Raw genomic sequence first — 56955 nt, forward strand, 5'->3', positions numbered from 1 at the left:
ACCATCACCATTCAGGAACTGTCGCAGCGTATGGCTGAACGGGCCGTCGACGTGATCAAGTACCTGATGAAGGAAGGCCAGATGATGAAGCCGGGCGACGTCATCGACGCCGACCTTGCAGAACTCATCGCCGGCGAATTTGGCCATACTGTCAAGCGCGTTTCGGAATCCGACGTCGAAGAAGGCCTGTTCAGCGCCAAGGACGATGGCGATATGCAGCCGCGCCCGCCGATCGTGACCATCATGGGTCACGTCGACCACGGCAAGACCTCGCTGCTCGATGCCATCCGCAAGACCCATGTCGTATCGGGCGAAGCCGGTGGCATCACCCAGCATATCGGCGCCTATCAGGTCGAGCAGAACGGCAACAAGATCACCTTCATCGACACCCCCGGCCACGCCGCCTTTACCGCGATGCGTGCCCGTGGCGCCCAGGCGACCGACATCGCGATCCTCGTGGTGGCGGCCGACGACAGCGTTATGCCGCAGACGATCGAATCCATCAGCCACGCAAAGGCTGCCGGCGTTCCGATCATCGTGGCGATCAACAAGGTCGACAAGCACGAAGCCGATCCGCAGAAGGTGCGCAACCAGCTGCTGCAGCACGAAGTGTTCGTGGAAACCATGGGCGGCGAAGTGCTCGACGTCGAAGTCTCGGCCAAGACCGGCCTCGGCATCGATAAGCTGCTCGAAGCCATCCTGCTGCAGGCCGAAATCCTCGACCTGCGCGCCGATGCAGACCGCACGGCAGAAGGTACCGTCGTTGAAGCCCAGCTCGATCGCGGCCGTGGTGCAGTTGCCACCGTTCTCGTTCAGAAGGGTACCTTGAAGCCTGGCCAGATTATCGTTGCCGGCGATCAGTGGGGCCGTGTGCGCGCGCTGGTCAACGACAAGGGCGAACACGTCAAGGAGGCGCCTCCGTCGATGCCGGTCGAGATCCTCGGTCTTTCCGGTACGCCGCTGGCGGGTGACAAGTTCGCTGTCGTTGAGAACGAAAGCCGTGCTCGCGAAATCTCCGAATATCGCCAGCGCCTGACCCGCGACAAGGCCGTTGCCCGCGCAACCGGTCAGCGCGGCTCGCTCGAGCAGATGATGATGACGCTGCAGAATACCGGCCTCAAGGAATTCCCGCTGGTCATCAAGGGCGACGTGCAGGGCTCGATCGAAGCCATTGCCGGCGCACTCGACAAGCTGGGAACCGACGAGGTTCGTGCCCGCATCGTGCATTCGGGTGCCGGTGGTATCACCGAATCCGACATCTCGCTGGCGGAAGCATCGAACGCGGCCATCATCGGCTTCAACGTTCGTGCCAACGCCCAGGCCCGCACGGCCGCAGAACGCGCCGGTATCGAGATCCGCTACTACAACATCATCTACGATCTGGTGGATGACGTGAAGGCAGCGATGTCGGGCCTGCTGTCGCCAGAACGCCGCGAAACCTTCCTCGGCAATGCCGAAATCCTGGAAGTGTTCAACATCACCAAGACCGGCAAGGTCGCGGGTTGCCGGGTCATCGAAGGCAAGGTCGAACGCGGTGCAGGTGTGCGTCTGGTTCGCGACAACGTCGTTATCCACGAAGGCAAGCTCAAGACCCTCAAGCGCTTCAAGGACGAAGTTTCCGAAGTGCCGATGGGCCAGGAATGCGGTATGGCCTTCGAGAACTACGAAGATATCCGCGCCGGAGACACGATCGAGTGCTTCCGCGTCGAGCATATTACCCGCACGCTGTAAGCGCTTCCGGGTTAAACATATCGTTTCAAAATGGCGGCTTCGGCCGCCATTTTTCTGTCTGGCTTGCCGCCAATCAGAAGAATTCAGGCAAAAAAGCGCCACGAATGTTTCCACCCGCGGCGCGCCAATCGTTCAAGTCTTAGATCTGCTTACCGATCTTCGCATCAACCGACTGGGTGTTGGAACCACGGATTGCGAAGAAGAAGAAAATCGCGGCCCAGAGGATGGATTTCTCGGCGCCACCCAGGCCCTCAGCCTTCACGACGCCGTGGAAATATACGGTCACCAGCAGCACAATCATCGCGGCAAAGGATGCCGGGCGGGTGAAAAGCCCAATCGCGATCAGGATGCCACCGAAAAATTCCGTCGCGGCCAGCAGCGGTGACCAGAAGACGCCGGGGTAGAAGCCCAGGCTTTCGACCATGCCGACGGCACCCATTGGATTGATGATCTTGCCATAGCCGTGGGTGACGAGCAGAACGCCGGCAACCACGCGCAGCAATGTTTCGGCCGTCGTATCGAGCGGCAGATAGAACCGCTGCAGGGCGGGCAGCATGGCTGGCGGCCGGGTCGATGTAAGGTCAGTCATGTTGGCTCCTCTTGATTTTTGCAACGCCGCATTCTGTTGCCGCGAAAATTGCACCAATCAAGGGAGGCTCCCGCCAAAACATGATAAATTTAGTTAACAATGTTGTGAGGCATTCTTGATCACGTGCTGTTGCGGCCTCCTCCGCCGATGGATAACGTCCGCCAGCCTGATATCGCTACGGAAACCGCCATGACAGAAAAGCCACGTATCGCCATTCTCTACTGCACCCAGTGCAACTGGCTGCTGCGTGCTGCCTGGATGGCGCAGGAGCTGCTCTCCACCTTTGGTGACAGCCTGGGCGAAGTCGCCCTCATTCCCGGCACCGGCGGCAATTTTGAAATCCATGTCGGCGAGACGCTGATCTGGGAACGCAAGCGCGACGGCGGCTTTCCGGGGCCGAAGGAATTGAAGCAGCGCGTTCGCGACGTGATCGAACCAGGACGCGATCTCGGCCACACCGACCGGACCTGACACCTTGACCGCAAGTCTGCTTTTCGGCGTTTTCAGCGCCGCCTTTCTCTCCGCCACGTTGTTGGTCGGCGTCTCCGAAGCCGCATTGATCCTTGCCGCCCGGCAACCGGATGCGCAGATCATCGCTCTCTTTCTGGCCGCGACGGCGGGTAATGTGCTGGGCGCGGTTGTCAATTTCGTTCTCGGCCGCTTTCTGCTGCGTTTCGAGCATCGCCGCTGGTTTCCGGTCAGCCCGCTCAACCGGAAGCGGGCAGAGGCGCTGTTTGGCCGTTATGGCCGGCCTATCCTGCTATTCTCGTGGCTGCCCGTGGTCGGCGACCCGCTGACGCTGGTGGCGGGGCTTCTGCGTACCCCTTTCCCTGTCTTCATTGTCTATGTGACGATTGGCAAGGCGGCGCGCTATGCGGTGTTGTTATGGGCGTGGGACACGTTGACCACCTGACCGCCGCTCAAGTCAAAAGCGAAGAATGTTCCGCCGCGTTGTCCAACATGCGCCGTTTAGAAAGATTAGTCCTTCTGCAGACGCCGCTATGAGAAAGCATCCGCTCAGCACTTAGCCAAGAACGAAATTTCGAAATCCCGCTATCTGGTTCCGCATTTCACCGGAAGGGGTTTACTTGGTCGGTACTCCTGCTTCACATAACGGCCAGTATTTTTGTTTATTGGTGCTTTCGTGGCCATCCGGCTGCAAATTTGATGTCATTCGGCGTCCCAGCTGTTCAAGTGGCAGGATGCTCCCTTATTTCCTTTGATCACTCATGTGATTACTAAATCCTGGCAACGAAGCGGAGAATGGATTGAGTTTGAAATTCGGCACCAGCGGTCTGCGCGGCCTATCCATCGACCTCAACGGCCCTCCCGCCGCCCTCTACGCGACCGCGTTTGCCCGCTATCTCCTCTCGTCCGGCCAAGCGAAAATCGGCGATCCGATCCTGCTGGGCCGGGATTTTCGCGCCTCCAGCCCGGAAATTTCAGCGATCTGCGCTGGCGCATTGACCCGCTGCGGGTTGACCGTTCTCGATTGCGGGACCGTACCGACGCCGGCTCTCGCCCTTTATGGATTGGAGAGCGGTGCAGCAGCATTGATGATCACCGGCTCGCATATCCCCGCCGACCGCAACGGCATCAAGTTCTACCGCCCGAACGGGGAAATCTCCAAGATCGACGAGGACGCAATCGGCGCGGAAGCAGCAGCGCTCATGGCCCGCTCGGTCCCGATCGATGCGACGCCCGGCCCGGCCGCCGACCATGCCCGGCAGGCCGAGGCACTTTTCCTGGCCCGCAACGCCGCAGTCCTTCCCGCAGGCGCTCTGACCGGCCTGAAAGTCGGCGTGTATCAGCACAGCACCGTGGCACGCGACCTGTTCGTCGAGGTTCTGAGGGATTACGGCGCCGATGTCGTTGCACTTGGCCGCTCCGCCGATTTCATTCCAGTCGATACCGAAGCCGTTTCGCCCGCAACCATCGACTTGCTCAAGACATGGGCGGCCGAGCATCAACTCGACGCGATCGTCTCGGCCGATGGCGACGGCGACCGCCCGCTTGTCAGCGATGAAACCGGCCTACCGTTGCGCGGTGATCTTTTGGGCCTGATCGCAGCACAATTTACTGGCGCGACTGTTGCCGTGACGCCTGTCACCTCCAATTCGGGCCTTGAGGGCCAGCCAGGCCTCTCCATCCTGCGCACGCGCGTCGGTTCGCCATTTGTCATCGAGGGCATGCTGGAGGCGGTCCGCAACGGGAAAACCGGCGTCGTCGGCTTCGAGGCCAATGGCGGCACCCTGACCGCCACGGATTTCACCCTCAACGGCACCAAGCTTAGAGCCTTGCCAACGCGCGACAGCTTCCTGCCGGCGCTTGCCGTGCTTTCACTTGCCGCACGCAGCCAGCAGCCTCTCTCATCGCTTGCAGCAGGCTTTGCCCTGCGGGTGGCGCTGAGCGACCGGATCGAAAATTTTCCATTGGAGACGAGTGCTGCGCTGATGAGCCATCTCCGCTCAGGCCCGGACAATCTGGCAAGTTTTCTCGCCCCCATCGGAAAGCCGGAAACGCTCAGCGACGTCGACGGGTTGCGCGTGACACTGACCGATCGCAGCGTCGTTCACTTCCGCCCCTCGGGAAATGCACCGGAAATGCGCTGCTATGCGGAGGCGGAAACAGCCGATCAGGCAAAGCAGGTCCTCGAACAGGGGCTCGCTTGCATTCGCGCCTTTGGCGAGCGGCAGCCGGCAGCGTGATTGCAGCAAAGCTCGGCGAAATTGTTTGGGGAAAAATCATTCCCCTTCAACGGTTTGCTCAACTTTCCTACTCATTTTCAATGAAAAACTCAAAAACCCTGTTGACACAAAAGCGCGAGCCCCGTACACCCCCGCTCGTCGCCCAGATGGCGGAATTGGTAGACGCGCCAGCTTCAGGTGCTGGTACTCGAAAGGGTGTGGAGGTTCGAGTCCTCTTCTGGGCACCAATTTCATATTCGCAACTGCCCAGGCAGTTTCGAAGATCAAAAAAAGCCCGGTTCGCCGGGCTTTTTTTATATCTGAAATCGGACATTACCGGGAAGTTCCAAGCAACCTATCAGCCTTTGCGCGTCAGCATGACGTGGCGCGGGATTGTGCCGAACTGGCGGCGGAATGCGGTGGAAAAATTGGAAGCGGCCGAATAGCCGGCAATGGCACTTGCCTCCTGTACTGTCACTTCGCCGCCGTTCAAGGCCGCAAAAGCCCGCTCCAGCCGAAGCGTGCGGAGATATTCGAAGACGCTCTGGTTTTCAGAAATCCGAAACAGCCGCTGCAGGCCGCTGGCGCTGACACCGGCCGCGCGGGCGATCATTCCGACATTCAGTGGAGCGTCCCAGTGCACTGCGATGTAATCCTTGGCCCGATCCAGGCAGACCGCATCCTGGCGCGTGAGCAGCGCACCTCCCGGCGCACGCCGGCCGGCATGGAGCACCGCCGCCATGGTTTCGGCAACAAGCTCCACAGCGCGGCTTTCAAGGTAGAGATCGCGCATCGCCGGCAGGAGCGGCAATGGCGCAAATATCTGCCGGACGAGTTCAATCATCCGCGGTGTCAGCGTCCAGCGATGCTCGGCCAGATGCTCACGCATCAACCGTTCACCGCCCTTGGTGTCCGCGATCTCCTCCATGGCATCAAGATGCAGCCATTCCGGCGTTGCAGAAACGACGACATGCCGCAAATGCTGGCGCCCATGGGAGGCCCGCTTGAAGCTCTCCGGGTTGGCATTCATGATCGCGACGCCGCTTGCCACCCCCTTCTGCGCCTGAAACGTAAAATGCCTGTCGCCAATGGCAAGGTCGACATTGCCGTCGAGAAAGAAGATGCAGGACAACTCTTCGCCAAGCCGTGATGTCGCGGTGAAGGGCCGTTCCTCGATCGCATCGCTGACATGCAGCACCAACCCGCGGCGAAGTTCCCGATGCAGGAACTCGCCCTCCATCAACGTATCGTCGGGCGAGAGCTGGTCATCCGGGCTCTCCAGCACAACGCCGTCCTGACGCAGGAAATCGCGCACGCGCAACCGCTTGCCCGTACTGCGCAGTTCATAGCCAGCTTCCATGTCCGGTTGGATCGTGGAGGAGGTCATCGCCAACCCTTCGAAACGCATCATGCTCCCGGTTTGCACCGGGAATCTTACCAGCCGCCTTGCGCCCGTCGCCACGATGAAAACTTTGGCTACGAACAAAGATATCTGCGCGTTGCGCAAAGGTCTCTTCGTTGCCGATCATGGGACAAGTGCCCTAAAGCAATATCTTAACTTGATTTACTTGGTCAAGTTTACCAGAGATGCGAATGTGTGGGGACAAAGACATGAGCGGCGGCCAGAAAGCGGAATTTACCGTGGAATACCAGATGGGGCGGTTCAATCGAACCATCAGGCTCAACCGGAAGGACATTCTGCTGGCCTCGACGATAGCATTCGGCCTTACCATCCCTTGCCCCCATGCGTTCGCCCAGGAATCCGGCTCTGCCACGCCGCTCGAAAAGATCACGGTCGACCCGGGCAAGGACAATCCGAAAGGACCAGACCAGGGCATTGTCGCCAAGCGAACCTTGAGCGGCTCCAAGACCGACACGCCGCTTCTCGAAACACCGCAAGCCATCAGCGTCGTCACGCGCGACCAGATGGATGCACAGGGCGTCAATACCGTGGCGGAGGCCTTGCGTTACACGCCGGGCGTCTTATCGGATCCGAACGGCTATGACATTCGCTATGACTGGCTCTACATCCGCGGTTTCAACACCTATGGCACGGTATGGCTCGACGGACTGGTCCTGCCCGGTGATCCCAGCAACTATGCGACGCCCAGCATCAACCCTTATGCGCTGGAACGCATCGACGTGATCAAAGGACCGGCATCGGTACTTTATGGCCGCTCGATCCCCGGCGGCCTCGTCAACGAAGTCAGCAAGCGGCCACACACCGAAAGCCGCAACGAACTCGGTATCGAGACCTCCTCCCATGGCGGTATCCAGGGCACGTTCGACTTCACCGGCCCGGTCAGCGAGGGTAGCGACTGGTCCTACCGGCTGACCGGCCTTGGCAAAAACATGGGCACGCAGATTGACCGGGAGCGGGAACGCCAGTTGATGCTGGCGCCGAGCCTGACCTGGGCACCGACCGACCAGACGGAACTGACGCTTCATGGCTATTACCAGAAGGATCGGCCGAAGGATTTCAACCCTCGCTTTTATCCGGCCATCGGTACCCTGATCGAAAACCCGTTGGGGCAAATCCCGCTCGACCTGTTTCTCGGAGATCCCGATGCCAGCGTCTTCGAGCGCGATTTCTACACGCTGGGCTATGAATTCTCCCACGAGTTCAACGAGACCTGGACCGTGCGCCAGAACCTGCGTTACGGCCGCTCCAGCCAGAACATGTTCCTGGTGCTCGTCAATCCAGCCTTCGCCTATCAGCCCGACGGCCATACGCTGAACCGTGCCTCGGCCATTTCCGACGACTGGGTTTCGAGCTTCAACGTCGATACCCAGCTTGAAGCCCGCTTCGATACCGGCGCCTTCGATCACACCGCGCTCTTCGGGATCGACTATCTGAGAGCCGATTCCTCGACGACGTTCGGCAATGGGTTTGCTGGCGTGCCGCCGCTCGACTATCTCGACCCGGTTTATGGCGCCGGCTCCATCCCTAAACCCGCAATCCAGCGCTCGGGGCTTCAGGAACAGCGCCAGATCGGTTTCTATCTCCAAGATCAAATCCGCTATGACAACTGGATCGGCACCTTCGGCCTGCGCTACGATCTTTCCGACATCGATACGCAAAACCGGATGCTGGCCGGATCGCCGGCCGTCTCCAATGATGATCGTGAATTGACCTGGCGTGCGGGCCTCACCTATCTGTTCGACAGCGGCATCGCCCCGTATGTCAGCTACTCCACCACCTTCCTGCCTGCGCTTGGCTCCAGCCAGGCAGGTACGCCGTTCGAGGCGCAGAAGGCCGAGCAGTACGAAATCGGCGTGAAATACGAGCCGCCCGGCGGCAATGGCATGATCACCGCTTCGCTGTTCGATCTCACCCTGGAAAACGGCCTGACGCCGGATCCCACCAGCACCCTCTACAACGTCCAAACCGGAAAGCAGCGTGTTCGCGGCCTTGAGCTTGAAGCCAAATACGAGGTGACGCCTGAACTCGACTTGCTCGCGGCCTACGCCTATTCTCACTCCGAGGTGCTCGAAAGCACGAGCGCCATCGCCAAGGGCCGCGAGATGTTGCGCCTGCCGGAGCATCAGGCCAGCGCCTGGGTAAACTATCGCCCTTCCGTTATCGAAGGCCTATCGCTCAGCGCTGGCGTGCGCATGACATCCTCCTACCAGACCGACGCCAAATATCTCGAAGAACTGCGCATTCCTGGCCGGGCGCTTGTCGATATCGGGGCCCAGTATGATTTCGGCGCCATGGATACGGCATTTTCGGGAACAACGCTTCGCGTCAACGTGAGCAACCTTTTCGACAAGGAATATGTTTCCCATTGCCTCAACATTACCGGCGGAAGCTGCAACTACGGCGCAGGCCGGGCGGTCACCGCGAGCCTGAAATACGTATGGTAATCGTGCAATCATCGTCAGCCGCGAAAAGGGCTGCCAATTGGTTGGCGGCCCTCTCCCTGCTTGCCGCGTGTGGCCTCGTCTCGCTCCTCCTTGCAGCGCCTGCCCATGCCGAAATCCGGTTCACGGATGCGGCCGGACGGGAAGTACGCCTTGCCAAACCGGCTGAGCGCATCGCCACCAATGAGAGCTTGCTCATCCTGTCGCTCGCCTTGATCGAGCCCGACCCGATTTCCCGGTTGGCCGGCTGGGCGGCACCGCAGCGGATCGATCGAGGTTTCTACAACGACCTGAGGCAGCGATTTCCGGCGATCGACGGCATTCCCGTGGCCGGCGGAGTGGTGGCGTCGAAGACGTCGCCGGAAGCGATCCTTGCCGTCAGGCCGGATGTCTATCTCGTTTCCATCTGGGACAATGGCTGGATGGATATCGCCGCAACGCTAGAATCCGCCGGTGTGCCCGTCGTCTTTCTCGATGGACCGCACAACAACGGCAGTGGACCGGCCGACACGGCCATCTTTTCGCTCGAGCTTCTCGGCAAGGTCATTGGCCGTGAAGTCGAGGCTAGAAACTTCGGCGAGTTCCTCCGGCCGCACTATCAGCGCATCACCGATCGTACCAAGGGGGTTGCCCGCAAGTCGGTTCTTGTCGATGCCCATGCCGGGGCCATCTGTTGCTCGACGCCTGGGCGCGAAAACCGGATGACGGACTATCTACGGCTGGCCGGTGGCGAAAGCATTGCCGCCGATATGCCCGGCTATGATGGAAAACTCAGCGCCGAGTTCGTGCTGGAGAGGGACCCGGACATCTATATCGCCACCGGCGGCCCGCATCTTGCCGCTCAAGGAGGCCTCGTGCTCGGCGGTGACGTCAGTGCCGAGGCGGCAGCCCAATCCTTCACCCGTGTCATCTCCAACGACGTGCGCACCCACTTCACGGCGGTACGTGAGGGCCGGGCTCATGCCGCGTCTCATCAGCTTTCGATTTCCGTTCTCAATATTCTGGTCTTCCAATGCTACGCGAAATGGATTCATCCGGACCTCTTCGAAGATATCGCCCCTTCTGAAACCCTCGCCGAGATCAACAGGCGCTTTTTGAGCGTACCGCTCAACGGCACCTTCTGGCTCGACTTCGACGCTTCGCGGTTGCCGCAATAAAAGGACAATTTAATGGACGGCAAAATCTACACGGCGCAGGCAGTCATCGACCTCGTCGATCCGCAGACAGTGATCCAAGAACTGTGCAAGCACATGCGCGAACACAATGCCGAAATCAGCGAGGAATCCGGCGATGTCTTACTGCGTCTTTCCGGCTGCAGTGCCCGCTTCTCGGCCGATGGCGCAATGACGCGCATCAACATCGAAGCGCCGGACTTCGAGCACCTCTATTTCGCGCGCATGACTGTTGCTTCCCACATTCTCGAATTCGCAGGGGAGACCGTCCCAGAAATCTGTTGGAATGGCGATCATGGCGATGCCGAGCGGCCGCCGAATTTTCAGACCCTGACGGTTACCGATACCCGGGACGTGACACCGCATATGCGCCGCATAACTTTCCGCTGCGAAAACGCGGCACGCTTTGCCAACCTCGACGCGCTGCACCTGAACCTGCTGATCCAGCAGCCCGGCCTTGCCGAACCGCAATGGCCCTTTGTCGGGGCAAGTGGCCTCATCGAATGGGAGCGGCCGGACCTGAAACCGTCCATGCGAAAATACACCGTGCGCTCGATAGACCTTGCGACCAGCCAACTCGATATCGACTTCGTGCTGCACGCCGATGCCGGACCGGGATCGAGCTTTGCCGAGGCCGTCACCATCGGGATGGAAGTCGGCGTACTCGGTCCTGGCGGTGGCGGGCTTATGGATGCAGATTGGTATTTGTTTGCGGGCGACGAGACCGCCATTCCAGCCATTGCCCGCATGCTGGAAAACCTGCCCGCCGATTCATCCGGCGCCGCCTATCTTGAAGTTTCGGATGCCGCCGAAATCCAGAACCTGCAGACGCCTGTTGCCATCGGCATTCACTGGCTGATCCGCAACGCAGAAAAGCCCGGCAGCCTCCTTGTCGAAGCCCTCCGGCAAACGCACCGCCCCCAGGGCGACGAAAGCATATATCTTTGGGCCGCCTGCGAATTTTCAGCCTTCAAAACCATCCGGCAACTCGCGCGCCAGGACTGGAAACTGAAAAACGACCAACATCTCGTCGTCGCCTATTGGCGGGAAGGCACAAAATCTTAAAAGATGATTTATTTTATCATATTTTCCTTGCCAATAACTTGACAATTATAATCATCTTAAATAGCCGAGGTATCGTAGGTATATTCAACTGTTGGGGGCAATGAATGACGATCAATATTTCCGTCACGGACGTCAACAAGGACGGCACCGGCGTCAACGTACTCGCTTATCTCGCAAAATTTGATAGCAGCTTCTCGCCGGCCGGCCGGGGCTCGTTCAGTGGATCCAGCGGCCTGTCGGGCAAGCAATATGCAGCACTCGATGCAAAGGGCACCGGCGTGGTCTTTGATGCCGGTAAAACCGACTGGGCCTATGACATGGCGACCCATCAGGTTGGTGGCTCGCTGGATGGGTTGCGCTTCGGCACCTCGACCAAGCTCGACACGGGAAAGCAGGTCTTCACCCAGTCCACCGACCTGAAGATTTCCGGTCTTAGCCTGGAAACGAGTGCGGATGCCAATGCTCTGCGCTCCAGCCTGACGTCCTCCGATACCAAGGGCCTGTTGGCCCTGCTCAAGAAGGACAGCATCTCATTCTCCGGCAGCACCGGTAACGACGTGTTCAAAGGCTTCGGCAAGGGCGACACTCTGAGTGGCGGCAAAGGCAACGACACGCTGTATGGCGAAGGCGGCAACGACACGATCAAGGGCGACGCTGGCAACGACATACTTAACGGTGGCGCCGGCAATGACATTCTGACTGGCGGCAGCGGCAACGACAGGCTGACCGGCGGAACAGGCAATGATACCCTGGCGGGCGGCGCCGGCAAGGATACCTTTATCTTCAAGGCTGGTTCGGGCAAGGACACCATCTACGATTTCCAGGCTGGCAAAAGCACGGCAGGTGACGTCTTGAGCCTGGACAAGAGCGTCCTGGCATCGTTCACCGCCGTCAAGGCAGCGGCAGTCGACACGGCCGATGGCGTTCTGATCAAATTCGGTACGGGCTCGATCCTCCTGGAAGGAGTCGACAAGGCAGACCTTCACGCCAATGACTTTTTCTTCGTCTGATTGATCACCGGACCTTGATTCGATCGGCCTGAAACCTGAGCATTCGTTCACGGTTTCAGGCCGATTTTTTTGTCCGGCCGCGATACCTGAAGGCTGGCTGGCGTTTTGCGAAAAGCCATGAGAGGCACGGGTTCCCCTGCACCCAAATACAAAATTTCGCTGAGGCGGCCTCAATATGAGGAGCCCTATTGAAATCGCATTTTCCAAATCCTATCTGGGCAGCATGTCCGGTCCGTTAAGAAATCGGGACCGCGTTCTCTCGAGCGATTGGCGAGCCAATCCAGCGGGTGCAGTTGTAGTCAAGATGAAGCCTCTGGCGGTAAACCGCTGGAGAGTTTTACTATGCGTGCACTAACCATCTGGTTTTTTCAAAAGCCTGCATTAGTATGTGCTCCCATGATGGACACGCGCTTCTCTTCGGCTCTGCAAATCATTATTACAGTTGCCGTCAACGAAAGAAATAATATCCGCTCAACGAGCGATACGCTGGCAGCGAAGCTCGATGCCAAGCCCAGTCTCGTGCGCAAGCTGGCCGCACCGTTGATGCAGAAGAATATTCTTGTGTCGTCTGAAGGATATCAGGGAGGTTACCGGCTTGGCCGGTCCGCCAGCGCGATTTATCTGAGTGAAATCTATCTTGCAGTCACGCCAGACAAGAAAATATGGGGTACGCGTGAGGATATTCCAGCCGAATGCTTTGTCTCAAGCAATATGAACGAATGGTCGGCAAAGCTGAGCAAGAAAGCCGAGCAGGCCCTGCTGGGTCTTCTTGAGGAAAAATCTGTGGAGGATGCCATCTCGGAACTGGCGACCATCGATGGCGGCAAGTGTCCAGTCGGAAGGGCGATCGCGCCCTGAGGCAGAATCACATGCGGCCGTGCGGGACGGCCGGAGGGAACCGGACCGTCCCCGTCACTGATCGGAGGTCAGTCAAATCCGTGACGAACCGGTGGCTAGCCGCGCCTTCACGCGACCAGCCGGATCTTGAAGCGTAACTTAGAAGTCGCGCTGCAGACGCACGAAGCCGAACACTTCGTCATCGCCATCGTCTTCGTCGTGGTACTGGAGGCTCACCTTGGTCTTCAGGCCGTCGGTGATCTTGTAGTCGACGGTCACGCCGCCGGTCCAGGCATCACCACCACCGAAGTCGTTGCCGTTCAGGTCGATGTTGCTGAAGTACTGAACACCAGGCGTGATCGAGAACTTTTCGTTGACCTTCAGTTCGTACTGAGCGCCAACAGTCCATTCGGACTCTTCGTAGTAGTAGTTGGCGCCGGTAGCATACGCACCGTAGATGCCGAGCTGGCCTGGGCCGAGATCAGCATAGATGATCGCGCGGATAGCACCTTCTTCGCTATCGGTGTCATAACCGCCAAGCAGGTAGGCGGTGACAACGCCAACCGTACCGGAAACCTGGCCGGTGATACCGACATTGTTCGGACGCGCGGTGTCTTCCAGCTCTTCCACAGCGATACCGGCCTTGAAGGCGTCGGTTTCGTACTGGTAGCGGATGGCGTTGTGACGGGTTTCGTTGCTGGCGATCAGGTCGGTTTCGCCGCTCAAGTCGTCATCCCACCAGCTGTACTGCATACCAACGCGCAGGCCGGCGATTTCGATGTAACCCTGGTCGAGGAAGGTATTGTTGTTCGAAGAACCGGAAGAGTTGCGAGCGTTTGTACGAAGCGCAACGAGGCTGGACAGCGTGCCGAATTCGGTGTCGTTCTTTGCTTCGAACTCAAGCTGTGCGCGCGTAAAGGTATTCCAGTCAGACGAACCGGACTGATCACGGCCGAAGTCGGTCTGGAAGCGGATATAACCGCCGATCTTCAGGCAGGTTTCCGTTCCCGGAATGTAGAAGTAGCCGGTGCCGAACGCGTCGCAGACGCGGACGTATTCCGCCGGCTCAGGTTCAGCAGCAACGATAGCGTCGGCTGCAAATGCACCGTTTGCTGTGGTCAACGCCGCAGCAGAGGCAAAAAGAATAGCCTTCATAGTCATTTCGGATCCAATCAAGTTTCGATCGGGCACAGGCTTTCGTGGCTGAAAAATCAGCGTCCCCCACCCCAAATATCGATTCAAGCCCCAATGGCAGCGGCCGAAACCGCACGCCGAGATTACATAGGCCAAGAACTGTAACAATAAAAATTACAGTCATATTCTCGTCACATTGATGGTTGGGATTTTGAGTGTTGCCGAAACGCAACGCCCTGATGCACAGGATCGTGAGTACCCTCACTACCTTAGATGCACGCACGACCACTCCACAAACCCTGGTGGGTGTGACCGGTAACATTTAGAGCTTTCAGGTAGTGACCATTCGGCGAAACCGCAAGTAGGACGCCCTGACGTTTTCGTGAAGGCCGTCAAAACACCGCAATGCGCACGAATCTTGCGGGCCAACGGAGTGGCACGCAGCATTATGATACTGCAGGCTCAACACCGTCCCATAAGGCCGCCTCAGAACGAATCACTTCGCCATTTCCATTCGAGGCCCCCGGCTCCAACGAATCGCGCTTGACACAGATACGGTGCCCGTATTTTAATCTTGCCAACGGATTAAGCACTTCCTTGACATGACCTCATGGTCGACGGGCAGTTTGGCCCCACGATGCTCCCATCACAGATGGGTTCTGCGTCGTGGGGTTTTTGGTTTTTGGCGGATCAATGAACAACGCGGTAAAAATAGGCATCCTTTATTCCACGACCGGCCCCTATGCCGAGATCGGACGCGACGCACGTGACGGTGCCGACTTTGCCATCGAAGAGGTCCGCGCGCTCCATGGCAACGCCATCAAGCCGGTTGTCATCGATCCCCATGCCGATATCACCGCTTACCTCGAAGGTGCGCGCGCAATGCTGCGCGATCACGGTTGCCGCCACATCATCGGAACCATCACCTCGCTCGCCCGCAAGGAGGTCATTCCTCTTGTCGAAAAACATGACGGTCTGCTCTGGTACATGTGCCCTTACGAGGGCTTCGAAGCCAATGACAATGTCATCTATACCGGCGGCTGTCCCAACCAGCACCTCTTGCCGCTGTTCGATTACCTGATCCCGCGCTTCGGCCGCCGTCCCTATCTCGTTGGCGCCAATTACGTCTGGGGCTGGGAAATGAACCGGCTGGCCCGCGAGCTGATCGAGGATGCTGGCGGCGAGGTGCTTGGCGAACGGTACCTGCCGCTGGAGGAGACTGCCGTCGAGCGCATCGTGCTGGATATCGAGCAGCGCCGGCCAAGCTTCATCCTGAATAATTTCATCGGACCGTCGAGCTACGCCTTTCTCGCCGCCATCCGCGCGCTTGGCGCCCGCAACCCGGCCTTCCTCCCGGAAAATTGCCCGGTCGTCAGCTGTGACCTGCAGGAAAGCGAAATTCCCCATATCGGTCTCGGTGTTGCCACCGGCCAGCTTTGCGCGGCCGCCTATTTCGATACGGTCGCAACGCCTGAAAATGCCGGCTTCAAGGCCCAGGTGGCAGCCAAACTTGGCAGCCAGCGGCGTATTTCGAGCGTTTTCGCCAGCGCCTATGCCTCAGTCAAGCTTTGCGCAGAGGCGATCCTTGCTGCCGGCACGGATGACCCAACCGCCGTCGCACGTCAATTGTCGGCCGCACCTCTGCCAACCGTTCTCGGGCCGATCCTGATCAATCCCGATACCCGTCATGCGGCACTGCCCTTCCATCTCGGCCGGATCAATGATGAAGGCGGCTTCGATATCATCGCCTCACAGCCGGCCATCGCCGCTGATCCTTATCTGACGAACCGCCGCAGCCGGATGCCGTCGCCTTTGAGGATCGTGTCATGAGGGAAACACCGAATTTCACCGGCTGGCGTGCCACCATCCTGCACCGGGAAGACAACACGACCGAACGGCTGACACGCCAACTGAAGCTCATCGGCTTTCAGGTGACGGTCCAGTGGCAGCCACTCGACGCCACCGACCTGCCGGATGTCGTGCTTGTCGATGCCGACCAGGGCTGGGACGGCCTGTTGCCGTGGAACGGCGGCAGTGCACCCTGCCCGTTGGTGGCACTGCTCGGCTCGGAAGCACCCGGCCGCATCGCCTGGGCGATGGAGCAGGGTGTCGGTGCCATCATTGCAAAACCACTGGCTTCCTCCGCCGTCTACCCTGCCCTGGTCATGGCACTCGGCATTCACCGCGAGCGCAAGGCGGTCATCGACAGGATGAACCATCTGGAAGAGCGCGTCCGTCTGCGGCCGCTGGTTCATGCCGCCGTCGAGCGCATCATTGCGGTGCGCAAGGTCAATGAGGAGCTCGCCTATACCATCCTGCGCAATTGCGCGATGCAGCGGCGGATGCCGATGGAGCAGGTTGCGGCCTCCATCCTCGGTGGCGCCGAGCCCCTGCCGGAGGCCGGTTGATGCGCATTCTGAAAAGCATGATCCGCCAGCCGTCAGCGCTGTTCGGCCTGGCCGTCGTTGCCCTCGTCGTCTTCATGGCGGTCGCAGCGCCGCTGATTGCGCCTTACAATCCCGATGAGCAGATGTTTGACGGCCTGACGCTGGAAGGCGCTCCGCTGCCGCCCAGCGCCCAGTTCCTGCTCGGCACCGACACGCTCGGCCGTGACCTGTTCTCACGCCTTCTTTATGGTGCCCGCACATCGCTGATCATCGGCCTCGTTGCCAACGGAATCGCGGTTGCGATAGGCCTCCTGATCGGCATCCTCTCCGGTTACATGCGCGGCCTTTTTGGCAATGCGCTGATGCGCTTCACCGATCTGATGATGGCGTTCCCGGCGCTGCTTCTGGCGATCGTGCTTGCAGCCCTTCTGCGCCCCAGCCTCTGGATCGTCGCCATGGTGATCGCACTGGTCAACTGGGTGCAGGTGGCGCGCATCGTCTATACCGAAACCCGCGGCCTGGTGGAGCGTGACTTCATCCTGGCAGAGCGCTCGCTCGGCGCTGGTCATGCCCGCATCCTGTTTCATCATATCCTGCCGCATCTGATGCCGACGGCAATCGTCTGGGGCACGCTCGGCATCGCCACGACCGTGCTTCTCGAAGCGACGCTCTCCTTCCTTGGCATCGGCGTGCAGCCGCCCACGCCCTCCTGGGGCAATATCATCTTCGAAAGCCAGAGCTATTTCCAGGCCGCCCCCTGGCTGGTGTTCATTCCCGGCGCCGTCATCCTGTTGACTGCACTGTCCTTCAACCTGGTGGGCGATGCGCTGCGCGATATCCTCGACCCCACCCAGCGCGGGAGGGGCTGAGATGATTTTCCTGATCCTGCGACGGCTCGTCCAGACGGCACTGATCCTGTTCGGTGTCGCGGCCATCACCTTCCTGCTGCTCTACGCCCTGCCTGCCGATCCTGCCCGGATGATCGCCGGCCGCAGTGCCACGGCGCAGACGGTTGCCAACATCCGCCACGAACTCGGCCTCGATCAGCCGTTGCTTGCGCAATTCTGGAATTATCTGGTGGCCCTCACCGAGGGCAATCTCGGGCGTTCCTATGCACAGAAGACCGATGTCGGCGCGCTGATCGCGGCCCGGCTTCCGGCCACCCTGATCCTGATGGCGGCGGGTATCTTCGTCGAAGTTGCGCTTGGGCTCATTCTCGGCGTGATCGCTGCGGTCCGCCGCGGCGGCCCGGTCGATCGGCTGGTGATGATGGCCTCCTTCGTCGGCGTGTCGGCACCGCAATTCGTCGCCGCCCTTCTGCTTCTCTATGTCTTTGCGGTCACGCTCGCCTGGTTCCCGATGAGCGGCTTCGGCACGTTTGCCCATGTCGTGTTGCCCGCCACCACGCTCGGCATTCTCGGCGCCGGCTGGTACGCCCGCATGGTGCGCTCGGCCATGATCGACGTGCTTAATCAGGATTACGTTCGCACCGCCCGCGCCAAGGGGCTGTCGTCCGTCCGGATCGTCTTTCGCCATGCGCTGCCCAATGCGCTTCTCCCTGTGATCGCGATGATCGGCATCGATATCGGCCAGTTCATGAGCGGCGTGGTCGTGGTCGAGGCCGTCTACGGCTGGCCGGGCATCGGCCAGCTCGCCTGGCAGGCGATCCAGCAGGTCGATATCCCGATCATCATGGGCGTGACGCTGGTTTCGGCGCTTGCCATCGTCATCGGCAATCTCGTCGCCGACCTGATCGCGCCACTCATCGATCCGCGCATTCGTGCGCGCTAACCATCAGCAACCAAAAAGGGGAACTCAAAAATGTTCAAACGCTGGCTTAGACACTCGACAATCGCAATGGCGCTTGCCTTCACGCCGCTGCCTGCCTTCGCGCAGGATGCCATCAAGCAGGGTGGCGATGTCGTCATCACCTACAAGGACGATATCGCCACGCTCGATCCGGCCGTCGGTTATGACTGGGTCAACTGGTCGATGATCAAGAGCCTCTATTCGCGCCTGATGGATTATACGCCCGGCACGCCGGACCTGATCCCGTCGCTCGCCGAGAGCTTTACCGTTTCGCCCGACGGGCTCACCTATACATTCAAGCTGCGCAAGGGCGTAAAATTCACCAACGGCCGCGAACTGGTGGCCTCCGACGTCAAATATTCGATCGAGCGTGCCATCGATCCGAAGACGCAAGGCCCCGGCGCCGGCTTCTTCGGCGCCATCAAGGGGTTTGATGCCGTCAGCGGCGGCACGTCGCCGACGCTTGAAGGGATCGCAACGCCGGATGATTCGACCGTGATCTTCACTCTGTCGCGTCCCGACGCCACCTTCCTGCATGTGCTCGCCATCAACTTCGCCTCCGTCGTGCCGAAGGAAGCCGTCGAAGCAGCAGCCGGTGATTTCGGCAAGAAGCCGGTCGGTTCGGGCACCTTCGTCTTGAAGGAATGGACCGTCGGCCAGCGTCTCGTGTTCGAGCGCAACCCGGATTATTTCGTCAAAGATATGCCGCATATCGACAAGTTCACCGTCGAAGTCGGCCAGGAGCCGCTGGTGGCGCTGCTGCGCCTGCAGAAGGGTGAGGTCGATATCGCCGGCGACGGCGTTCCGCCAGCCAAGTTCCTTGAAATCAAGAACTCGCCGGAAGGTGCAGAGATCATTGTCGATGGCGCGCAGTTGCACACCGGCTATATCACGCTCAACACCAAAGTGGCCCCGTTCGACAATGTGAAGGTCCGCCAGGCCCTCAACATGGCCATCAACAAGGAGCGCATCACCCGCATCCTCAACGGCCGCGCCACCGCCGCCAACCAGCCGCTGCCGCCACTGATGCCGGGTTATGACAAGACCTTCACCGGCTATGCCTTCGACGTCGAGAAAGCCAAGGCGCTGCTCGCCGAGGCTGGCTTCCCGGATGGTTTTGAGACCGTGCTCTACTCGACCAACACCGATCCGCAGCCGCGCATCGCCCAGGCGATCCAGCAGGATCTCGCCGCGATCGGCGTCAAGGCCGAGGTTCGCGCCCTGGCACAGGCCAACGTGATCGCCGCTGGCGGTACTGAGGGCGAAGCACCGATGATCTGGTCGGGCGGCATGGCCTGGATCGCCGACTTCCCGGATCCGTCCAACTTCTACGGCCCGATTCTTGGTTGCTCCGGCGCGGTTCAGGGCGGCTGGAACTGGTCCTGGTATTGCAACAAGGATCTCGATGCTCGCGCGATTGCCGCCGATTCGATGTCGGACCCGGCCAAGGCCGCCGAGCGTCAGGCCGAATGGGGCAAGATCTTCACCGATATCATGGCGGATGCGCCGTGGATCCCGGTCACCAACGAACGCCGCGTCGTTGCCAAGTCGCCCCGCATGGGCGGTGACGGCGACATCTACGTCGATCCGACCCGCGTCATCAACTACGACGCGATCTTCGTGAAGGACGAGTAAGACAGCGATTACGGCTCCGGTGAATTGCCCGGAGCCGTAATCGTCAGGGGCGCACAAGGATGCAGCCTCTTCTCCCCAACGGGGAGAAGTGCCGAGCGAAGGCGAGGCGATGAGGGGGCGGCGCGGCACATTACGAGTGCTTGGCCCCCTCATCCGGCCCTTTGGGCCACCTTCTCCCCGATGGGGAGAAGAGAGGGGCATGCCGCTCCTGCCAACCGAGAATAACGATATGCGAGCACGTCAGTGATTCGATGGGCCGCGCTTCTAAGGGAGAACAACCAATGTGCGTCGCCTGCACCCATACCATTCACCGCGCCCAGCACAATTTCGGCTGGAACAGGGATTTCAAGCCGGCTGTCGTCGCCAAGCCCGGTGAGACCATCCATTTCGAATGCCTGGATTCCTCCGGCGGCCAGCTGGGTGCCGGATCGACGCTCGAAACCTTGGCAGCACTCGATTTCAACAAGATCAATCCCGTCACCGGCCCGGTCTATGTCGAAGGTGCAAAACCCGGCGATGCCTTGAAGGTGACGATCCGCCGCTTCATTCCGTCCGGTGTCGGCTGGACCGCCAACATTCCGGGCTTCGGCCTGCTCGCGGACCAGTTCAAGGAGCCGGCCCTGCATATGTGGTCCTACGATCCGCACAGCATGGCGCCGTCGCTTTACGGTCCCGGTGGCAAGGTGCCGCTGAAGCCCTTTGCCGGAACGATCGGCGTCGCGCCAGCCGAGCCCGGCCTTCATTCCGTCGTGCCGCCGCGCCGCGTCGGTGGCAATCTCGATATCCGCGACCTGACCTCGGGCGTGACGCTCTATCTGCCGGTCGAGGTTGACGGCGCGCTGTTTTCGATCGGCGACACCCACGCCGCGCAAGGCGATGGCGAAGTCTGCGGCACCGCCATCGAAAGCCAGATGGAGGTTGAGGCGACGATCGAGCTGGTCAAGGATGCGCGTCTGCAAAGTCCACGCTTCACCACCACTGAGCCCGTCACCCGCCATCTCGATGGCATGGGCTATGAAGTCACCACCGGCATCGGCCCGGACCTGATGACCGGTGCCCGCGAGGCGCTGATGCGGATGATCGACCTGCTCGGCTCCGAACACGGCATGAACCCCGTCGATGCCTACATGCTCTGCTCGGTCTGCGGTGATCTCCGGATCAGCGAAATCGTCGATATGCCCAACTGGGTCGTCTCCTTCTATTTCCCAAGGATCGTGTTCGCGTGACATCTGCTGCCCCCGTTTCCCCATCCGTCCTCACCGTCGACAAGCTCTGCGTCGATGCCCGCACGCCGGAAGGCCGCAGGCGGGTTCTCGATGATGTCAGTTTCGATCTGAAGCTGGGGGAAACGCTCTGCATCGCCGGTGAAAGCGGTTCAGGAAAATCGGTGACGTCGCTGGCCATCATGGGGCTCCTGCCGAAGGCGTCGTTGCAGTTCGCCTCCGGCAGCATCGCGCTTCAAGGCCGCGAACTCTCGCGTCTGTCCAACAGCGCGATGCGCAGTGTCCGCGGCGGTGATGTCGCCATGGTGTTTCAGGAGCCGATGACCTCGCTCAATCCGGTGATGACCATAGGCGCACAGCTGACCGAGGCCATTCGCGAACATCAAGGATCGGACGGCGGCAGCGCCGATGCGGTGGCGCTGCGCATGCTTGATGCCGTGCATATGACCGATCCGGCAAGACGGCTGAAACAATATCCGCACGAACTATCAGGCGGCATGCGCCAGCGCGTGATGATCGCCATGGCGCTCTCCTGCCGTCCGAAAGTACTGATCGCCGACGAACCGACGACGGCACTCGACGTGACGGTCCAGGCGCAGATCCTCAAGCTGATGGACGAGCTGAAGCGGGAATTCGGCGCCTCGATCATTCTCATCACCCACGACATGGGCGTCGTCGCCCAGATGGCCGACCGCGTCGTCATCATGCAGAGCGGCCGGATCATCGAACAGGGTGGCGCGTTGCCGATCTTCAATGCACCAACGCAGCCCTACACCCGCGACCTGCTGGCCGCCGTCCCCCGGCTCGGCGCGCATGCCGGCACAGACGGGCCGCCGCGTATCAGCCCCGTGGTGGCTGAGACGCCTATGCTGGATCGCGCGCCGGTGCTCACCGTGCGCGGGCTGGACGTCACCTATGGCAAGGCAACCGGCTGGCTTTCAGGCAAGAAGCCACCCGCATCCGCCGTCAGCGAGGTCTCCTTCGATATCCTGCCTGGCCAGACGCTCGGCCTCGTCGGCGAAAGCGGCTCTGGAAAATCCACCACCGGCAAGGCGGTGCTCGGCCTGATCCCGTTTACCGGCGATGTCGTCATCGACGGCCAGAATATCGGCGGCCTCAGCCAGCGCCAGATGCGGCCGGTGCGGCGCAGCGCCCAGATGATCTTTCAGGATCCTTACGCCTCGCTTGATCCGCGCATGGCGGTCGGTGCCGCGATTGCCGAACCGCTGATCATCCACGGCCTGGCCAACAAGGGCGAACGCGACGACCGCGTCGCCGAGTTGCTGCGGCGGGTCGGCCTGCAGCCGGATGCCGCCAGCCGCTATCCGCATGAATTTTCCGGCGGCCAGCGCCAGCGCATCTGCATCGCCCGAGCGCTGACGCTCGGCCCGAAACTCATCGTCGCCGACGAGAGCGTGGCCGCCCTCGACGTTTCCGTGCGTGCCCGCGTGCTCGACCTGATGCTGGAACTGCAGGAAACGATGGGGCTTGCCTATCTCCTGATCTCGCACGACATGGCGGTAATCGAGCGCATGTCCCACAATGTCGCGGTCATGCGCGCCGGCCGCATCGTCGAAATGGGATCGCGCCGGTCGGTCTTCGAAAACCCGGCCGATCCCTATACCCGCGCCCTGATGGCCGCCGTGCCAATCCCAGATCCGGCATTGCGGCAGGTCGCGTGACGCGACTGCCAAACAACCACTTCCGTAGCCGGATAAACAACAACGCCGCTACGGGAGGACCGCGAGGGAATCACGTTCGATCAGGTTGCAATCCATCTTGGTCAGCGGATAACCGTCCTTGCCGGATGTCCGGCGCTTGCCAAGCTCGGAGATCGCCCAGGCGCCCATCGCCCGGTGTGGCAGGATCAGGGTGGTGAGCTGCGGCCGCAGATGGCGGCAGAGTTCGTCATCGTCATAGCCGATCACCGAGACATCCTGCGGGATCCTGAGGCCTGCGTCGCGCAGCGCGTTGTAGCAGCCGGATGCCATCTTGTCGTTCTGGCAGAAGAAGGCGGTCGGCCGATCCTTTAGCGCGAGAAACCGCTGCGTCGCCTCAAAACCCGAGGTCGGTGACCAGTTGCCTTCGCCGACCAGATCCGCATCATAGGCGATACCGGCCTTGGCCAGCGCTTTCCTGTAGCCCTTCAGCCGGTCTTGCGCCGCTTGCATGAACGGTTCCCCGACAATGGTGGCAATGCGGCGATGGCCGAGCCGGATCAGCGTCTCGGTCGCAGCAAAGCCACCGGCAGTTTCATCAGGAATAACGCTGGGGAAACGGCTTTCCGGCGCGTAGCAATTCAAAAGCACGACAGGGATTTGAAGGTTCTCGAGAAAAGAAGGCGGCGCCACCTGCCGGGTAAAGATCGTCATGTAGATCAGCCCTTCGATGCCACTGCGCAGCATCGCCTCCACTGCCTTTTCCTCGCGCTCCGGATTGCCCATCGTCTGGGCAACCAGAATGGTCGCCCCCTCGTCCCAGCAGGCCTGCCGCGCGCCTTCGATCGCATTGACCGATTCCGGCGTCGTCGCCAGCTGATCGCAGAGGAATCCGATGGTGCCACTCCCCAGATTGCCCAGCACCGGCCGATGGATCAGCGACGATGCGCCATAGCCCAGCGTCCGGGCCGCCTCGATGACCTTGCCGCGTGTCTCCGCCGAAATGGTCACGCCGGTCGCATTGTTGAGAACGAACGACACCGTCGCCTGCGAGCATCCCGCCAGCCGTGCAACATCGGTCATCGTCACGCGGCGCGGCGGCTTCTCATGTTTGGTTTTTTTCAAGACTGCATTCCCCGGCTGTGAGGGAAACCTATCTTATTTATTCTCATAAGCATATTGACTAATAATTATTAGTTACATTAGGCTTGAGCATCGGAGGAGAACGATCATGAACGCACCGGCACGATTTGACCTGCAGGACAACCTCAACGCTCTGAAGGAGGACGGCATCACCGGCCTCAAGGGCGCTTTTGCGCCCGAATGGGCCGACGCGATGCGACAGGATATGATGACCGCCTTCTGGTCGGCCATCCAGCGGCCCGGCGGCGCAGTCGGCCGAGGTCCCCGGCGCTGGTATGTGGAAATCCATCCGCAGGATTTTGGCGGGTTCGTCGATCTGATTATGCATCCCTGGGTCATCGCCATGTGCGAGGCAGCGCTCGGTCCGGACTACCAGATCGTCGAAATCGGTCTGGACGTGCCGTTCGAAGGCGCGAAATACCAGCCATGGCACCGCGACTTTCCCTCGCCGGAAGACACCTATGTGGACCGCCGCATCACCTCGCTCGCCTTCAACCTGACCGGCGTCGATGTCACGCCCGACATGGGGCCGTTCGAGGTAGCGCCCGGCACGCAGTATGACGACGGCCGCGGCTGGAAGCACGAGATGTTTCCCGACAAGGCGCTCTGGGGCCGCTTTCAGGACCGCGCCACCCGCAAGTTCCCGCAGCGCGGCGACATTTCCTGCCGCTCGGCCCTGACGGTTCACCGCGGCACCGAACACCTGTCGCCGATTGCCCGGCCGGTCATGGTGCTTGGGGTCGATGCACCCGGTGCCGGTCATGCCGAACTGCACGACATGATGGTGACGCAGGATTATTTCGATGCACTGCCGGAAAAGGCAAAAAAGCACCTCGTCTGCCGCGTCGTGGACGAACTGGTGCCGATCAGCCAGAAGCATGACATCGAAGGCCTGGTAATGGGTGCCGATCCCGCCTGACGCAGACCTTCAGCGCACCCCGCCTCCGGCTCGTCCTTTTGGCCAAGCAAGCCCCGCCTGCACGATCGGAGATTTCCTTCGATCGTGTTTCCGGCTAAGCAGGAGACGAGCAAGACGGGAGGAAGCATGCGCACTATCATCGAAAGCGTGGAAGCGCGCCGCGCCGAGGCGCGTCTTGGCGGCGGACAGAAGCGCATCGATGCCCAGCATGCCAAGGGCAAGCTGACGGCGCGCGAGCGCATCGAAGTGCTGCTCGACGAGGGCTCGTTTGAAGAATACGACATGTATGTCACCCACCGCGCCGTCGATTTCGGCATGGCCGAGCAGAAGGTGGCGGGCGATGGCGATCAACGGCCGCCAAACTTACGTCTTTTCCCAGGATTTCACCGTGCTTGGCGGCTCGTTGTCCGAGACCCACGCCCAGAAGATTTGCAAGATCATGGACATGGCGGTGCGCAACGGCGCGCCGGTCATCGGCCTCAACGATTCCGGCGGCGCCCGCATCCAGGAAGGCGTCGCCTCGCTTGCCGGTTATGCCGAAGTGTTCGGCCGCAATGCCGAAGCGTCCGGCGTCATCCCGCAGATTTCCGTCATCATGGGTCCCTGCGCCGGTGGTGCCGTCTATTCGCCGGCCATGACCGACTTCATCTTCATGGTGCGCGACTCATCCTACATGTTCGTCACCGGACCGGATGTGGTGAAAACCGTCACCAACGAGATCGTCACCGCTGAAGAACTTGGTGGCGCCGGCACCCACACGAAGAAATCCTCGGTCGCCGATGCGGCCTATGAAAACGATATCGAAACACTGGAACAGGTCCGGCTGCTGTTTGATTTCCTGCCGCTGAACAACCGCGAAAAGCCGCCGGTCCGCCCCTTCCATGACGATCCAGCCCGCCTCGAAAACCGGCTGGACACGCTGATCCCCGACAGTTCGGCCAAACCCTACGACATGAAGGAGCTCATTCATGCGATCGCCGATGAAGGCGATTTCTTCGAGCTGCAGGAGGCCTTTGCCAGGAACATCATCACCGGCTTCATCCGGCTGGAAGGTGAGAGCGTCGGCGTCGTCGCCAACCAGCCGATGGTGCTGGCCGGCTGCCTGGATATCGACAGTTCCCGCAAGGCAGCCCGTTTCGTCCGCTTCTGCGATGCCTTCTCGATCCCGATCCTGACGCTGGTCGACGTTCCCGGCTTCCTGCCCGGCGTGGCGCAGGAATATGGCGGCGTCATCAAGCATGGCGCCAAGCTTCTGTTCGCCTACAGCCAGGCAACCGTGCCGATGGTGACCTTGATCACGCGAAAAGCCTATGGCGGCGCCTATGACGTGATGGCATCGAAACATATCGGCGCCGACATCAACTATGCCTGGCCGACCGCCGAAATCGCCGTGATGGGCGCAAAAGGGGCCACTGAAATCCTCTACCGCTCCGAGCTTGGCGACGCCGACAAGATCGCCGCCCGGACGAAGGAATACGAGGAACGCTTCGCCAACCCCTTCGTCGCCGCCGAACGCGGCTTCATCGACGAGGTCATCATGCCCCACTCGTCGCGCCGCCGCATCGCAAGGGCGTTTGCTTCACTCAGGGGCAAACGCAAAGAGCAGCTGTGGCGCAAGCACGATACGATCCCGTTGTGAGAAACTAATTATGGCAATTTTCCTTCGAGATCCTCAAGTTGCTGGCGCCACCAGTAAGTGGCCTCTCTGGTCAATTGAATGCCGTCAGCATCTAGTCGTTCGAAATAAAGCCCCTCTTCGTCTAGCGATACGCCGAACTCGAAGGTTTTGAGTATACTGTTCCGCTCAAGCTCAATGAACTCCCAAAATATCCAGTTGTCACGGCGATTGTCCTTCCACCCATTCCATTTTCGGAGAACTTCCTCGTGATGCCTTTGCGAGACTTTCGCGTCCATTTTATCCAGCACATGACCAACAATTCGAAGACAGGAAACTAAATACACCCAATGCATTCGCCATTCCGGATACTCATCGCCAATGTCTGAATTTTGAAGTGTGAAGTTCATGCTGATGCATTCAGAGAACGGCTCCCAAGCTCGTAGAGTACGCTTCTGACAGGCTTTGACGAACAGGTCGCTTTGAGCAGGAATGTATGTGCTTCTCATGCTTTCTCCGGCATGGGTTACAAAACCCAGAGTTTAAAGGCAATAACTGCGTGCAATACTGGATTTACGAAAATTACCCTAAAAAATACGCATGCCTACACGAATACCGATGCGGCATGTGCAACAGTGGAGCCGGGCTCAATGGAAGTAACGCCCCTGAGAATGGTCATTGGCATGGCCCCTATTCCGATAGATCCGCAGCTGCGACCATCGCAAAAGCCATACCAATGATAGCCTATCGCGAATGCAAATTATGCGCCCCTTGAACTCGGAGGAATCATAGTGCGCTCGCACTTCTCACGTGTTTGAAGTGCTCTTCTCTCCGCACATGCCGCTCACTTACTAAGGACCACGCCCATGACCGAAAAATCCCCCGCCAACAATCTTCCAGCAGGCTACGAAGTCCCGAAAGTCTGGACCTGGGACAAGGCCAATGGCGGCGCGTTTGCCAGCATCAACCGGCCGATCGCCGGGCCGACGCATGACAAGGTGCTGCCGGTCGGAAAACATCCGCTGCAGCTCTATTCGCTCGGCACGCCGAATGGCGTCAAGGTGACGATCATGCTCGAGGAACTGCTGGCGGCAGGGCACAAGGGTGCGGAATATGATGCCTGGCTGATCAAGATCGGCGATGGCGACCAGTTCGGTTCTGGCTTCGTCGGCGTCAATCCGAATTCGAAGATCCCGGCATTGATGGACCATGCGCCAAAGGACGGCGGCGCTCCGGTGCGCACCTTCGAATCCGCCTCGATCATGGTTTATCTCGCCGAAAAATTCGGCGCATTCCTGCCCACTGATCTGCGCACCCGCACCGAGACATTCAACTGGCTGTTCTGGCAGATGGGCTCCGCCCCGTTCCTCGGTGGCGGTTTTGGCCATTTCTATGCCTATGCGCCGATGCACATCCAGTATGCGATCGATCGCTATGCCATGGAGGTGAAGCGCCAGCTCGACGTGCTCGACCGGCATCTGGCCGACAACCAATTCATGGCAGGCTCCGAGTACACGATTGCCGACATGGCCATCTGGCCGTGGTACGGTAATCTGGCACTCGGCCAGGCCTATGGCGATGCCGGCACCTTCCTCGATGTGCAGAGCTACAAGAACGTCCAGCGCTGGACGGCCGAAATTGCGGCCCGCCCGGCGGTCAAGCGCGGCCGCATGGTCAACCGCACGAGCGGCGATCCATCCGAACAATTGCATGAACGCCACGATGCCTCCGACTTCGATACGAAGACGCAGGACAAGATTGTAAAGGCGTAAGGAGAGACTAGCATGGCTAAACGGCCCGAGATGACAAAACACAGGGGCTTTCCCTCCGGCATGCCGGGCCATGGTCATCACTTCACCATCCGGCGGGCAAACGAGAAGGGGGTAACTCCGCTCAAGGCGCTGCAGCGCCTCGCTCGCCCCAATTCGATCGAGCAGAAGGTCGATGCCGCCTTCCTGCACGCGCTCTGGCACCATTTTGGCACCGAACCGTTCGAGCGCGGCAATCTGGACGCCGGACGGTTGAACCTCTTGTTCGGCCGCGAAGTGGTTCCCGCCGAAGACCCGTTCGACGCGGCGTCCTACGAAGCCTTGTTACGGATCGACGAGCGTGTCGGCCGCAAGAATTTCCCGGAAGCTTTCGAAGACGTGTTCGAGGTATGATGCAATGGCCAAGACCCCTGAAATGCCCAAGCATCGCGGCTTTCCAGCCGGAATGCTCGGCACCCAGTGGCAGTTCACCCTGCGCCGGGCGAATTCCAAGGTTACGCCCCTGAGCGCCTGGCCGCGGCACCGGACCATGGATCAGACGGTTGGACTTGCCGATATCGAATTCGTCCAAGCCCTCTTTCAATATTTCGGCACGGCGCCGTTCCAGCGTGGCAATCTCGATGGCGAACGGCTGTGCCGCCTGTTCGGCAGGGAATTGCTGCCGGCGGAACGCGGTTTTGACCCGGCCTCGTATGAGGCACTGCTGAAGTTGAACGTGCCTCTCGCCCGCAAGAATTTCCCGCAGGCTTTCGAGGAAGAAAAAAAGGATGCGGGCGCGGCGCGCGTCAACGGGAAATCGCGAGGCGATTAGCGTCAGAAAGCCGTTGAAGGTGGGGCCGCGGGATAAAGAAACGGCTGATGCGGCCGCAACGCTCGAAGAGTTGATGTTTTTATGGCGCGCTGTTCTCGACCTCTTGGAAGAGAGGTTGTGAAATGTGGGGCAACACCTACCCCCAATAAGTCATCGCTGAAAAATTCTGCTTTCGATTTCAAGGAAATGACGCATTCTGTCTTCGCGCTCAGCTGATTCGCCTCATGTGCCTGCGTCCAGGCCGAATTGAGAGCCGAACGACAACGCTAAATGATTTAGCCGGGGGGCAGGCGCAATGCAGAAGCGCGACGACGTCGAAAACTGGGCAGTTTACAGGGCACAACAAATTCTGATGCGCGAGGGCATGGACCTCGCCCTCTCGGCACGCGATTTCGATAGCGGCACGGTGAGGGCCAAAGGCAAGCTGCTTGCCATGGCGATCGCCGCCTCTCTGGTGGAAGCGTCCGCCGCCCGGGCGGATTGAGCCCAACACGCAACCCTTCGGAAACCATATTATTACCCGGCTTCACTGCGGGGTTTCCACCCCCTAAATCTGGGAATTGTCAGCGCCCGCGCCGGCTCTAGACTGTTGCTTCAAACTAGGTGTGTTTCGAGCGATGGGGGTGAAGCGATGTCGTTTCTGTCGGACATGGCCTTGAATCAAACTGATATCGAAGTGGTCTGCGGCGCGCTGGAAGAATGGTGCGAGGAGACCCACACGGTGCTCGACAGCGACAATGGCCGCGATGCTGCCACGGTGATGCTTGGCCTCTACAAGACCGGTCATGAAACCAAGGGGTCGATCCTCGAAGCGATGCGCCGGGTCAACGGCGCGTAACGCCGGGCGACTTGCCGGCTGCAATCACCACGTTCAGTTGACGCTGACGGGCTTGGAGCGCATGCGCGAGACCGTCTCGCGCTCCGCCCGCTTGCAGCGCATCGGCGGCAGGTTGCGATCCATCAGGTCCATGTCCTCCAGCACCATGTCGCCCATCTTCTTGAAGGCGCTGTCGAGCGCGCCTGCCCGGTGGGCGGAGCGCAGGAAGCCTTTGAGGCTGCGGACGGGATGGTCAAGCGGCAAAGGCTCGTCGGGATAGACATCGCTCGCCGCCACGATATGGCCGCTTGCAACCGCCGCCATCAGCGCGTCGAAGTCGACAACATTGGCGCGGCTCAGCAGGATGAAGGCAGCACCCGGCCGCATGCTCGCAAAAGCCTTAGCGCCGAGGAAATGCTGGTTCTCGCTGGTGACCGCCGCAACGACGAAAATGAAATCGCTCTTTGTCAGCACATCCTCAAGGCTCGACGGCATGACGCCGTTGTCGATGAGGATCGAGGCGGGCATCCAGGGATCGTAGACGCGGGTATTGGTGCGGAACCCGGAGAGCACGCGGTTCAACGCCTTGCCAAGATCGCCGAAGCCGATAATGCCGACATCGGCGCCAGACAAGAGCCGCGCCTTTGCATTGCCTTCGCCACCCCAGAGTTCACGGCCTTCGCGGAAATCCACGTCGGCATCGACAATGCCGCGGGCAATATTCAGCGCCATGGCAAGCCCCATCTCGGCGACCGGCTCGGCAAACACCTGCCCCGTCGTCACCACATGGATGCCGCGGGCAAACAGCAGCTCATAGGGCATGTTGTTGATCAGGTTGCTCTCGACATTGAGAATGCAACGAAGATTTGGCATGCGCTCCAGCGTTTCGGCGCTGAGCGGCGGCTGACCGATAATATAGCGGGCTTCGCCGAGAACATCGTCACCCAGTCCGGCGATATCTTCGGGATCAGCTTCGATGATGCGGTACTTGGCTTTCAGCTGCTCCAGCGCTGCAGGCGTAAAGATCAGATCAAGCGTGCGCGGTTCCGGCGCGCAGATGGCCAGGGGCCGTTGCGTTTCAGGCATGATAGCATCTCCCTCGCCAGGCATGGGAAAGGCCCGGCATTCCTCTTGGCCGAAGTTGTATTGATCAACGGTCAATTTGCAAGGCGGCTGGACAGGAGGCCTGCCTAATAATCAAGGCCGCGCAGCTGGCGTTCGATCGAGCGGGGCGTGCCGGGAGACTGGAACACCGGACCGTCGCCCTGGCGGCAATTGTTGACGGTCCTGTAGCGTGGCGCGAAAGTGGGGTAGCCATCGCGCTTGATGACGGTCTGCTCACAGTAGATCCGCTTGGCATCGAAAGCCTCCTCCGGCGTCTTCACACCGGGCAGATCGGTATAGACCTGAGCAAGCTGCACCGGCGCTGTGGACAGTGGCGCAGCGATAGCCGGGATGCCGGACAGAAGCAGCGAGGCGGAGAGAAAAACAGTCTGCAGGGTCAACATCACCATTCCAACCGATGCCCGATGAGCGCCATAGGTCTCCTGCGGGCGTGAGGAGACGGTATCGTTTCCAGAGAAGTTACGCTATAGCCAACGACCTGAACCAAAGTGCTGCACCTTGTCCGGCTGATGTGGGGTTTTCCATGGCAAATACAATACGGCTTCACGAAGGCGACATTTCAGTTGAAGACGCCGCCCGCTACAAGGGCGCGATCGCCATCGATACAGAAACGCTCGGCCTCATCCCGCGTCGCGACCGGCTCTGCGTCGTGCAGCTTTCGCCTGGCGACGGTTCCGCCGACGTCATCCGGATCGCCAAGGGCCAGACGCAGGCACCGAATCTTGTGGCCATGCTGGAAGACCCGTCCCGCCAGAAGATCTTCCACTTCGGCCGCTTCGATATCGCCGTGTTGTTCCATACGTTCGGCGTCACCACGACGCCGGTGTTCTGCACCAAGATCGCCTCGCGGCTGACCCGGACCTACACCGACCGGCACGGCCTGAAGGACAATCTGAAGGAACTGCTTGAGGTTGACATTTCCAAGCAGCAGCAGTCGTCCGACTGGGCCGCCGAAAAACTTTCGCAGGCACAGCTGGAATATGCCGCATCCGACGTGCTGCATCTGCATGCCCTGCGCGACAAGCTGACGGCACGCCTGATCCGCGATGGCCGCGCCGAACATGCAGACGCCTGCTTCGCCTTCCTGCCGACACGCTCCAAGCTCGATTTGATGGGCTGGGAGGAAACCGACATTTTCGCGCACAGCTGATCCTGCTATCCGGCAGCCTCAACCCACGACCGCAGCCGCGTGGGGCGTCCCGGCGCCGGCGTCGAAGGTTGACACCATCCTAATATAACGACCACGAAAATAGGTTAATCAGACATTAATGGTTGCCGGTTACTGTTCAACGATATCCCACGTTGCAGACCGCGCGGAGCAGCCATGATTACGCCTCTTCAATCCAGTGCCGGAACAGTTAGCACCACTTTGATGCAGTCGATGATCGACCAGGCGGAAGAGAGGCGCGTCGAGGACGAAAAGAAGGCGCGCAAGGAAACCAAAGAGGACGATATCCTCAAGGCGCGCATTTCGGCGAGCAAGAGCCATGCGGCGCTCAACGACAAGGTCAACGCCCATTTCTTCGGCGCCTTGAAGAGCGACGACAATCCGATGGCGGAATTGATTTCGCGCTTTCTCAACGTCTTGGGTGTGAGCCGGGACGAAGGCGAAACCGACACGGATTTCGGTACACGCGTTGGCGATACGCTGGCGCTGGTTTCGATGATCGGCAAAAGAGAAGCGAACGGAGGTATTCCCGGTCAACCGCGCGAGGTCACGCTGGCCCGGTTTCGGGTCTCGGTCGATGATATCGATGCCGTGCTGAACGGCACCGCAGAACAGCCGACCGAAATGACGAAGATGGCGGCCCGCTTCGTGACCCGCTATGGGCTCACGCAAAACGAGGGCGAAGACGACAAGGCCTACAGCAAGCGCATCGGCGAGGCGATGGCCGACGTGCGCAAGCCGATGCCAGCCAGCATCGAGGAACTCGAAAAGAAGACAGGTCTTCGGGATCTGGGCTTGACCGCCGCTCAGATGGTGGAAGCCATCAAGAACCCTCACGGGACTCAGGCGAAAGCCATCCAGGAAATTCTGGACGATACCGCACGCACCGACGGCACGTCGACCGAGGATACGCAGGTCGCGATCCAACGGTTGGAAGATATAGCCGATCCGAAATCCATCGAAGAACTGAAGCTGGAACGGACCCACCAGCCGGACCCGACCCGGGTCGAGAACGCCGAAACGCGCAAGGAGCGCGAAGAGGATATTCGCAAACTGGAAGCAGGTGAGAAGCTCGAGGACGTCCAGGATGTTCAGGACACGATCGAAAAGGTCAATGACGCCGTTCTCAATGCCCCCGGCTCAACCGGTGCGCCGACCGGAGAAGGCCAGCCTGCTGCAGAGGCTGTCACAGCGGGCGATCTGCTTTTGACTTTGGCAGCGGGCGCCGAAATCGCGCAGATAGAAGAACAGGCGGAAACCACTGCAGCCAGCAACAGCACGGCTGGGCGGATCGATACAATCGATACGGAAGCGGGAACGACGGACACGTCCGAGGAAGCCAAGGAAGAGGCTGACGCGGCCGTTCTGCTCGCCCGGGCCGGTCCCGGAGACGCAGCAGCACCGGTCGGAGAGGATGCGGAAGCGAACGGCATTCTACCCGTCAGCCTGGACGAAAACGGGATTTATGAAATCCTCAAGCGCCAGGCCGAAGGGGCGAAGGCCGCCTGATTACGGCTTGCGTCTGACAATACCGAGGCGCGCCATCACTTCCTTCGGGATGCCATATCGCTGAACGGCATCGCGGTTTGAGCGCAGGCCACAGATTTCGCGCTGGATGAAGAACGCCCAGACGACATCGGCGGCATCGTTCAGCAACTGTTCCCGCTGCTCCGGCGCCGTTTGAGGATCGCTGAGTACGCTCAAGGCGGCGATCGCCTTTTCCACTTTCAACCCATGCCGGCCGAGCGCATCGGCCCGCTCCGACATCAGCTCGTATTCGAGCAGATTGAGGCCGGTATCCTTGCTGAAGGATGGCGACAGGGATTGCGGCGGACGAACCGTCATCGTCAGGACTCCACAGGTAGACCTAACCCAAGATGGAGCGCCGCTGGCTACCAGGCAATGGGTTATTTTGCCCGGGCGCGTATCTCGTCAAAACTCCAGTCGCGGAGCAGGTCGCCATTTTTCCAGACTGTCTCCAGATGATTGCGGCGATCCCTGAGCTCGTCGAGACGCGCTGCTTCGAGGCCGCCAGGGCCGCTGACGACCGCCTGACGGCCCGCCTTCGACGCCTTGACGTTCATGGTCGCAGGCCGTTTGAAGACATCGTGCCATTTGCCGGCTTCATCCAGCCGGGCATTGGTTTTCATCGCGAAAGAATAGGTGTCGCGATTGACCTTCTGCAACAGGCTGCCGCCCATGCCGAAGGCGATGTTTTCCGCAGAGAACCCGAATGCCTCCAGACGGCCCAGAATCTGGTTGATGTCGGCATTGGATATGCCGTCGCCCTGGATGACCCGGACGCATTTTTCAAGCACCTTGTAGCCCTTGCCGTTCAACACTGAGCCGAAATGATAGTCGAGCTGCTTGATCACATGCACCGGCGTCTCTATCGGGTCGCCGCTGTCGGGACGGATGACCACTGTGCCGCCGCTGGCCCTGACCTTTTCGCGCAATTGCTCGCCCCAGATTTCCGAGACGGCGTAGTTGATGTCGTAACTGTCGGACACGACAGCGAACATGCCGCGACCGGCAAAGCGGTCGATCATGTTGGAATAGGCTTCCGTTTCCCGCTCGACACCCCAGGCGGTCATCGTCGAATGTTCGGAAGCGGGGATCGAGAACCCGGCCATTTCGGCGCCATAGTACCGCCGGGCATAGAGCACGCCGGCCACCGTGTCCGTGCCCATGAAATTGACGAGATGCGCCGCGCCGCCGATACCGGCCTGTTCCTGCGCGCCAACCCCGCGCGCTCCAAAATCGTGCAGCCGGAAAGGCAGGACGGCGTCGGGGTCGTCGCAGGTTTTCTCCAGGATTGGCCGGATGATCTGCCTGATCTTGCGGGCATTGCTGGCGACCGACGATGGATACCAGACGGCACGCAAAAGCGCGGTCTCGATGTAGGACGTCAGCCAGAAGCTGTCGGGATCGGTATTGACCACCTGCACCATCGGCACACCACGGCGCAGCAGAGTACCTTCGGGCAACGCCTGGATCTCAAGCGGCAGATAGCCGCCGAAATGATCGACGATGCGCATCCAGCCGGCGCGATGGAACGGCAGGCCGTGAGCGAGGACGATCGCTTCGGCCTCATCGACATCGGCGCGTGTAACCGGCTTGCCGAGATACTCTTTAAGGAACATCTGCAGCCCGAAGAACAGCACATCGGCCTGTTCGGGATTGCCGCGGGTTTCAATATACGCGGAAATGCCGCTGGTGCCGGGCGGGTATTGCAGGAAATGGCTGAATTTGTAGCTATCGGTGTTGAGGATCAGGTTGGTCAGGTTCATCGCATTCCCCCCGAAAGCAATTCCATACGCGCAGCATAACCGGCGGCGGTAGCACGAGATGTACGCGAGCGGGGAAAGGGCGGCAAGAGCAAAGCAGGCGCCTGCCATCTCGGGGTAGCCGCTCTCGGTATGGTTAATATTCTGTCAATCATTCCGCGCTAATATGGAGCCATACAATGCTCGGCCAACTTGGTTCCGCAGCAGCCGCCGCAGTCTGGTCTGGCCGTGAATGAGCCGTCGGGCATGCGCATGAAGCGCCATCATCCCCCTGACGTATGCCTTACGGCATCCGACGCTTTCGTTGGCATGCCGAACAGATTTGGCCTCAACCCGAACGTGACGGAGATTGCGATGCTGATGCCCCTTCTCTCGGTCAAGACACCCGGCGCAGCAGCACAGGCGGCTGTCGCCATCGAAACGGTCGCGCCGCGAGAGCGGGCGCTACCGGTCGCGATGCCTGGCCGGATTTCGGGACATCAGTCGGAAGCGGTTTTGAAAATTCTGGAGACGCTGAACCGGCATCTGCTGGGAAGCGAGCCTCTGCCAAAGGACGCGCTGATCCGTTTGCTCGACACATTGTCGAAAATCCTGAAATTTCCGCCGCTGCCGCAGGAAACGCTTCGCGATTTCAGCAAGCGGCTAGCCGTCTTTATCGAAACGCTGCCACCGGCGGCGCGGGCGGCCCTTGAAAAGCAACTAGGCCAGCGCAATCTAGCGATCGTCATCAAGATGCTCGCCGAGGTGTTGAAGATGCCCTCGATTATCGAGATGCCGCGCTTGCTGGACAGACCCTTCCTGCCGCCCACCGCACCGCGCGCTGGCGGCACACAGCCGGACGGCAAGCCGACGCAAAATACCGCCATACAGCAGGGACAGACGACAGCTCCGGCCCGTCAGGCATCCGTGCCCAATCCGCAGACGATCGTCGCCGGCCCGGCAATCATTGCCGACCCCGGGCTGTTGCAGGCCGCCTTGAAAAAGGCCTTTGGCGGTGACGATACCACCCCAGCCATCATTGCCTTCGAAGAAAGCATCGATGCGGACACGGCGGCGGCGGCACCGCGTGCTGAGCAATCTGCAAAGGCCCAGACGGCGCGCGACGCCGCCCCCACCGGCGGGCAGCCGCAACACACCAGCAAGGCGAATTCGGAGACGATCCCGCTCCTGCGCGCCGCTGCTGCCTTTCTCGCCGCCGATCCGGAGGCCCTGTCTCTGGTCGCCACGATCGCATCCGGCATGGATGACCAGCTGAAAGCAGAGCTGGTGAAAGAACTGGAACTCGAGCTCTCCGGGCCGCAGGAAACATCCAAGCATAAGGAAGCATCGACCGGCTCTGACAGGCCTGAAGCCCATGGCGATGATTACCGCACGTCGGACGCTGAGCCAGACATTCCGGCCAATGCGGCGACGTCAACCGCCAAAATGACCGTTGCACGCAATCCCGACGAGGTCGATGGCTTCACGGATCACGATCTTGGCGAGTGGGAATTGGAGATCGAGGCGCAGGATCAATCCCTCACCGGCGCCGATGACATCCCCTCGCCTTCGGCCGAGATGGAGATAGACCGCCCGGAAAAGAGCCTTGCGCAGGCGCTGAAAGCGCTGGTCGAGGCCAGCCTGCCGTTGCCCGGTGCCGAGACATCCGACCCACTGTTTGCAACGCTTGCAGGCGACACGGCTGACATCAGCGCCGAAATCCTGTTTGCGCAGCTGGAAGCCTCCGAGAGTGCAGAAATGCTGCCGGACGCATCGTTGCTCACCGGCGATATCGGCGATCCGAGGGAGCTGGCCGGGCTTGAACCCGATACCTGGAACCCGATGCTGGATGGACCGGAGGAAAAGGCGGCGAGCCGCCAGATGCTGCCGCATTCGGCGACGGCGGAAGAGAATGCGCGTGAAGCCCTGACGCCGCGACTGCCCGACGCGGGCGTTATCCGCGATGCAATCCCCTTCGCGATGATCCCTTATCTGCCGGCAAAGACACAGGAGTTACGGACTCTCGAAGCGGAAGACGAAGAAAAACCATCCTTTACCGGCGAAGAGGATCAAGACCAGCAGGGCGAAGACGGCGACAAGCCGGAGAGCGAAGGCGAAGATACGGCTCCTGTGCAGCAGGCTGATCTGGACGAACGCGAGAGCGACGCCGCCTATGATCTCTACCGCCGTATGGGCGGCTACGGATGAAGCCATCCGGCACGGAAAGCAGGACATGAAAAAGCCCGCGGAAATCGCTTTCCGCGGGCTTCTCTATTCAGACTGCTAAGGCTTATTCGCCCGAGCGGTTCTTCAGGGCTGCGCCCAGGATGTCGCCGAGCGAAGCGCCCGAGTCGGACGAACCGAACTGTGCGACGGCTTCCTTCTCTTCAGCGATTTCCAGAGCCTTGATCGACAGCATGACCTTGCGGTCCTTCTTGGAGAAGTTGGTGACGCGAGCGTCGACAACCTGACCAACGGAGAAACGCTCCGGACGCTGTTCGTCGCGGTCACGCGACAGATCGGCACGGCGGATGAACGAGGTGAGGTCTTCGTGGTTGACAAGCTTCACTTCGATGCCACCGTCGTTGACGGCCAGAACTTCGCACGAAACAACGGCGTTCTTGCGCAGGTCGCCGGAAGCAGCAGCGTCGCCGACTGCGTCCTTGCCGAGCTGCTTGATGCCGAGCGAGATGCGTTCCTTTTCGACGTCCACATCAAGAACGACGGCCTTGACCATGTCGCCCTTGTTGTATTCCTCGATGACCTGCTCGCCCGGACGGTTCCAGTCGAGATCCGACAGGTGCACCATGCCGTCGACGTCGCCGTCGAGACCGATGAACAGGCCGAATTCGGTCTTGTTCTTGACTTCGCCTTCAACTTCCGTGCCAGCCGGATGGCTGTGCGCGAATGCCTGCCACGGGTTCTCGAGCGTCTGCTTGAGGCCGAGCGAGATGCGGCGCTTGGTCGGATCGACTTCGAGAACGACAACGTCGACTTCCTGCGTCGTGGACAGGATCTTGCCGGGATGTACGTTCTTCTTGGTCCAGGACATTTCGGAGATGTGGATCAGGCCTTCGATGCCGGGCTCCAGCTCTACGAATGCACCGTAGTCGGTGATGTTGGTGACGGTACCGGAGATCTTCTTGCCAACCGGGTACTTGGCACCGATGCCATCCCAAGGATCCGACTCGAGCTGCTTCATGCCGAGCGAGATGCGGTGGGTTTCCTGGTTGATGCGGATGATCTGAACCTTGACCTGCTGGCCGATGTTCAGGATTTCCGAAGGATGGTTGACGCGGCGCCATGCCATGTCTGTGACGTGCAGCAGGCCGTCGATGCCGCCGAGGTCAACGAACGCACCGTAATCGGTGATGTTCTTGACGACGCCGTCAACAACCTGGCCTTCTTCGAGGTTCTGGACGATTTCCGAACGCTGTTCAGCGCGCGACTCTTCGAGAACCGTACGGCGCGAAACAACGATGTTGCCACGGCGCTTGTCCATCTTGAGGATTTCGAAGGGCTGCGGGTTGTGCATCAGCGGGGTAACGTCGCGGATCGGACGGATGTCGACCTGGCTGCGCGGAAGGAAGGCAACGGCACCATCCAGATCGACGGTGAAACCACCCTTGACCTGGTTGAAGATGACGCCTTCGACGCGTTCGCCGGCTTCGAACTTGACTTCGAGGCGGACCCAGCTCTCTTCGCGGCGAGCCTTTTCGCGCGACAGAACAGCTTCGCCCATCGCATTTTCGATGCGCTCGACGTACACTTCGACTTCATCGCCGACCTTCAGCGTGCCGTCCTTGGCCTTCGCGCCGAATTCCTTCAGAGCGATGCGGCCTTCGACCTTGAGGCCGACGTCAACGATTGCGACGTCCTTCTCGATAGCCGTTACAATACCCTTGGTGACGTAGCCTTCGGCAAGATCCTGCGTAGCAAAGGATTCCTGCAGCAACGCAGCAAAATCGTCGCGGGTGGGGTTAGCTTGAGACATGAATACTCCTGATGTGCCTTCATGGGGCACAGGCGCCGGGGGTTAGCGTTGACAAGTCCAAAAACCATCCGCTCCAATCATGAAGGAGCAAATCCGGCGCGGGGATGGTGGTTCGGACGATTACTTCAATGCGGCGTCGACAAACGTCTTCGCCGTTAAGAATGCGGCCTCTATACTCATTTCAGAGGTATCTAGCAAGTGCGCATCGGCAGCCGGGCGCAGCGGGCTGTCGGCCCGCCCCATGTCGCGCTCGTCACGCTTGACGATGTCAGCCAGAATCTCCAGAAAATCGGCCGGAATGCCGTTGCCGACGATCTCGTCGAACCGGCGCCGGGCGCGCACTTCGGCCGAGGCCGTGACATAGAGTTTCACCGGAGCATTCGGGCAGACGACGGTGCCGATATCGCGGCCATCGAGAACCGTACCGGGCATACGCTCCGAAAAAGCACGCTGCGTCTCGACAAGCGCCTGGCGCACCAACGGCATGACGGCGATCTTGGAGGCGGCCTCGCCGATCGAGTGGGCAGACAGGACATTGCGGTCGAGCCCGGCAAGTTCGACGTCGCGGGCCATCTGCTCGGCAACCCTCTCGTCGTCCAAGGGTAGTCCGGCATCCAGCAGCGCCTTGGCGGTGGCACGGTAGGTCAGCCCGGTATCGAGATGATGGAAACCGTACTCCTCGGCGATGCGGCGGGACAATGTTCCCTTGCCCGCTGCCGCAGGTCCGTCGATGGCGATGATGAAAGTCATTGTTCTACCTGAAAATGGATATGATCGTCGTGGCGAGCCGCCCGGCAACCCTGGAATCTCACAGTATCGTTCTCGACGGCAAGCGTTTTTGCGAGATGCGGCTCAATGAATATCTTCTCGACGCCCTGTTTTCGCCCCTCAGACGATAACCATCGAACTGCTGTTGCCGTTCGCGCTTCATACAGAGACCAATCGACAAAAAGAGGCTGAAGAAACTGCAAATCCCAGCGGAAGGTCAAAAGATCATTGCGGCCGGCACAGGGTAGAGGTGCGTTGCCATCCGGTTGTTCAAAAGCGAAATAGCCGATCGGCGAACGCGTCTGCCCGTTCAACACTTCGCCGGCTTCCCCCCGGTAATAGAAGGCGACATCCAGCTTTCGCCCATCGCTATGTGAGAGATGCGGGAGAAGGGGGAATCCATTGATGAAGGGAAAGTTCGCATCCAGCGCCAGCGTCACGGTACCTGGAAATTCCGAAGCCATATGCTGAGCCAGAGCCTCCGCCGCCTGCTGCATACCGGCACTCACATAGTTCCGGTTGAGAACACAGTACAAAGGCGATTGGAGCTGAAGTGGCGCGGCATCGCTGAAACACGGCAGCGCAACCCGCCCGAACGCCGGTGCCACGGCATGTGCAGCAACCGTTGCCAAAACATAGAGAAATAGGAAAACAATCGCTTTGAGCAGGCGGCCGCTGATTTGCAGAACGCGGGACGCCGCAATCGAGGCCAGAAAAACTACCCCGCCAATCTGGGTCAGAAGCGTCAGGACGACAAAGATAAAAACGCTACAAATCAATGCCATTATAACTTCACTATCCGGTTTCACCGCCGCTTCTCGCCCAAAAACCAGTTGGTCCGCTCGTTTCAGCCGCTGTGACGTCACAGCCAATCTCCACATCGGAGAAAAGTCTGACACTGCGCAGAGCGCGTTATCCGCGACTTTGCGCGCTGCGTAACAGCAAGTTGCAGAATGGTCATCCTCTCTTCCAAAGAAAAGCGCAGCGGACGCCTGAACAAGTTAATCTTTGACAGATGAAGCCAAGACGACTATGGGGACCGGCTAATTCATTTCACCTTCAACGCCGGTATACCGGCAGATGCCGGTAATTCCGGCCATTCAAGAGGCTTTGACCGTGGCAAAAGCGGAACTTGGAACCAAACGCGTCGATCCGGAAACGGGCCGTAAATTCTACGACCTGAACAAGGATCCGATCGTTTCTCCCTATACCGGAAAATCCTACCCGCTCTCCTTCTTCGAGGAAACATCCGTTGCCAAGGTAATGGAAAAGGCGGCCGAAGAAGACGAGGTTCAGGAAGTCGATACCGAGAACCCAGAAGTCGAACTGGTCTCGCTCGAGGATGCCGACAGCGAAGCAGCCGGCGGCGACGACCTTCCGGATCTGGGCGATGACGACGTCGAAATCGAAGGCGATGACGACGATACGTTCCTCGAAGCCGACGAAGACGACGAGGACGGCCTGTCCGACCTGATCGGCGTATCGGACGACGACGACGAGGTCTAATTTCAAGACCTGATTAACCGGATATCTCAGACTCTCGGCGACGGGAGTTTGAGACGGCCGGCGTTAGACTGAATAACGAATAATGAGCGAAGCGCCTTTGCGCTCCTCCTTCGGGCATCATCAGCCCCATCGCTTATAGGCCGATACCGTCTCCCCAACGGCAAAGCGGATACTCCCCCTTCTGACCTGAAATACAAAGCATCCTTGACGCGGTTCCGCCGTATCAAGAGCGGGCGGCATGTCGCCACATGGCAAGTGCGGGACTAATATCCCATCATTTTTTACAGCACAGGCGCAATCCGGGCGACCTCCGGTTGGCCGGTTACAACGGCTGCCTCCCCCTCAAGCATCACCCCACCCGCAGCGCTGCGCAATGACCGCGTCCGGCACGAAACACCGGCCGGTTGAGCGGCAAATATCGCATCGCACGCGATCATCAACCGCTTGTTAGGACTTTGTTGACCATAATTCATGCCGGAGGCGGCGTTGAGCGCGGCCATTCCGAAGTGTTTGAGTAGTCAACTTCAGGCGAGGTTTGTTGTGTCAGCGTATGTACGGGACAAGAGTTCAGTCGGATATGTCATCAATCAGGCTGTAGCGCTGGTCTCCGGCATCGTAAACCATGCCACGCGGCTGGCCATGACGGCGCTCTTTACGCTGGCCGCCATCCTCGGATCCGCAGTCACTGCGATGGCGGAGGATCGGGCGCTAAAACTGTATTTCACCCACACGGGCGAAAAAGCCACGATCACCTACAAGCGCAGCGGACGGTTTGATCCGAAGGGAATGGACAAGATCAACCGGTTCCTGCGGGATTGGCGGCGCAACGAACCCGCCCGTATGGATCCCCGTCTGCTTGATCTGGTATGGGAGGTTTACGATCGCAGCGGCGCAAGCGGCTATATCCACATCGTCTCGGCCTATCGATCCCCGGCAACCAATAGCATGCTGCGGTCCCGCTCGCGCAGCACAGGCGTCGCCAAGAACAGCCAGCATACGCTCGGCAAGGCCATGGATTTCTTCATTCCCGGCGTCAAGCTTTCGACAGTGCGCGCTCTGGCGATGCAGATGCAGGTCGGCGGCGTTGGCTATTACCCTACCTCGGGATCTCCGTTCGTCCACCTCGACGTCGGCAATGTCCGTGCCTGGCCGCGCATGTCCCGCAAGGAGCTGGCACGGATATTCCCGACCGGGCGCACGATGCACCTCGCAGCCGATGGCAGTTCACTGCCTGGCTACACGCAAGCGGTGGCGGACTACAAAAAGCGCGTCAGCTCCACCTCGATCAAGATCGCCAGCACGGCGCGGCAGGACAAGAACGCCAAATCACCTGCGGAAGCGTCGCGTACGGATGGCGAACAGCGTGGCCTGCTGACAGCACTCCAGTCTTCCCCGCGAAGCAAGGCCCTCGACGCCCTTGCCATGCAAACAGCTCCCGGCGGCAACGCTGAAAAACAACCGTTCACCGATCTCTCCTCCTATGCCGTTCCCATCCCGTCGATACGGCCAGCCGTTCTGACCGTGAGCGCTCCGTCGCCGGATACCATCGAGACAGCTTCGATCGGGCCGATCTCCGCACTTCCAGCGATTGAAACACCCATAACATTGCACGGCTCTGGCGGATTTGAACCACTCGCGACCGCGCACGCGACCTTGAAGGCACGGATGGAGATCATCGGGTCCCTGCCAATGACAGGATCCTGGAAACGGGGTGGAGACTTCGCAGCGATCTCCGGCAAGTCGCTGATAACATGGGCGCTGCATTCGCCCGGCGACGTTATCGGCATGAGAGCCCCACGCGTTTCAAGGCAAACGCTACAGGTGACAGCCGGTGAAATCATCCCGCCCACCGAAGCAAGAGCCTTCAACACCGACCGCTTTGGGAGCGCACCCGAAGGTTGATCGTCCTTGCGCTTCAAGACCAGGCGCAAGGTGCGGCGCATGTCCCTCAGCAGGGATACGTCCCCCCGGGAACATCAGGACAATTCTGAGCAACCTTTTATGCGATAGAGATTGCGGCCTGGCGGCTCGCTGAAAGCCTGCCTCTAAACCTCACAAAATTCAAACAATTGGCATCCGCACCGGGTTTTCAACGACGTGCGGACGTTGGGCTCCCCGCTCACACAATAAAAACGTCGCCCTTTGTCTTTTTCGGCTTGCCATCTGCAAAAAGCAGAAGTAATAAGCCGCCACCGCCGAGCGAAACCGCTTCGGACGGTTCCCGGAAACCGGCTTCGCCGGACCCGTTATGGGGCTATAGCTCAGCTGGGAGAGCGCTTGCATGGCATGCAAGAGGTCAGCGGTTCGATCCCGCTTAGCTCCACCAAATTCTTCCTCGTACATTATTGAGTATGCCAAACCTGTTTGGTTTGAACTCATGCGCCGTGTCCGCCATCTCCCCTCGCCTCATCTTTCCCATTGACTGAACGCCGCTCCCGCGCTCCAACCGTTTCCACATCACAGTGGTAGCAGGAGCACATCATGGACCTCGGCATCAACAGCAAGCGGGCACTCGTTCTCGGCGGCAGCAAGGGGCTGGGGCGCGGGATTGCCGAGGCGCTGGCCGCTGAGGGAGCCATTGTCGCTTTAACAGGCCGCGACCTGGCGAAGGCGCAACAGAGTGCAGCGCAGATCGGTGATTCGGTCCGCGGGCTTGCGCTTGATCTGGCCAACCCTGATGCCATCGATCCGTTTCTCGACCGGCTCGTGGCCGATTTTGGAAAAATCGATATCCTGGTGCTCAACGGTGGCGGGCCGCCGCCAAGCTTGGCGGCCGAGATCGATCCGGCGTTCTGGCGCGCCCAGTTCGACACGATGGTTCTGGCCGGTATGCGCATCACCAACCGCTTGCTGCCCTCCATGCGGCAAAACGGCTGGGGGCGGATCATGGCCGTGGCTTCCACCAGCATCCGCGAGCCGATCCCGGGCCTGACCGCCTCCAATGCGCTGCGCAGCGCCGTTGCCGGCTGGCTGAAGACGCTGGCGGGGGAAGTGGCGGCTGAGGGCGTTACCGTCAACATGCTTCTGCCCGGACGGCTGGCGACGGACCGGACGCTGAGCTTCGACCGGATCGATGCGGAAAGCGAAGGATTAAGCATCGAGACCGTGGCCGCCCGCAGCCAGTCGGATATTCCGATCGGCCGCTACGGTACTCCGGCCGAGTTCGGAGCGGCGGCGGCTTTTCTCGCCAGCCAGCAGGCAGGCTACATCACCGGTGTGGCGCTGCCGATTGACGGCGGCCTTAGCCGGGCGATGATATAGCCCCTTGCGCGCGCCGCCGGCGGATGGCGGCGCGGCCAGAGGCAAAACATATAGCTAATTGCCTGGCTCGTCATCGAACCACGCATTGCTGAAGGTCAGATTGGCCACAGAAACGACCCGGCCTTTGTCATCGCGCACGACGACGGATACCGCGCCATTAGACTGCTCGCCAATCTCCTCCTGAACGACATCCAGCAGAATGCGGGTAACTTCTCGTGTCACGCTGGCGCGCGTTGAAAGTTCCAGCCCGTCTTTGTCGCGGGTTACGCCGTCACCATTGTGCAGATCGAAAAAGTAACGGCTCATTATCGTCGCATCCCCTTGAACGATCAGGAATTCGCCGGAATGAAAATAGTTCCTGAAATCAACAGGATTCGTCGTTCATGTGTCAATGTTAAATGAGCCCCGGCCGTTTGTGGGATAGGTGGAGAGCCCATCCCTCACACGGCATGCCGCAAATTGATTGAATCCCTGCTTCTCAACCTTCAAAGCCATGATGTGGTGTCGCCGCACGAGGTGACATTGCTCAGGAACCTGATCTGGCGTGACCGGCGCTTCAAGGTCGATGAGGAAATCGTGGTCGAGGGATCGCGGCCGGGCTATAGCACGCTTTTGATCGACGGCTTTGCAGCGCGCTACAAGTTCCTGGCCGATGGCACGCGCCAGATCACCGCTTTGCACATTGCCGGCGATTTCGTCGATCTACACGCGTTTCTTCTGAAGACCATGGACCATGGCATCGTCGCCATGTCGCAATGCCACGTGGCCTTCGTCGAACATGGCGACCTCAAGGCCATCACTGAATCTCAACCGCATCTGAGCCGCCTCTTGTGGCTGGACACGCTGGTGGATGGCGCCATTCATCGCGAATGGATCGTGGCGATGGGGCGGCGGTCCAAAAAGGCGCATCTTGCCCACCTGGTCTGCGAGCTGTTCATGCGGCTACAGGTGGTTGGGCGGACCACAGGCTACAGCTTCCATTTTCCGCTGACTCAGGTGGAACTTGCCGATGTGCTTGGCATCTCGCTGGTTCACCTCAACAAGACCCTGCAGATCCTGCGCAAGTCCGAGCTTCTGACCTGGATCGGCCAGATGATCACCATTCTCGACTGGACGCGCCTGCAGGAACTGGCGCAGTTCGACCCGACCTATCTCAGCCAGACCGTTGAACCGCGTTAGCGAATTTATACCGTGATCAGCGATGCGCCGCCCAGGGCACGAACCAGCGTTCCAGCAGGCGCGCCAGAATCTCGAACAGAAACGCGATCGCGGCAATGACGATGATGCCGGCAATCACGATGTCGGTGACGAGGAACTGCGCGGCCGACTGGATCATGAAGCCGAGGCCGCGGCTTGCGGCCACCAGCTCGGCTGCCACCAACGTCGACCAGCCGGCACCGAGGGCGATGCGGGTGCCGGTCAGGATCGACGGGATGGCGCTGGGCAGAATGACCTGCGCGAGGATCTGTAGACGAGTCGCGCCGAACGACCTGGCGGCGTTGATGAAATCGGCCGGTGCGGATTTGACCCCGGCGGCCGTCGACAGGATGATCGGCGGCAGCATGGCAAGCGCGATGACAGTGATCTTCGATGCCTCGCCGATGCCGATCCAGATGATGATCAATGGCAGATAGGCCAGGGGCGGCAGCGGCCGCAGGAATTCGACGATGGGATCGAGAATGCTCTTGCCGATACGGCTGGTGCCGATGGCAAGACCGGCGGGAATGCCGATGACGAGTGCGGCGGCAAGGGCTGCGAAAATACGCAGCAGGCTGGCAAGCGTGTGCTGCGCTAGCGTCGAATCGACGAAGCCGTTGACCGCGACGGAATAGATCGCCTTCAAAACGATCAGAGGCGATGGCAAAAAGAGCGGTGACACCAGGCCATAGGCCGAGGCAAGGCTCCAGGCAGCGATGATGACGGCGATGGTTGCCAGCGAGAGCGGCAAGGTTCCGGGGCTGCGTTTTGGCCTTTGCGCTTCGGTCACGGCAGGCGCAGCCGGGGCGACGGGCGCAATGGTGCCGATATTGATGGTCATGCCGCTTCCTCCTCGCTATCCGCATGGATGAGCCCGGTCAGGCCATCGTGAAGACGGCGGTATTCCGGTGATATCTTGATATCCTGCAGCGATTTTCCGTTGAGCAACTGCTTGCCGAAGCTTGCCGGGATATCGGCGATAATACGGCCGGGATTGGGCGCCAGCACAACGACGCGGGTGGCAAGCAGCATGGCTTCCTCGATACTGTGGGTGATCAAAAGCGCCCCGGTCTTGCTCTCCGACCAGACCTTGAGCAGGAATTGCTGCAGGCGGGTGCGGGTCAGCGCATCGAGCGCGCCGAGCGGCTCGTCGAGCAGCAGGAAACGCGGCTCGGACGCCAACGCTCGGGCGATGCCGACGCGCTGGCGCATGCCGCCCGACAATTCCCAGATGTTCTTTGTTCCCGCACTCTCCAGACCGACCTTTGCCAGCAACTCGTCGGCCCGGAACCGCCGCTCCCCTTTGGCGACGCCGCGCAGCTTGAGCGGAAAGGCAACATTGTCACGGGCATTCAGCCAGGGATAGAGCGCATCGTCCTGGAAGACGACAGCACGATCTACAGCAGGACCGGTAATGTCGGCGCCATCCACCGAAACCCGGCCGGATGTGGGCTTGAGAAACCCTGCCGCAAGATTGAGCAGGCTGGTCTTGCCGGAACCGGAGCGGCCGATGACCGCGATGAATTCGTCCGACGCCAGATGCAGCGTCACGCTATCGAGCACGAGCCGCGTCTGGCCACTGGTGCGATCGGCCGGAAAAGCGAGGGAAACAGATTGCAGCGACAGGACGCTCATGATCACACCGATGGTTTGCGGTGCTGGAACCCCTGTTGGATTCCAGCACCTGTTTCTTAAAGACCGGCCTTGGCGGCGTCGACGACCCAGCGTGACGAAACGTAGGGCGCGTAGTCGGGGAGGACTGCGGGGATCTTTCCCTGCTCCAGCAGGAAGGCCGAGGTTTCCGCGACGGCCTTAACCGTACCGCCGCCCAGCAGATCGGCACCGGCCTGCTCTTCGAGCGTCGGGAAATGATAACCCTTCAGGAGAGCCGGAACTTCCTCGACCTTGGCGCCAGTCAGCTTGGCGATCTTTGCGGCTTCCGGCGATGCTGCGTTCCAGCTGTCCGGATTGGCACGGTAGGATTCGTATGCCTTGCCGGTCACCTGAACGAAGCCGGTGACGATTTCCGGATGCTCTTCGGCGAATTTCTTGCTGACGATCCAAGCATCGAATGTCGGGCCGCCCCATGAAGCGACATCCGCTGAGGTGGCCAACACGCTGCCGGTTTTCTTCAGTTCGGACAGGACAGGATCCCAGACATAAGCGCCGTCGATATCGCCGCGTTCCCAGGCGGCGGCGATTTCCGGCGGCCGCAGGTTGAGGATTTCGACCGACTTCGGATCGACCTTCCAGTGCTTCAGCGCGGTCAGCAGGCTGTAATGGGCGGTGGAGACGAAGGGCGTCGCGATCTTCTTGCCGGCAAGCCCTTCAGGCTTGTCGATGCCCTTGACGGCCAGCGCCTCCGCTTCCGAGATCAGGCCGACAACGAAGATCGTCTCGATCGGGATTTCGCGGCTGGCGGCGGCCGCCAGCGGCGAGGAGCCGACATAACCGATATCAAGCGAGCCGGAAGCGATGGCGGCAATGACATCGGCACCGCCATCGAATTTCTGCCAGTTGATCTTGGCGCCGGTCACCTTTTCATAGGTACCATCGGCCTGCGGTACGCGCGACGGCTCGACGATCGGCTGGTAGCCGATATTGACGTTGACGTCGGCGGCGTAGGAAAAATTGCTCTGCGTCATGAAAGCGAGAACGGCCAAGCTGGCAGTTCCCAAAAGGCGGCGTCGATTGATTGTCATGTCCCTCTCCCGGCAATGGTTCAATGGCATTCCGCGCCGAAGGCTCCGGTGGAATGAGGTTTAATCATTGTAAAATTCATAGAATTTATAGAGATAAAAAATTCCCGGATTTGCGGTACTTTCGTAATGCGAATCTAAAATAGCGGACGACCTAGGTGTTTTCGCCGGAATGGCGCGAAGCCGTGAAAAGCGCTATCGAGAGGCAGGGGACGGCAACATGAAGACAATGCAGATTTACGCCTTCGACATGAACTGTGCCGGACACATCAATCATGGCCTGTGGACCCATCCGCGCGACCAGTCGATGCGCTACACCGATCTCGACTATTGGACGGACCTGGCGATCACTGCCGAGCGCGGCAAGCTCGATGGGCTGTTCCTGGCGGATATTGTCGGGGTCTATGACGTCTACAAGGGTAGCCCTGCCCCGGTCATCGAGACCGGCGCGCAAATTCCGGTCAACGATCCGCTCATCCCGATTTCCGCGATGGCGCATGTCACCAAACATCTGGGTTTCGGCGTCACTGTCAATACGACGTACGAGCCGCCTTTTCTGCTGGCGCGGCGCATGTCGACGCTGGACCACCTGACCAAGGGCCGGATCGGCTGGAACATCGTCACCGGCTACCTCGACAGCGCCGCCCGCGCCATGGGCATGCAGCGTCAGCCGGAGCATGATGCCCGCTACGATGCGGCGGAAGAGTATCTCGAAATCCTCTATAAGCTCTGGGAAGGCAGCTGGGACGACGACGCGGTGCTGCGCGACAAGACGGGCCAGGTGTTTGCCGATCCCTCCAAGGTGCGGGCGGTCAGCCATGAAGGTAGCTACCACAGGATGGAGGGTATCCATCTCAGCGAGCCCTCGCCGCAACGCACGCCATTGCTGTTTCAGGCCGGCGCCTCGGCGCGAGGCCAGGATTTTGCCGGCAAACATGCGGAATGCGTCTTCATTGCCAGCGCCACCCCGCAGGCTGCCAGGCCGATCGTCGAAGGCTTGCGCCGGAAAGCCGAAGAATTCGGCCGGGGCCGTGATGCCCTGCGCATCCTCAATCTGTTGACCGTCGTTGTCGGGCGGACGGAAAAGGAAGCGCAGGAGAAGCTGGAAGACTATCGCCACTATTCCAGCGTCGAGGCCTCGCTGGCGCATTATTCCAGCTCCATCGGTATTGATCTCTCAAAATACGGGCTGGACGAACCCATCGAACAATTGACCACCAACGCCAACCAGTCGGCGCTCGCCGCCATTACCAAACAGGCGGCAAAACCGGTGACAGTCCGGCAGATCACCGGACAGATGGTGCTGGGCAGCCGGATGAAGCCGGTTGTCGGTTCACCGGAGCAGATTGCCGATCATTTACAGATGTGGATCGAGGAAGCCGGCATCGACGGCTTCAACCTTGCCCGAACCGTAGCGCCGGAAAGCCTTGCGGATTTCGTCGATCTGGTCGTGCCGGTGCTGCAGGAGCGGGGCCTGTTCAAGGCGGATTATGCTGAGGGACCACTGCGGCAGAAAGTCTTCGGCGGCGAAAACGGGAGGTTGACCGCCTCCCATCCCGCCGCCGCTTTCAGACACAACAGAACTTAGCCGGCTATTTGTGATCGAGTCTGGCGACAAGGCGGTCGCCGAGCCACTGGATGCCGCAGACGAGAACGATCAGAACGATCACCACGGCGATCATCACCGTCGTCTCGAAACGCTGGTAGCCATAGCGGATGGCAAGGTCGCCGAGACCACCAGCCCCGATAGCCCCGGCCATCGCGGAAGCGCCAACCAGTGTGACCAGCGTGACGGTGAAGCCCGCCACGATGCCCGGCATGGCTTCCGGCACCAGCACCTCGCGAATGATCGTCCAGCGATTGCCGCCCATGGCGCGCACCGCATCAATCAGGCCGCGATCGACCTCCCGCAATGACACCTCGGCGATGCGCGCATAATAGGGGGTCGCGGCAATCGCCAGCGGCACGATCGCCGCCCAGGTGCCGAGCGCCGTTCCGACGATCAGGCGCGTCACCGGGATCAGCGCAACGAGCAGGATGATGAAGGGAACCGAACGGAAGCCGTTGACGATGGCACCGAGCACGCTGTTCAGCCATGGATTTTCGGCAATGCCACCACGGGCGGTGGCGACGAGCGCCAGCCCCAGCGGCAGGCCGGCAACCAGCGAGATGATGCCGGAGGCACCGGTCATCAGGATGGTTTCCCAGAGCGAACGGACAAGCAGTTCAAGCATGATTGGCGTCATAACCAAGCACCTCCACCCGCGCACCGCGGGCTTTTAGAAATGTCTGTACCTTTTCCGGCAGCGAAGCGTCGCGCGCGGGAACGGCAATGAAGAAACGGGCCACCGGCTGGTCCTGGATATGGTCGATCCCGCCATGCACGAGCCGGAATGACTGCGGCAGCACTTGCGACAGATCGGCAAACAACGCTCCCTGCGCGGCAGGACCGGCCATGTCGATGCTGAGGATTTGCTCATCACCGGAGACCGGCGACAGCCGTGCAGAGATATGTTCCGGCAACTGCGGGCGAATACCGCTCAGCAGGCGCTGGGTGATCGGCGCCTGTGGATCAGCAAAGACGGACCAAACCTGGCCTTCTTCGACAATCCGGCCGGCATCGATAACGGCAACCCGGTCGGCAACGCTACGCACCACTTCCATCTCGTGGGTGATGAGCAGGATGGTCAGGCCGAGCTTCTGATTGATGTCCTTCAGCAGCGCCAGGATCGAACGGGTCGTTTCAGGATCAAGTGCCGAAGTGGCTTCGTCGGACAAGAGCAATGCCGGACGGGCGGCGAGAGCACGGGCAATGCCGACACGCTGCTTCTGACCGCCAGACAGGGACGACGGATAGGCCTTGGCCTTGTCGGACAGCCCGACGAGGTCAAGCAGTTCGGCGGCGCGCTTCAGACGCTCGGCCTTTCCGAGGCCTTCGATCTTCAATGGCAGCGCGACGTTTTCCTCGACGGTCTTTGCTGACAGGAGATTGAAGTGCTGGAAAATCATGCCGATGCGGCGGCGCAGCGGCTGCAGGTCCTTTTCGGTAAGGCCGGTGATATTGCGGCCTTCGATATGGATTTCGCCGCTGTCGGCCTGTTCCAACCCGTTCAGGCAGCGGATCAGCGTCGATTTGCCGGCACCACTGCGGCCGATAATGCCGAGGATTTCGCCCTTGCGCACCGTTAGCGAAACGCCGTCCAATGCCGGCGTCGCACCGAAGCGCCGCTTGACGTCCGTCAGCCGGACGACCTCTTCGGCCTGCGGCATCGCCACGCTTGCAGGCGCGGAAACAACAGAATTCATGCCTTGTCCTTTGTTCGGTTTTCGGGCGTCTCTATAACGCCCAAGGCGGCCCTGGCAAACAAATGCCAGAGCCGCCCGTTTTTTGAGTACACTCGATTGAGCGCCGGTATCGATCAATAGGCGCTGACGCCCGTGCCCTTGTAGACCTTGTCGAACTCGGCCTTAACGGCGTCGTTCTGATAGGACGAGACCAGCGTCTTCACCCAGGCTTCGTTCTCTGTGCCAGCCTTGACGGCAATGAAGTTGCGGTAAGGATTGTCGTTGACCGGTTCCTGGGCGATACGGTCCTCCGCAGACAGGCCACTCTTCAGCGCCCAGTCGGTGTTGACGACAGCCGCATCGAGATCTTCAATCGCACGGCCGACAACGCCCGCATCCAGTTCCTTGATTTCGACCTTCTTCGGATTTTCAACGATATCGGCGATCGTCGCCAGAATGCCGGTGCCGTCCTTCAGCTTAATGATGCCTTCGTTCTGCAGCACGCGTAGCGCCCGGCCTTCGTTCGATGGATCGTTCGGAACGCCAATCACGGCGCCTTCCGGCAGTTCAGCAATGGTCTTGAACTTCTTGGTGTAGAGACCGATCGGCCAGACGGCGGTAAAACCGGCATTGACGATGTGATAGCCGTGCTGCTGAATCTGGTTGTCGAGGTAAGGCTGATGCTGGAAGGCGTTGGCGTCGACTTCACCGCGCTCAAGCGCTTCGTTCGGCTGAGTATAATCGTTGAACACGACGGTTTCGATCGTCAGGCCCTTCTTGGCGGCTTCGGTGGTGACAACGCGCCAGACGTCTTCGTCCTCGCCGCTGATGATACCGACCTTGATCGACTTGTCTTCAGCAAAGCTTGCGGACGGCGTAGCAAAGCCAGCGATTGCAGCGGCGGAAACGGCAAGTGCGGCCAGGGCCGCACGGCGCGAAAGGGTGTTGAGAAGAGTCTTTTTGGTCATTGTCTGTCCCGTCCTGTCAAATGAGGCGACCGCCCCGGTGTGAAACGGTTATCGCAAAATCGGCGGCGGCCAGCCAAGCAAGATTGCCTCTTATCCGGTGACAGCCGGGAAAACTCTTGCGGATGTCGCGCCATTTGCGGACACAAATTTCCATAAAATCCGTAGACTACTTAATCCAGCAGGTTTTATGGGCGGCAGAAGCCAAAATTGCTTCCAACACAGGAAAAATTGCATATCAAATGGGCCAGATGTGTTTTTAGGAGAGAAAAGTGGCGGAATTGACGACAAAAACGAGGCCGACAGGCGCAACCGCTGTTCTCGCCCGGCACGGGTTCCCACAGGTGACATCCGCGACCGGCGGCGAAATCCAGATCGTCACCGGTCCGTCGCAGCCCGGCTTCAACCCGATCGACCTTTTGTATGCATCGCTCTCCGCCTGCCTGACGATGAGCGCCCGGATCGCTGCAAGCCAGATGGGCCTACTCGACCGGCTGACCGAAATCCGCGCCGACGTCAGTGGCGAGAAGGCGACCGAGGGCCTGTCGCGTGTTGCGAAATTCAATGTGGTTCTGACGATTGAGGGGGACATTCACGATGAAGCACGGCATGCGATCGCGCAGGCCGCTGAAGAGGAAATCTGCACGGTCAGCAATACGCTTCGTGGCGGCTCGGAGTTTTCAATGACCGTTCGCGGCTGAAGAGCTGTGAATTAATCGTGATCTGCCTCATATGGCACGCGATCTGGTCGAACCGGAATTGAATGCGCACGGCGGCATCATGGCGCGTCAGCCGCACGGAAAACGGAGCGGACGGTGAAATCTCCAGAGATCGGGGCCAGATAGGCATGGCCGCTATCGCGGTGGAAGCCGTAGAAAGTTTCCTGCCAGAAATCGGTTTCTGCGTCCGTTTTCAGAGACAGCCTGGCGGCATCCCTTGCCAGACAGCGGGCTCGTTGTGTCAGCGAAATGCCCCGGCCATGCTGCTTTCCTTGTCGCCAGTGGCTCTTGTCATGGCGGCAATCTAGCCATCGGGGACGGGCTGGCAAGGTGGGCCATGCGCTGGCACTTCACATCCGGCATTGGCAAGGCGCATCTGTTTGACTAAGGATGCCGCTATGGGTGCATCCTGGCTGTTGACCGATGCCGCCTGCGCTATGAGACATTCTGGGAGTGTGCCATGAAAATCACGATGATCGGTGCCGGTTATGTCGGACTTGTCTCCGGCGTTTGTTTTGCTGATTTCGGCCATGACGTCATCTGTATCGATAAGGACGCGCGCAAGATCGAAGCGCTGCTGGCCGGACGCATCCCGATTTTCGAACCCGGCCTCGAGCAGCTGGTCGCCGACAATGTCAAGGATGGGCGCCTGAGCTTTACGACCGATCTTGCCACCAGCGTGTCCGAAAGCGACGTGATCTTCATCGCCGTCGGAACACCGTCACGCCGCGGCGATGGCCATGCCGACCTGTCCTACGTCTATGACGCCGCCCGCGAGATTGCTGCGCATGTGACCGGCTTTACCGTCATCGTCACCAAGTCGACCGTGCCGGTCGGCACCGGCGACGAGGTCGAGCGGATCATGCGCGAGACCAATCCGGATGCCGATATCGCCGTGGTCTCCAACCCGGAATTCCTGCGCGAAGGTGCCGCCATCGATGACTTCAAGCGGCCCGACCGTATCGTCATCGGGCTGAACGACGAACGCGCCCGCAGCGTGATGACCGAAGTCTACCGGCCACTCTATCTCAACCAGTCGCCGCTGCTCTTCACCACGCGCCGCACCTCCGAACTGATCAAATATGCCGGCAATGCCTTCCTTGCCATGAAGATCACCTTCATCAACGAGATGGCGGACCTGTGCGAAAAGGTCGGCGCCAACGTGCAGGAAGTCGCGCGCGGCATTGGTCTCGATGGCCGTATCGGCGGCAAATTCCTGCATGCCGGTCCGGGCTATGGCGGCTCCTGCTTCCCGAAGGACACACTGGCGCTGGTCAAGACCGCCCAGGATCATGACAGCCCGGTCCGCCTGATCGAGACCGTTGTCTCTGTCAACGACAACCGCAAGCGCGCCATGGGCCGCAAGGTGATCGCGGCTGCCGGCGGCGACGTGCGCGGCAAGAAGGTCGCGGTGCTCGGCCTCACTTTCAAGCCGAATACCGACGACATGCGCGACAGTCCGGCCATTGCGGTCATCCAGGCACTCACCGATGCCGGCGCCATCGTGACCGGTTATGATCCCGAGGGTATGGAAAACGCCAGGAAGGTGATCGACGGCATTGCCTATGCCGATAACCCCTATGAGGCAGCGGAGGGCGCGGACGCGCTGGTGATCGTCACCGAATGGAACGAGTTCCGGGCACTTAATCTCGCCCGCCTGAAGACCTTGATGAACACAGCGCTGCTCGTCGATCTCAGAAACATCTATCAGTCCGGCGAAGTGACGAAACACGGCTTCATTTATACCAGCATCGGCCGGCCGCAATAGGGCCACCACGGGCCTGCGACGACACAAGACAAGCAAGGAGCCGGTATGCGCTATCTGATCACGGGAACGGCAGGGTTCATCGGGTTTCACCTGGCCAAGCGGCTGCTGGACGACGGTCACTTCGTTACCGGCTTCGACGGAATGACGCCCTATTATGACGTCCGCCTCAAGGAACGGCGCCATGCGATCCTCGCCCGGTCGAACGGCTTTCGGCCCGTGATCGGCATGCTTGAGGACAAGGCGGCGCTGGATCAGGCGGCCGAGATCGGGGAACCCGACGTCATCGTCCATCTCGCTGCGCAGGCGGGCGTGCGCTACAGTCTTGAAAACCCCAAGGCCTATGTCGATTCCAACCTGATCGGCTCCTGGAACATGCTGGAATTGGCCAAGGCCGTGCAGCCCAAGCATCTGTTGCTCGCCTCCACTTCCTCGATCTACGGCTCCAACGAGAAGATCCCGTTTGCGGAAACCGACCGGGCCGACGAACCGATGACGCTCTACGCCGCCACCAAGAAGTCCGGCGAGTTGATGGCTCACAGCTATGCCCATCTCTACAAGGTGCCAACGACCGCTTTCCGCTTCTTCACGGTTTACGGCCCCTGGGGCCGCCCGGATATGGCACTGTTCAAGTTCGTCGATAGCATCCTCAACGGCCGGCCGATCGAGATTTATGGCGAAGGCCGGATGAGCCGCGACTTCACCTATATCGACGATCTCGTCGAAGGCATCGTCCGGCTGATGGGCGTTGTTCCGTCAGAGGAGAACCGCGTCGAAGAAATCGACACCCTGTCGCGCCACGCACCCTTCCGGGTCGTCAATGTCGGCGGCGGGCAACCGGTCGAGCTGATGCGGTTCGTCGAGACGGTTGAAGCCGCCGTCGGCCGCCCGGCCATCCGCTCGATGCTGCCGATGCAGCAGGGCGATGTTCCCCGAACCTTTGCAGCGCCTGATCTTCTCAACAGCCTTACCGGCTTTACACCCTCCATTTCGGTGGAAGAGGGCGTTCGCCGCTTCGTCGAATGGTATCGCGCCGAGATGGTGGCGGCAGGGGCGGTTGATGATCCGCGGCATCCGTGATTTCCTGCGCGGTGGCGCTCATGCGCCATCGCCGAAACAAAGAAGGAAGCTCCTTTTCGACCGGGCTCCCGACCATATCTATGCGGTCGGCGACGTGCACGGATACGATGACACTCTGGGCAGACTGGAAGACCTGATCGTTGCGGACAGCCGCAAGCGCGATGGCATCAAATGGCTGGTCATGCTCGGTGACTACGTCGATCGCGGACCAAAATCATCCACCGTGCTCACCCGTCTGACGACCCGGCCCCTCGTTGGCATCCGCCGCATCTGCCTTGCCGG

At 60.2% G+C, this 56955-nt stretch carries 54 protein-coding genes, 2 tRNA genes and 1 pseudogene (2 of these 57 only partly in view); 37 read left to right on the forward strand and 20 right to left on the reverse strand.

What is annotated here, in order from left to right:
* Nucleotides 1–1731 carry the 3' portion of a translation initiation factor IF-2 gene (gene infB, locus ASD36_RS06355; protein ID WP_060501121.1) on the forward strand. 978 nt of this gene lie to the left of the window's left edge, so 1731 of the gene's 2709 nt are visible here — the last part of the coding sequence; its start codon lies beyond the left edge, outside the window; its stop codon occupies nucleotides 1729–1731.
* Between the two features lie 139 nt (nucleotides 1732–1870).
* Here the strand turns inward: infB and ASD36_RS06360 are convergent, their stop codons facing one another.
* A complete protein-coding gene (locus tag ASD36_RS06360) occupies nucleotides 1871–2320 on the reverse strand; it encodes a DoxX family protein (RefSeq protein ID WP_082511906.1) in 450 nt (149 codons plus the stop codon).
* Between the two features lie 189 nt (nucleotides 2321–2509).
* Between ASD36_RS06360 and ASD36_RS06365 the strand changes: the two genes are divergently transcribed.
* The 4 genes from ASD36_RS06365 to ASD36_RS06380 all read left to right on the forward strand — a co-directional run bounded on the left by ASD36_RS06365 (nucleotide 2510) and on the right by ASD36_RS06380 (nucleotide 5255).
* Nucleotides 2510–2791 (forward strand): SelT/SelW/SelH family protein, encoded by a 282-nt coding sequence (locus ASD36_RS06365; RefSeq protein WP_060501123.1) that lies wholly within the window; start codon nucleotides 2510–2512, stop codon nucleotides 2789–2791.
* Between the two features lie 4 nt (nucleotides 2792–2795).
* Nucleotides 2796–3233, forward strand: coding sequence for a YqaA family protein (locus ASD36_RS06370; RefSeq protein ID WP_082511907.1), 438 nt, complete (start codon nucleotides 2796–2798; stop codon nucleotides 3231–3233).
* Nucleotides 3234–3588: 355 nt separating this feature from the next.
* Entirely contained in the window at nucleotides 3589–5028 is a 1440-nt protein-coding gene (locus ASD36_RS06375) for a phosphomannomutase (protein ID WP_060511995.1), read from the forward strand.
* Between the two features lie 140 nt (nucleotides 5029–5168).
* A tRNA-Leu gene (locus tag ASD36_RS06380) sits at nucleotides 5169–5255 on the forward strand.
* 110 nt (nucleotides 5256–5365) lie between these two features.
* Here ASD36_RS06380 and ASD36_RS06385 read toward each other — a convergent pair.
* Nucleotides 5366–6418 carry an AraC family transcriptional regulator gene (locus tag ASD36_RS06385; RefSeq protein ID WP_060501126.1) on the reverse strand — a complete coding sequence of 351 codons (1053 nt, stop codon included), beginning with the start codon at nucleotides 6416–6418 and terminating at the stop codon, nucleotides 5366–5368.
* A gap of 200 nt (nucleotides 6419–6618) precedes the next feature.
* Between ASD36_RS06385 and ASD36_RS06390 the strand changes: the two genes are divergently transcribed.
* From ASD36_RS06390 to ASD36_RS06410, 5 genes are all read left to right on the forward strand, one after another.
* Complete coding sequence (locus tag ASD36_RS06390; protein ID WP_244489759.1) at nucleotides 6619–8874, forward strand: TonB-dependent siderophore receptor; 2256 nt, start codon at nucleotides 6619–6621, stop codon at nucleotides 8872–8874.
* 41 nt (nucleotides 8875–8915) lie between these two features.
* On the forward strand, nucleotides 8916–10028 hold the full coding sequence (locus tag ASD36_RS06395) for an ABC transporter substrate-binding protein (RefSeq protein ID WP_244481800.1): 1113 nt from the start codon (nucleotides 8916–8918) through the stop codon (nucleotides 10026–10028).
* A gap of 12 nt (nucleotides 10029–10040) precedes the next feature.
* Entirely contained in the window at nucleotides 10041–11108 is a 1068-nt protein-coding gene (locus tag ASD36_RS06400; RefSeq protein WP_060501135.1) for a siderophore-interacting protein, read from the forward strand.
* Between the two features lie 104 nt (nucleotides 11109–11212).
* The gene (locus ASD36_RS06405) at nucleotides 11213–12118 is read left to right on the forward strand and encodes a calcium-binding protein (RefSeq protein ID WP_060501137.1); all 906 of its coding nucleotides are present in this window, start codon (nucleotides 11213–11215) and stop codon (nucleotides 12116–12118) included.
* A gap of 342 nt (nucleotides 12119–12460) precedes the next feature.
* Nucleotides 12461–12976: an Rrf2 family transcriptional regulator gene (locus tag ASD36_RS06410; protein ID WP_082511908.1), complete on the forward strand. Its 516-nt coding sequence runs from the start codon at nucleotides 12461–12463 to the stop codon at nucleotides 12974–12976.
* Nucleotides 12977–13114: 138 nt separating this feature from the next.
* Here the strand turns inward: ASD36_RS06410 and ASD36_RS06415 are convergent, their stop codons facing one another.
* The gene (locus ASD36_RS06415) at nucleotides 13115–14116 is read right to left on the reverse strand and encodes a porin (RefSeq protein WP_060501140.1); all 1002 of its coding nucleotides are present in this window, start codon (nucleotides 14114–14116) and stop codon (nucleotides 13115–13117) included.
* 666 nt (nucleotides 14117–14782) lie between these two features.
* On the opposite strand from ASD36_RS06415, the gene ASD36_RS06420 reads away from it, so the two are divergent.
* The 7 genes from ASD36_RS06420 (at nucleotide 14783) to ASD36_RS06450 (ending at nucleotide 22825) form a co-directional block, all read left to right on the forward strand.
* Nucleotides 14783–15919 carry a transporter substrate-binding protein gene (locus ASD36_RS06420; RefSeq protein WP_060501142.1) on the forward strand — a complete coding sequence of 379 codons (1137 nt, stop codon included), beginning with the start codon at nucleotides 14783–14785 and terminating at the stop codon, nucleotides 15917–15919.
* Nucleotides 15916–16497: an ANTAR domain-containing protein gene (locus ASD36_RS06425; RefSeq protein ID WP_060501144.1), complete on the forward strand. Its 582-nt coding sequence runs from the start codon at nucleotides 15916–15918 to the stop codon at nucleotides 16495–16497. The genes ASD36_RS06420 and ASD36_RS06425 overlap by 4 nt, the downstream gene beginning before the upstream one ends.
* Nucleotides 16497–17345 carry an ABC transporter permease gene (locus tag ASD36_RS06430; protein WP_060511997.1) on the forward strand — a complete coding sequence of 283 codons (849 nt, stop codon included), beginning with the start codon at nucleotides 16497–16499 and terminating at the stop codon, nucleotides 17343–17345. The genes ASD36_RS06425 and ASD36_RS06430 overlap by 1 nt, the downstream gene beginning before the upstream one ends.
* A gap of 1 nt (nucleotide 17346) precedes the next feature.
* Nucleotides 17347–18267 (forward strand): ABC transporter permease, encoded by a 921-nt coding sequence (locus tag ASD36_RS06435; protein WP_060501148.1) that lies wholly within the window; start codon nucleotides 17347–17349, stop codon nucleotides 18265–18267.
* Between the two features lie 30 nt (nucleotides 18268–18297).
* Nucleotides 18298–19920, forward strand: coding sequence for an ABC transporter substrate-binding protein (locus ASD36_RS06440; RefSeq protein ID WP_060501150.1), 1623 nt, complete (start codon nucleotides 18298–18300; stop codon nucleotides 19918–19920).
* Nucleotides 19921–20201: 281 nt separating this feature from the next.
* Nucleotides 20202–21146 carry an acetamidase/formamidase family protein gene (locus tag ASD36_RS06445; RefSeq protein ID WP_060501152.1) on the forward strand — a complete coding sequence of 315 codons (945 nt, stop codon included), beginning with the start codon at nucleotides 20202–20204 and terminating at the stop codon, nucleotides 21144–21146.
* Nucleotides 21143–22825 (forward strand): ABC transporter ATP-binding protein, encoded by a 1683-nt coding sequence (locus ASD36_RS06450; protein ID WP_060501154.1) that lies wholly within the window; start codon nucleotides 21143–21145, stop codon nucleotides 22823–22825. The genes ASD36_RS06445 and ASD36_RS06450 overlap by 4 nt, the downstream gene beginning before the upstream one ends.
* A 48-nt stretch (nucleotides 22826–22873) precedes the next feature.
* Here the strand turns inward: ASD36_RS06450 and ASD36_RS06455 are convergent, their stop codons facing one another.
* Nucleotides 22874–23926 (reverse strand): LacI family DNA-binding transcriptional regulator, encoded by a 1053-nt coding sequence (locus ASD36_RS06455; protein ID WP_347360119.1) that lies wholly within the window; start codon nucleotides 23924–23926, stop codon nucleotides 22874–22876.
* A 106-nt stretch (nucleotides 23927–24032) separates the two neighbouring features.
* On the opposite strand from ASD36_RS06455, the gene ASD36_RS06460 reads away from it, so the two are divergent.
* Both ASD36_RS06460 and ASD36_RS06465 read left to right on the forward strand, forming a co-directional pair.
* A complete protein-coding gene (locus ASD36_RS06460) occupies nucleotides 24033–24863 on the forward strand; it encodes a phytanoyl-CoA dioxygenase family protein (protein ID WP_060501156.1) in 831 nt (276 codons plus the stop codon).
* A 126-nt stretch (nucleotides 24864–24989) separates the two neighbouring features.
* Nucleotides 24990–26502: pseudogene (locus ASD36_RS06465) on the forward strand (acyl-CoA carboxylase subunit beta).
* Nucleotides 26503–26510: 8 nt separating this feature from the next.
* On the opposite strand, the gene ASD36_RS06470 reads toward ASD36_RS06465, so the two are convergent.
* Nucleotides 26511–26987 carry a hypothetical protein gene (locus tag ASD36_RS06470; RefSeq protein ID WP_060501160.1) on the reverse strand — a complete coding sequence of 159 codons (477 nt, stop codon included), beginning with the start codon at nucleotides 26985–26987 and terminating at the stop codon, nucleotides 26511–26513.
* Between the two features lie 357 nt (nucleotides 26988–27344).
* Here ASD36_RS06470 and yghU point away from each other — a divergent pair, with 357 nt between their 5' ends.
* From yghU to ASD36_RS06495, 5 genes are all read left to right on the forward strand, one after another.
* Nucleotides 27345–28250: a glutathione-dependent disulfide-bond oxidoreductase gene (gene yghU / locus ASD36_RS06475; RefSeq protein ID WP_060512000.1), complete on the forward strand. Its 906-nt coding sequence runs from the start codon at nucleotides 27345–27347 to the stop codon at nucleotides 28248–28250.
* 12 nt (nucleotides 28251–28262) lie between these two features.
* Entirely contained in the window at nucleotides 28263–28640 is a 378-nt protein-coding gene (locus ASD36_RS06480) for a hypothetical protein (RefSeq protein ID WP_060501164.1), read from the forward strand.
* A 4-nt stretch (nucleotides 28641–28644) separates the two neighbouring features.
* Complete coding sequence (locus ASD36_RS06485; RefSeq protein WP_060501166.1) at nucleotides 28645–29058, forward strand: hypothetical protein; 414 nt, start codon at nucleotides 28645–28647, stop codon at nucleotides 29056–29058.
* A 295-nt stretch (nucleotides 29059–29353) separates the two neighbouring features.
* Nucleotides 29354–29542, forward strand: a complete 189-nt coding sequence (locus ASD36_RS06490; RefSeq protein ID WP_060501168.1) for a hypothetical protein — start codon at nucleotides 29354–29356, stop codon at nucleotides 29540–29542.
* Between the two features lie 171 nt (nucleotides 29543–29713).
* Nucleotides 29714–29896, forward strand: coding sequence for a hypothetical protein (locus ASD36_RS06495; RefSeq protein WP_156393809.1), 183 nt, complete (start codon nucleotides 29714–29716; stop codon nucleotides 29894–29896).
* A 33-nt stretch (nucleotides 29897–29929) separates the two neighbouring features.
* Here ASD36_RS06495 and ASD36_RS06500 read toward each other — a convergent pair whose 3' ends face one another.
* Both ASD36_RS06500 and ASD36_RS06505 read right to left on the reverse strand, forming a co-directional pair.
* Nucleotides 29930–30961 carry a hydroxyacid dehydrogenase gene (locus ASD36_RS06500; protein ID WP_060501172.1) on the reverse strand — a complete coding sequence of 344 codons (1032 nt, stop codon included), beginning with the start codon at nucleotides 30959–30961 and terminating at the stop codon, nucleotides 29930–29932.
* Nucleotides 30962–31065: 104 nt separating this feature from the next.
* Nucleotides 31066–31383 carry a hypothetical protein gene (locus tag ASD36_RS06505; RefSeq protein ID WP_156393810.1) on the reverse strand — a complete coding sequence of 106 codons (318 nt, stop codon included), beginning with the start codon at nucleotides 31381–31383 and terminating at the stop codon, nucleotides 31066–31068.
* A 140-nt stretch (nucleotides 31384–31523) separates the two neighbouring features.
* Between ASD36_RS06505 and ASD36_RS06510 the strand changes: the two genes are divergently transcribed.
* Nucleotides 31524–32150 (forward strand): ribonuclease D, encoded by a 627-nt coding sequence (locus tag ASD36_RS06510; RefSeq protein WP_060501176.1) that lies wholly within the window; start codon nucleotides 31524–31526, stop codon nucleotides 32148–32150.
* A 174-nt stretch (nucleotides 32151–32324) separates the two neighbouring features.
* Nucleotides 32325–33677, forward strand: a complete 1353-nt coding sequence (locus ASD36_RS06515; protein ID WP_156393811.1) for a hypothetical protein — start codon at nucleotides 32325–32327, stop codon at nucleotides 33675–33677.
* Here the strand turns inward: ASD36_RS06515 and ASD36_RS06520 are convergent, their stop codons facing one another.
* The gene (locus ASD36_RS06520; protein WP_060501179.1) at nucleotides 33678–34013 is read right to left on the reverse strand and encodes a DUF6665 family protein; all 336 of its coding nucleotides are present in this window, start codon (nucleotides 34011–34013) and stop codon (nucleotides 33678–33680) included.
* Between the two features lie 62 nt (nucleotides 34014–34075).
* Complete coding sequence (locus ASD36_RS06525; protein ID WP_060501181.1) at nucleotides 34076–35458, reverse strand: nicotinate phosphoribosyltransferase; 1383 nt, start codon at nucleotides 35456–35458, stop codon at nucleotides 34076–34078.
* 351 nt (nucleotides 35459–35809) lie between these two features.
* On the opposite strand from ASD36_RS06525, the gene ASD36_RS06530 reads away from it, so the two are divergent.
* A complete protein-coding gene (locus ASD36_RS06530; protein ID WP_156393812.1) occupies nucleotides 35810–37642 on the forward strand; it encodes a hypothetical protein in 1833 nt (610 codons plus the stop codon).
* 82 nt (nucleotides 37643–37724) lie between these two features.
* Here ASD36_RS06530 and rpsA read toward each other — a convergent pair whose 3' ends face one another.
* The 3 genes from rpsA to ASD36_RS06545 all read right to left on the reverse strand — a co-directional run bounded on the left by rpsA (nucleotide 37725) and on the right by ASD36_RS06545 (nucleotide 41062).
* Nucleotides 37725–39428, reverse strand: a complete 1704-nt coding sequence (gene rpsA, locus ASD36_RS06535; RefSeq protein WP_037104019.1) for a 30S ribosomal protein S1 — start codon at nucleotides 39426–39428, stop codon at nucleotides 37725–37727.
* A 120-nt stretch (nucleotides 39429–39548) separates the two neighbouring features.
* Nucleotides 39549–40178: a (d)CMP kinase gene (gene cmk / locus ASD36_RS06540; RefSeq protein ID WP_060512001.1), complete on the reverse strand. Its 630-nt coding sequence runs from the start codon at nucleotides 40176–40178 to the stop codon at nucleotides 39549–39551.
* Entirely contained in the window at nucleotides 40175–41062 is an 888-nt protein-coding gene (locus ASD36_RS06545; protein ID WP_347360120.1) for a hypothetical protein, read from the reverse strand. The genes cmk and ASD36_RS06545 overlap by 4 nt, the downstream gene beginning before the upstream one ends.
* A gap of 250 nt (nucleotides 41063–41312) precedes the next feature.
* Between ASD36_RS06545 and ASD36_RS06550 the strand changes: the two genes are divergently transcribed.
* From ASD36_RS06550 to ASD36_RS06570, 4 genes are all read left to right on the forward strand, one after another.
* Entirely contained in the window at nucleotides 41313–41702 is a 390-nt protein-coding gene (locus ASD36_RS06550; protein ID WP_060501451.1) for a TIGR02300 family protein, read from the forward strand.
* Nucleotides 41703–42341: 639 nt separating this feature from the next.
* On the forward strand, nucleotides 42342–43604 hold the full coding sequence (locus tag ASD36_RS06560; protein WP_082511921.1) for a DUF882 domain-containing protein: 1263 nt from the start codon (nucleotides 42342–42344) through the stop codon (nucleotides 43602–43604).
* A gap of 348 nt (nucleotides 43605–43952) precedes the next feature.
* Nucleotides 43953–44028, forward strand: a tRNA-Ala gene (locus ASD36_RS06565).
* A 155-nt stretch (nucleotides 44029–44183) separates the two neighbouring features.
* The gene (locus ASD36_RS06570) at nucleotides 44184–44963 is read left to right on the forward strand and encodes an SDR family oxidoreductase (protein ID WP_060501193.1); all 780 of its coding nucleotides are present in this window, start codon (nucleotides 44184–44186) and stop codon (nucleotides 44961–44963) included.
* 54 nt (nucleotides 44964–45017) lie between these two features.
* Here the strand turns inward: ASD36_RS06570 and ASD36_RS06575 are convergent, their stop codons facing one another.
* On the reverse strand, nucleotides 45018–45269 hold the full coding sequence (locus ASD36_RS06575; RefSeq protein WP_060501195.1) for a hypothetical protein: 252 nt from the start codon (nucleotides 45267–45269) through the stop codon (nucleotides 45018–45020).
* Nucleotides 45270–45422: 153 nt separating this feature from the next.
* Between ASD36_RS06575 and ASD36_RS06580 the strand changes: the two genes are divergently transcribed.
* Nucleotides 45423–46142 (forward strand): Crp/Fnr family transcriptional regulator, encoded by a 720-nt coding sequence (locus ASD36_RS06580; protein WP_060501197.1) that lies wholly within the window; start codon nucleotides 45423–45425, stop codon nucleotides 46140–46142.
* A gap of 16 nt (nucleotides 46143–46158) precedes the next feature.
* Here ASD36_RS06580 and ASD36_RS06585 read toward each other — a convergent pair whose 3' ends face one another.
* From ASD36_RS06585 to tauA, 3 genes are read right to left on the reverse strand one after another with little or no spacing between them, the layout of a single operon-like run.
* A complete protein-coding gene (locus tag ASD36_RS06585; protein WP_060501199.1) occupies nucleotides 46159–47001 on the reverse strand; it encodes an ABC transporter permease subunit in 843 nt (280 codons plus the stop codon).
* A complete protein-coding gene (locus tag ASD36_RS06590; RefSeq protein WP_060501201.1) occupies nucleotides 46998–47795 on the reverse strand; it encodes an ABC transporter ATP-binding protein in 798 nt (265 codons plus the stop codon). The genes ASD36_RS06585 and ASD36_RS06590 overlap by 4 nt, the downstream gene beginning before the upstream one ends.
* Before the next feature lie 56 nt (nucleotides 47796–47851).
* Entirely contained in the window at nucleotides 47852–48862 is a 1011-nt protein-coding gene (gene tauA / locus ASD36_RS06595) for a taurine ABC transporter substrate-binding protein (RefSeq protein ID WP_060501202.1), read from the reverse strand.
* A gap of 217 nt (nucleotides 48863–49079) precedes the next feature.
* On the opposite strand from tauA, the gene ASD36_RS06600 reads away from it, so the two are divergent.
* Nucleotides 49080–50447, forward strand: coding sequence for an LLM class flavin-dependent oxidoreductase (locus tag ASD36_RS06600; protein WP_060501204.1), 1368 nt, complete (start codon nucleotides 49080–49082; stop codon nucleotides 50445–50447).
* Between the two features lie 4 nt (nucleotides 50448–50451).
* On the opposite strand, the gene ASD36_RS06605 is transcribed toward ASD36_RS06600, so the two are convergent.
* The 3 genes from ASD36_RS06605 to ASD36_RS06615 form a co-directional block, all read right to left on the reverse strand.
* A complete protein-coding gene (locus ASD36_RS06605; protein WP_037104003.1) occupies nucleotides 50452–51105 on the reverse strand; it encodes a methionine ABC transporter permease in 654 nt (217 codons plus the stop codon).
* Nucleotides 51086–52165, reverse strand: a complete 1080-nt coding sequence (locus ASD36_RS06610; RefSeq protein ID WP_060501206.1) for a methionine ABC transporter ATP-binding protein — start codon at nucleotides 52163–52165, stop codon at nucleotides 51086–51088. Before ASD36_RS06610 ends, ASD36_RS06605 begins: the two co-directional genes overlap by 20 nt.
* Before the next feature lie 113 nt (nucleotides 52166–52278).
* A complete protein-coding gene (locus tag ASD36_RS06615) occupies nucleotides 52279–53112 on the reverse strand; it encodes a MetQ/NlpA family lipoprotein (protein ID WP_060501208.1) in 834 nt (277 codons plus the stop codon).
* A 269-nt stretch (nucleotides 53113–53381) separates the two neighbouring features.
* Here ASD36_RS06615 and ASD36_RS06620 point away from each other — a divergent pair, with 269 nt between their 5' ends.
* Nucleotides 53382–53810: an OsmC family protein gene (locus ASD36_RS06620; RefSeq protein WP_060501209.1), complete on the forward strand. Its 429-nt coding sequence runs from the start codon at nucleotides 53382–53384 to the stop codon at nucleotides 53808–53810.
* 77 nt (nucleotides 53811–53887) lie between these two features.
* Here the strand turns inward: ASD36_RS06620 and ASD36_RS31255 are convergent, their stop codons facing one another.
* A complete protein-coding gene (locus ASD36_RS31255) occupies nucleotides 53888–54157 on the reverse strand; it encodes a DUF1349 domain-containing protein (protein ID WP_244481801.1) in 270 nt (89 codons plus the stop codon).
* 131 nt (nucleotides 54158–54288) lie between these two features.
* Here ASD36_RS31255 and ASD36_RS06630 point away from each other — a divergent pair, with 131 nt between their 5' ends.
* The 3 genes in view from ASD36_RS06630 to ASD36_RS06640 are tightly spaced (at most 45 nt apart) and all read left to right on the forward strand, a layout consistent with a single transcriptional unit that may run on beyond the window.
* The gene (locus ASD36_RS06630; RefSeq protein ID WP_060501212.1) at nucleotides 54289–55596 is read left to right on the forward strand and encodes a UDP-glucose/GDP-mannose dehydrogenase family protein; all 1308 of its coding nucleotides are present in this window, start codon (nucleotides 54289–54291) and stop codon (nucleotides 55594–55596) included.
* A gap of 45 nt (nucleotides 55597–55641) precedes the next feature.
* Nucleotides 55642–56673, forward strand: a complete 1032-nt coding sequence (locus tag ASD36_RS06635) for an NAD-dependent epimerase (RefSeq protein WP_060501214.1) — start codon at nucleotides 55642–55644, stop codon at nucleotides 56671–56673.
* On the forward strand, nucleotides 56654–56955 hold the 5' end (the start) of the coding sequence (locus ASD36_RS06640; RefSeq protein WP_060501216.1) for a metallophosphoesterase. Its footprint extends 475 nt past the window's final position; 302 of the gene's 777 nt are visible here — the first part of the coding sequence; its start codon is at nucleotides 56654–56656; its stop codon lies beyond the right edge, outside the window. Before ASD36_RS06635 ends, ASD36_RS06640 begins: the two co-directional genes overlap by 20 nt.

This window comes from Rhizobium sp. Root1334 (genome assembly GCF_001426665.1).
In the GTDB taxonomy this organism is placed as follows: Bacteria; Pseudomonadota; Alphaproteobacteria; order Rhizobiales; family Rhizobiaceae; genus Pararhizobium.

Coding starts and splice junctions, on each gene's coding strand:
- ASD36_RS06360 (WP_082511906.1), bottom strand. CDS start 2,320: ATGACTGACCTTACATCGACCCGGCCGCCAGCCATGCTGCCCGCCCTG.
- ASD36_RS06365 (WP_060501123.1), top strand. CDS start 2,510: ATGACAGAAAAGCCACGTATCGCCATTCTCTACTGCACCCAGTGCAAC.
- ASD36_RS06385 (WP_060501126.1), bottom strand. CDS start 6,418: ATGATGCGTTTCGAAGGGTTGGCGATGACCTCCTCCACGATCCAACCG.
- ASD36_RS06390 (WP_244489759.1), top strand. CDS start 6,619: ATGAGCGGCGGCCAGAAAGCGGAATTTACCGTGGAATACCAGATGGGG.
- ASD36_RS06400 (WP_060501135.1), top strand. CDS start 10,041: ATGGACGGCAAAATCTACACGGCGCAGGCAGTCATCGACCTCGTCGAT.
- ASD36_RS06405 (WP_060501137.1), top strand. CDS start 11,213: ATGACGATCAATATTTCCGTCACGGACGTCAACAAGGACGGCACCGGC.
- ASD36_RS06410 (WP_082511908.1), top strand. CDS start 12,461: ATGCGTGCACTAACCATCTGGTTTTTTCAAAAGCCTGCATTAGTATGT.
- ASD36_RS06415 (WP_060501140.1), bottom strand. CDS start 14,116: ATGACTATGAAGGCTATTCTTTTTGCCTCTGCTGCGGCGTTGACCACA.
- ASD36_RS06420 (WP_060501142.1), top strand. CDS start 14,783: ATGAACAACGCGGTAAAAATAGGCATCCTTTATTCCACGACCGGCCCC.
- ASD36_RS06425 (WP_060501144.1), top strand. CDS start 15,916: ATGAGGGAAACACCGAATTTCACCGGCTGGCGTGCCACCATCCTGCAC.
- ASD36_RS06430 (WP_060511997.1), top strand. CDS start 16,497: ATGCGCATTCTGAAAAGCATGATCCGCCAGCCGTCAGCGCTGTTCGGC.
- ASD36_RS06435 (WP_060501148.1), top strand. CDS start 17,347: ATGATTTTCCTGATCCTGCGACGGCTCGTCCAGACGGCACTGATCCTG.
- ASD36_RS06440 (WP_060501150.1), top strand. CDS start 18,298: ATGTTCAAACGCTGGCTTAGACACTCGACAATCGCAATGGCGCTTGCC.
- ASD36_RS06445 (WP_060501152.1), top strand. CDS start 20,202: ATGTGCGTCGCCTGCACCCATACCATTCACCGCGCCCAGCACAATTTC.
- ASD36_RS06460 (WP_060501156.1), top strand. CDS start 24,033: ATGAACGCACCGGCACGATTTGACCTGCAGGACAACCTCAACGCTCTG.
- ASD36_RS06470 (WP_060501160.1), bottom strand. CDS start 26,987: ATGAGAAGCACATACATTCCTGCTCAAAGCGACCTGTTCGTCAAAGCC.
- yghU (WP_060512000.1), top strand. CDS start 27,345: ATGACCGAAAAATCCCCCGCCAACAATCTTCCAGCAGGCTACGAAGTC.
- ASD36_RS06480 (WP_060501164.1), top strand. CDS start 28,263: ATGGCTAAACGGCCCGAGATGACAAAACACAGGGGCTTTCCCTCCGGC.
- ASD36_RS06485 (WP_060501166.1), top strand. CDS start 28,645: ATGGCCAAGACCCCTGAAATGCCCAAGCATCGCGGCTTTCCAGCCGGA.
- ASD36_RS06490 (WP_060501168.1), top strand. CDS start 29,354: ATGCAGAAGCGCGACGACGTCGAAAACTGGGCAGTTTACAGGGCACAA.
- ASD36_RS06500 (WP_060501172.1), bottom strand. CDS start 30,961: ATGCCTGAAACGCAACGGCCCCTGGCCATCTGCGCGCCGGAACCGCGC.
- ASD36_RS06505 (WP_156393810.1), bottom strand. CDS start 31,383: ATGTTGACCCTGCAGACTGTTTTTCTCTCCGCCTCGCTGCTTCTGTCC.
- ASD36_RS06510 (WP_060501176.1), top strand. CDS start 31,524: ATGGCAAATACAATACGGCTTCACGAAGGCGACATTTCAGTTGAAGAC.
- ASD36_RS06515 (WP_156393811.1), top strand. CDS start 32,325: ATGATTACGCCTCTTCAATCCAGTGCCGGAACAGTTAGCACCACTTTG.
- ASD36_RS06520 (WP_060501179.1), bottom strand. CDS start 34,013: ATGACGGTTCGTCCGCCGCAATCCCTGTCGCCATCCTTCAGCAAGGAT.
- ASD36_RS06525 (WP_060501181.1), bottom strand. CDS start 35,458: ATGAACCTGACCAACCTGATCCTCAACACCGATAGCTACAAATTCAGC.
- ASD36_RS06530 (WP_156393812.1), top strand. CDS start 35,810: ATGCTGATGCCCCTTCTCTCGGTCAAGACACCCGGCGCAGCAGCACAG.
- rpsA (WP_037104019.1), bottom strand. CDS start 39,428: ATGTCTCAAGCTAACCCCACCCGCGACGATTTTGCTGCGTTGCTGCAG.
- cmk (WP_060512001.1), bottom strand. CDS start 40,178: ATGACTTTCATCATCGCCATCGACGGACCTGCGGCAGCGGGCAAGGGA.
- ASD36_RS06560 (WP_082511921.1), top strand. CDS start 42,342: ATGACGGCGCTCTTTACGCTGGCCGCCATCCTCGGATCCGCAGTCACT.
- ASD36_RS06570 (WP_060501193.1), top strand. CDS start 44,184: ATGGACCTCGGCATCAACAGCAAGCGGGCACTCGTTCTCGGCGGCAGC.
- ASD36_RS06575 (WP_060501195.1), bottom strand. CDS start 45,269: ATGAGCCGTTACTTTTTCGATCTGCACAATGGTGACGGCGTAACCCGC.
- ASD36_RS06585 (WP_060501199.1), bottom strand. CDS start 47,001: ATGACCATCAATATCGGCACCATTGCGCCCGTCGCCCCGGCTGCGCCT.
- ASD36_RS06590 (WP_060501201.1), bottom strand. CDS start 47,795: ATGAGCGTCCTGTCGCTGCAATCTGTTTCCCTCGCTTTTCCGGCCGAT.
- tauA (WP_060501202.1), bottom strand. CDS start 48,862: ATGACAATCAATCGACGCCGCCTTTTGGGAACTGCCAGCTTGGCCGTT.
- ASD36_RS06600 (WP_060501204.1), top strand. CDS start 49,080: ATGAAGACAATGCAGATTTACGCCTTCGACATGAACTGTGCCGGACAC.
- ASD36_RS06605 (WP_037104003.1), bottom strand. CDS start 51,105: ATGACGCCAATCATGCTTGAACTGCTTGTCCGTTCGCTCTGGGAAACC.
- ASD36_RS06610 (WP_060501206.1), bottom strand. CDS start 52,165: ATGAATTCTGTTGTTTCCGCGCCTGCAAGCGTGGCGATGCCGCAGGCC.
- ASD36_RS06615 (WP_060501208.1), bottom strand. CDS start 53,112: ATGACCAAAAAGACTCTTCTCAACACCCTTTCGCGCCGTGCGGCCCTG.
- ASD36_RS06630 (WP_060501212.1), top strand. CDS start 54,289: ATGAAAATCACGATGATCGGTGCCGGTTATGTCGGACTTGTCTCCGGC.
- ASD36_RS06635 (WP_060501214.1), top strand. CDS start 55,642: ATGCGCTATCTGATCACGGGAACGGCAGGGTTCATCGGGTTTCACCTG.